The sequence below is a fragment of the Frigoribacterium sp. CG_9.8 genome (assembly GCF_015751965.1).
Classification (GTDB): Bacteria; Actinomycetota; Actinomycetes; order Actinomycetales; family Microbacteriaceae; genus Lacisediminihabitans.
In genome coordinates, this window is the sequence record NZ_JADOVH010000001.1 from 394,544 (window position 1) to 450,457 (window position 55,914).

At 62.7% G+C, this 55,914-nt stretch carries 59 protein-coding genes and 1 tRNA gene (2 of these 60 only partly in view); 33 read left to right on the forward strand and 27 right to left on the reverse strand.

Features of this window, described 5'->3' with window-relative positions:
• Window positions 1–159: the 3' portion of a preprotein translocase subunit SecA gene (gene secA / locus IWX88_RS02025; protein ID WP_196826726.1), read on the forward strand. Its footprint begins 2,658 nt before the window's first position; only the last 159 of its 2,817 coding nucleotides appear in the window; its start codon lies off the left edge, out of view; it ends in the stop codon at window positions 157–159.
• A gap of 83 nt (window positions 160–242) precedes the next feature.
• Window positions 243–815 (forward strand): protoporphyrinogen oxidase, encoded by a 573-nt coding sequence (locus tag IWX88_RS02030; RefSeq protein WP_196826727.1) that lies wholly within the window; start codon window positions 243–245, stop codon window positions 813–815.
• A gap of 38 nt (window positions 816–853) precedes the next feature.
• Here the strand turns inward: IWX88_RS02030 and IWX88_RS02035 are convergent, their stop codons facing one another.
• Complete coding sequence (locus tag IWX88_RS02035; protein ID WP_231368726.1) at window positions 854–1,363, reverse strand: Rv3235 family protein; 510 nt, start codon at window positions 1,361–1,363, stop codon at window positions 854–856.
• Window positions 1,364–1,515: 152 nt separating this feature from the next.
• Here IWX88_RS02035 and IWX88_RS02040 point away from each other — a divergent pair, with 152 nt between their 5' ends.
• Complete coding sequence (locus tag IWX88_RS02040) at window positions 1,516–2,109, forward strand: hypothetical protein (RefSeq protein ID WP_196826728.1); 594 nt, start codon at window positions 1,516–1,518, stop codon at window positions 2,107–2,109.
• A 3-nt stretch (window positions 2,110–2,112) separates the two neighbouring features.
• Here IWX88_RS02040 and IWX88_RS02045 read toward each other — a convergent pair whose 3' ends face one another.
• A complete protein-coding gene (locus IWX88_RS02045) occupies window positions 2,113–2,424 on the reverse strand; it encodes a helix-turn-helix domain-containing protein (protein ID WP_196826729.1) in 312 nt (103 codons plus the stop codon).
• A 147-nt stretch (window positions 2,425–2,571) separates the two neighbouring features.
• On the opposite strand from IWX88_RS02045, the gene IWX88_RS02050 reads away from it, so the two are divergent.
• Together IWX88_RS02050 and IWX88_RS02055 are read left to right on the forward strand one after the other, a co-directional pair.
• A complete protein-coding gene (locus IWX88_RS02050; protein WP_196826730.1) occupies window positions 2,572–3,225 on the forward strand; it encodes a hypothetical protein in 654 nt (217 codons plus the stop codon).
• Window positions 3,226–3,228: 3 nt separating this feature from the next.
• Window positions 3,229–4,473: a regulator gene (locus IWX88_RS02055; protein WP_196826731.1), complete on the forward strand. Its 1,245-nt coding sequence runs from the start codon at window positions 3,229–3,231 to the stop codon at window positions 4,471–4,473.
• A gap of 86 nt (window positions 4,474–4,559) precedes the next feature.
• Here IWX88_RS02055 and IWX88_RS02060 read toward each other — a convergent pair whose 3' ends face one another.
• Window positions 4,560–4,955: a hypothetical protein gene (locus IWX88_RS02060; protein WP_196826732.1), complete on the reverse strand. Its 396-nt coding sequence runs from the start codon at window positions 4,953–4,955 to the stop codon at window positions 4,560–4,562.
• Between the two features lie 198 nt (window positions 4,956–5,153).
• Between IWX88_RS02060 and IWX88_RS02065 the strand changes: the two genes are divergently transcribed.
• Window positions 5,154–6,644, forward strand: a complete 1,491-nt coding sequence (locus IWX88_RS02065; protein WP_196826733.1) for a PAS domain-containing sensor histidine kinase — start codon at window positions 5,154–5,156, stop codon at window positions 6,642–6,644.
• 160 nt (window positions 6,645–6,804) lie between these two features.
• Here IWX88_RS02065 and IWX88_RS02070 read toward each other — a convergent pair whose 3' ends face one another.
• Window positions 6,805–7,053 (reverse strand): WhiB family transcriptional regulator, encoded by a 249-nt coding sequence (locus IWX88_RS02070; RefSeq protein ID WP_147784762.1) that lies wholly within the window; start codon window positions 7,051–7,053, stop codon window positions 6,805–6,807.
• A 185-nt stretch (window positions 7,054–7,238) separates the two neighbouring features.
• Here IWX88_RS02070 and IWX88_RS02075 point away from each other — a divergent pair, with 185 nt between their 5' ends.
• Window positions 7,239–7,655, forward strand: a complete 417-nt coding sequence (locus IWX88_RS02075; RefSeq protein WP_196826734.1) for a hypothetical protein — start codon at window positions 7,239–7,241, stop codon at window positions 7,653–7,655.
• Window positions 7,656–7,677: 22 nt separating this feature from the next.
• On the opposite strand, the gene bcp is transcribed toward IWX88_RS02075, so the two are convergent.
• Entirely contained in the window at window positions 7,678–8,157 is a 480-nt protein-coding gene (gene bcp, locus IWX88_RS02080; RefSeq protein ID WP_196826735.1) for a thioredoxin-dependent thiol peroxidase, read from the reverse strand.
• 135 nt (window positions 8,158–8,292) lie between these two features.
• Here bcp and IWX88_RS02085 point away from each other — a divergent pair.
• Window positions 8,293–8,365: transfer RNA gene (locus IWX88_RS02085), tRNA-Lys, on the forward strand.
• Between the two features lie 141 nt (window positions 8,366–8,506).
• Here IWX88_RS02085 and IWX88_RS02090 read toward each other — a convergent pair.
• Window positions 8,507–8,863 carry a MerR family transcriptional regulator gene (locus IWX88_RS02090; protein WP_196827788.1) on the reverse strand — a complete coding sequence of 119 codons (357 nt, stop codon included), beginning with the start codon at window positions 8,861–8,863 and terminating at the stop codon, window positions 8,507–8,509.
• Window positions 8,864–9,072: 209 nt separating this feature from the next.
• Between IWX88_RS02090 and IWX88_RS02095 the strand changes: the two genes are divergently transcribed.
• On the forward strand, window positions 9,073–10,599 hold the full coding sequence (locus tag IWX88_RS02095; RefSeq protein WP_196826736.1) for a SulP family inorganic anion transporter: 1,527 nt from the start codon (window positions 9,073–9,075) through the stop codon (window positions 10,597–10,599).
• 80 nt (window positions 10,600–10,679) lie between these two features.
• Here the strand turns inward: IWX88_RS02095 and IWX88_RS02100 are convergent, their stop codons facing one another.
• Complete coding sequence (locus IWX88_RS02100; protein WP_196826737.1) at window positions 10,680–11,660, reverse strand: Gfo/Idh/MocA family protein; 981 nt, start codon at window positions 11,658–11,660, stop codon at window positions 10,680–10,682.
• 161 nt (window positions 11,661–11,821) lie between these two features.
• On the opposite strand from IWX88_RS02100, the gene IWX88_RS02105 reads away from it, so the two are divergent.
• Complete coding sequence (locus IWX88_RS02105) at window positions 11,822–12,586, forward strand: FadR/GntR family transcriptional regulator (protein WP_196826738.1); 765 nt, start codon at window positions 11,822–11,824, stop codon at window positions 12,584–12,586.
• A 72-nt stretch (window positions 12,587–12,658) separates the two neighbouring features.
• A complete protein-coding gene (locus tag IWX88_RS02110) occupies window positions 12,659–13,597 on the forward strand; it encodes a ribokinase (RefSeq protein ID WP_196826739.1) in 939 nt (312 codons plus the stop codon).
• A 138-nt stretch (window positions 13,598–13,735) separates the two neighbouring features.
• Here the strand turns inward: IWX88_RS02110 and IWX88_RS02115 are convergent, their stop codons facing one another.
• The 3 genes from IWX88_RS02115 to IWX88_RS02125 all read right to left on the reverse strand — a co-directional run bounded on the left by IWX88_RS02115 (window position 13,736) and on the right by IWX88_RS02125 (window position 17,399).
• Window positions 13,736–14,722, reverse strand: a complete 987-nt coding sequence (locus tag IWX88_RS02115; RefSeq protein ID WP_196826740.1) for an ABC transporter substrate-binding protein — start codon at window positions 14,720–14,722, stop codon at window positions 13,736–13,738.
• A gap of 137 nt (window positions 14,723–14,859) precedes the next feature.
• Entirely contained in the window at window positions 14,860–15,813 is a 954-nt protein-coding gene (locus IWX88_RS02120; protein ID WP_370568131.1) for an ABC transporter permease, read from the reverse strand.
• A gap of 65 nt (window positions 15,814–15,878) precedes the next feature.
• Entirely contained in the window at window positions 15,879–17,399 is a 1,521-nt protein-coding gene (locus IWX88_RS02125; protein WP_196826742.1) for a sugar ABC transporter ATP-binding protein, read from the reverse strand.
• Between the two features lie 91 nt (window positions 17,400–17,490).
• Here IWX88_RS02125 and IWX88_RS02130 point away from each other — a divergent pair, with 91 nt between their 5' ends.
• Complete coding sequence (locus IWX88_RS02130) at window positions 17,491–18,474, forward strand: sugar phosphate isomerase/epimerase (protein ID WP_231368727.1); 984 nt, start codon at window positions 17,491–17,493, stop codon at window positions 18,472–18,474.
• A 21-nt stretch (window positions 18,475–18,495) separates the two neighbouring features.
• Here IWX88_RS02130 and IWX88_RS02135 read toward each other — a convergent pair whose 3' ends face one another.
• Genes IWX88_RS02135 through IWX88_RS02145 form a run of 3 tightly spaced genes read right to left on the reverse strand, consistent with a single transcriptional unit; the run spans window position 18,496 to window position 21,218 of the window.
• Window positions 18,496–18,906, reverse strand: coding sequence for an RbsD/FucU family protein (locus tag IWX88_RS02135; protein WP_196826743.1), 411 nt, complete (start codon window positions 18,904–18,906; stop codon window positions 18,496–18,498).
• 25 nt (window positions 18,907–18,931) lie between these two features.
• Entirely contained in the window at window positions 18,932–19,906 is a 975-nt protein-coding gene (locus IWX88_RS02140) for an aldo/keto reductase (protein WP_196826744.1), read from the reverse strand.
• Window positions 19,899–21,218 carry an enolase C-terminal domain-like protein gene (locus tag IWX88_RS02145; RefSeq protein WP_370568132.1) on the reverse strand — a complete coding sequence of 440 codons (1,320 nt, stop codon included), beginning with the start codon at window positions 21,216–21,218 and terminating at the stop codon, window positions 19,899–19,901. Before IWX88_RS02145 ends, IWX88_RS02140 begins: the two co-directional genes overlap by 8 nt.
• Before the next feature lie 138 nt (window positions 21,219–21,356).
• Between IWX88_RS02145 and IWX88_RS02150 the strand changes: the two genes are divergently transcribed.
• The 5 genes from IWX88_RS02150 to IWX88_RS02170 all read left to right on the forward strand — a co-directional run bounded on the left by IWX88_RS02150 (window position 21,357) and on the right by IWX88_RS02170 (window position 27,587).
• On the forward strand, window positions 21,357–22,352 hold the full coding sequence (locus IWX88_RS02150; protein ID WP_196826746.1) for a LacI family DNA-binding transcriptional regulator: 996 nt from the start codon (window positions 21,357–21,359) through the stop codon (window positions 22,350–22,352).
• Window positions 22,353–22,436: 84 nt separating this feature from the next.
• Window positions 22,437–23,975, forward strand: a complete 1,539-nt coding sequence (locus IWX88_RS02155) for an FGGY-family carbohydrate kinase (protein WP_196826747.1) — start codon at window positions 22,437–22,439, stop codon at window positions 23,973–23,975.
• Window positions 23,972–25,609, forward strand: coding sequence for a fucose isomerase (locus tag IWX88_RS02160; protein WP_196826748.1), 1,638 nt, complete (start codon window positions 23,972–23,974; stop codon window positions 25,607–25,609). The genes IWX88_RS02155 and IWX88_RS02160 overlap by 4 nt, the downstream gene beginning before the upstream one ends.
• 90 nt (window positions 25,610–25,699) lie before the next feature.
• Window positions 25,700–26,563, forward strand: coding sequence for an amidohydrolase (locus IWX88_RS02165; protein ID WP_196826749.1), 864 nt, complete (start codon window positions 25,700–25,702; stop codon window positions 26,561–26,563).
• A 34-nt stretch (window positions 26,564–26,597) separates the two neighbouring features.
• On the forward strand, window positions 26,598–27,587 hold the full coding sequence (locus IWX88_RS02170) for a class I mannose-6-phosphate isomerase (RefSeq protein ID WP_196826750.1): 990 nt from the start codon (window positions 26,598–26,600) through the stop codon (window positions 27,585–27,587).
• Between the two features lie 91 nt (window positions 27,588–27,678).
• Here the strand turns inward: IWX88_RS02170 and IWX88_RS02175 are convergent, their stop codons facing one another.
• Window positions 27,679–28,146 (reverse strand): hypothetical protein, encoded by a 468-nt coding sequence (locus IWX88_RS02175; protein WP_196826751.1) that lies wholly within the window; start codon window positions 28,144–28,146, stop codon window positions 27,679–27,681.
• Window positions 28,147–28,295: 149 nt separating this feature from the next.
• Window positions 28,296–29,837 carry an amino acid permease gene (locus IWX88_RS02180; RefSeq protein ID WP_196826752.1) on the reverse strand — a complete coding sequence of 514 codons (1,542 nt, stop codon included), beginning with the start codon at window positions 29,835–29,837 and terminating at the stop codon, window positions 28,296–28,298.
• A 192-nt stretch (window positions 29,838–30,029) separates the two neighbouring features.
• Between IWX88_RS02180 and IWX88_RS02185 the strand changes: the two genes are divergently transcribed.
• The 5 genes from IWX88_RS02185 to IWX88_RS02205 all read left to right on the forward strand — a co-directional run bounded on the left by IWX88_RS02185 (window position 30,030) and on the right by IWX88_RS02205 (window position 35,230).
• A complete protein-coding gene (locus tag IWX88_RS02185) occupies window positions 30,030–31,397 on the forward strand; it encodes a glutamine synthetase family protein (protein ID WP_196826753.1) in 1,368 nt (455 codons plus the stop codon).
• Window positions 31,398–31,419: 22 nt separating this feature from the next.
• The gene (locus IWX88_RS02190) at window positions 31,420–32,214 is read left to right on the forward strand and encodes a gamma-glutamyl-gamma-aminobutyrate hydrolase family protein (RefSeq protein ID WP_196827792.1); all 795 of its coding nucleotides are present in this window, start codon (window positions 31,420–31,422) and stop codon (window positions 32,212–32,214) included.
• Window positions 32,211–33,572, forward strand: coding sequence for an aldehyde dehydrogenase (locus IWX88_RS02195; protein WP_196826754.1), 1,362 nt, complete (start codon window positions 32,211–32,213; stop codon window positions 33,570–33,572). Before IWX88_RS02190 ends, IWX88_RS02195 begins: the two co-directional genes overlap by 4 nt.
• A 68-nt stretch (window positions 33,573–33,640) precedes the next feature.
• Window positions 33,641–34,429: a 3-oxoacyl-ACP reductase gene (locus tag IWX88_RS02200; RefSeq protein WP_196826755.1), complete on the forward strand. Its 789-nt coding sequence runs from the start codon at window positions 33,641–33,643 to the stop codon at window positions 34,427–34,429.
• Between the two features lie 42 nt (window positions 34,430–34,471).
• Window positions 34,472–35,230, forward strand: a complete 759-nt coding sequence (locus IWX88_RS02205; protein WP_196826756.1) for a FadR/GntR family transcriptional regulator — start codon at window positions 34,472–34,474, stop codon at window positions 35,228–35,230.
• Window positions 35,231–35,392: 162 nt separating this feature from the next.
• Here IWX88_RS02205 and IWX88_RS02210 read toward each other — a convergent pair whose 3' ends face one another.
• Window positions 35,393–35,851 carry a hypothetical protein gene (locus tag IWX88_RS02210; protein WP_231368728.1) on the reverse strand — a complete coding sequence of 153 codons (459 nt, stop codon included), beginning with the start codon at window positions 35,849–35,851 and terminating at the stop codon, window positions 35,393–35,395.
• A complete protein-coding gene (locus tag IWX88_RS02215; RefSeq protein WP_196826758.1) occupies window positions 35,851–36,042 on the reverse strand; it encodes a hypothetical protein in 192 nt (63 codons plus the stop codon). The genes IWX88_RS02210 and IWX88_RS02215 overlap by 1 nt, the downstream gene beginning before the upstream one ends.
• Before the next feature lie 158 nt (window positions 36,043–36,200).
• Between IWX88_RS02215 and IWX88_RS02220 the strand changes: the two genes are divergently transcribed.
• Window positions 36,201–37,358, forward strand: a complete 1,158-nt coding sequence (locus tag IWX88_RS02220; RefSeq protein WP_196826759.1) for an SLC13 family permease — start codon at window positions 36,201–36,203, stop codon at window positions 37,356–37,358.
• A 188-nt stretch (window positions 37,359–37,546) separates the two neighbouring features.
• Window positions 37,547–37,987 carry a hypothetical protein gene (locus IWX88_RS02225; RefSeq protein WP_196826760.1) on the forward strand — a complete coding sequence of 147 codons (441 nt, stop codon included), beginning with the start codon at window positions 37,547–37,549 and terminating at the stop codon, window positions 37,985–37,987.
• Here IWX88_RS02225 and IWX88_RS02230 read toward each other — a convergent pair.
• Window positions 37,984–38,952, reverse strand: a complete 969-nt coding sequence (locus IWX88_RS02230; protein WP_196826761.1) for a magnesium transporter CorA family protein — start codon at window positions 38,950–38,952, stop codon at window positions 37,984–37,986. The genes IWX88_RS02225 and IWX88_RS02230 overlap by 4 nt on opposite strands.
• A 44-nt stretch (window positions 38,953–38,996) precedes the next feature.
• Here IWX88_RS02230 and IWX88_RS02235 point away from each other — a divergent pair, with 44 nt between their 5' ends.
• The 7 genes from IWX88_RS02235 (at window position 38,997) to IWX88_RS02265 (ending at window position 47,326) form a co-directional block, all read left to right on the forward strand.
• Window positions 38,997–40,487 (forward strand): trehalose-6-phosphate synthase, encoded by a 1,491-nt coding sequence (locus tag IWX88_RS02235; RefSeq protein WP_370568133.1) that lies wholly within the window; start codon window positions 38,997–38,999, stop codon window positions 40,485–40,487.
• A complete protein-coding gene (otsB, locus tag IWX88_RS02240) occupies window positions 40,487–41,302 on the forward strand; it encodes a trehalose-phosphatase (protein WP_196826762.1) in 816 nt (271 codons plus the stop codon). The genes IWX88_RS02235 and otsB overlap by 1 nt, the downstream gene beginning before the upstream one ends.
• A gap of 85 nt (window positions 41,303–41,387) precedes the next feature.
• Complete coding sequence (gene ilvD, locus IWX88_RS02245; RefSeq protein ID WP_196826763.1) at window positions 41,388–43,085, forward strand: dihydroxy-acid dehydratase; 1,698 nt, start codon at window positions 41,388–41,390, stop codon at window positions 43,083–43,085.
• Between the two features lie 61 nt (window positions 43,086–43,146).
• Window positions 43,147–44,946, forward strand: a complete 1,800-nt coding sequence (locus IWX88_RS02250) for an acetolactate synthase large subunit (protein WP_196826764.1) — start codon at window positions 43,147–43,149, stop codon at window positions 44,944–44,946.
• 4 nt (window positions 44,947–44,950) lie between these two features.
• Entirely contained in the window at window positions 44,951–45,457 is a 507-nt protein-coding gene (gene ilvN, locus IWX88_RS02255) for an acetolactate synthase small subunit (protein WP_196826765.1), read from the forward strand.
• A 146-nt stretch (window positions 45,458–45,603) separates the two neighbouring features.
• Entirely contained in the window at window positions 45,604–46,629 is a 1,026-nt protein-coding gene (gene ilvC / locus IWX88_RS02260) for a ketol-acid reductoisomerase (protein ID WP_196826766.1), read from the forward strand.
• 82 nt (window positions 46,630–46,711) lie between these two features.
• Complete coding sequence (locus IWX88_RS02265; RefSeq protein ID WP_196826767.1) at window positions 46,712–47,326, forward strand: DUF998 domain-containing protein; 615 nt, start codon at window positions 46,712–46,714, stop codon at window positions 47,324–47,326.
• Window positions 47,327–47,390: 64 nt separating this feature from the next.
• On the opposite strand, the gene IWX88_RS02270 is transcribed toward IWX88_RS02265, so the two are convergent.
• The 3 genes from IWX88_RS02270 to IWX88_RS02280 are packed head-to-tail and all read right to left on the reverse strand — an operon-like array spanning window position 47,391 to window position 49,557.
• Window positions 47,391–48,146, reverse strand: a complete 756-nt coding sequence (locus tag IWX88_RS02270) for a ferredoxin reductase (RefSeq protein WP_370568134.1) — start codon at window positions 48,144–48,146, stop codon at window positions 47,391–47,393.
• A 7-nt stretch (window positions 48,147–48,153) separates the two neighbouring features.
• A complete protein-coding gene (locus IWX88_RS02275; protein ID WP_196826768.1) occupies window positions 48,154–48,747 on the reverse strand; it encodes a sulfite oxidase-like oxidoreductase in 594 nt (197 codons plus the stop codon).
• A gap of 36 nt (window positions 48,748–48,783) precedes the next feature.
• The gene (locus IWX88_RS02280) at window positions 48,784–49,557 is read right to left on the reverse strand and encodes a hypothetical protein (protein WP_196826769.1); all 774 of its coding nucleotides are present in this window, start codon (window positions 49,555–49,557) and stop codon (window positions 48,784–48,786) included.
• 66 nt (window positions 49,558–49,623) lie between these two features.
• On the opposite strand from IWX88_RS02280, the gene moaA reads away from it, so the two are divergent.
• The gene (moaA, locus tag IWX88_RS02285; RefSeq protein ID WP_196826770.1) at window positions 49,624–50,706 is read left to right on the forward strand and encodes a GTP 3',8-cyclase MoaA; all 1,083 of its coding nucleotides are present in this window, start codon (window positions 49,624–49,626) and stop codon (window positions 50,704–50,706) included.
• Window positions 50,699–50,950, forward strand: a complete 252-nt coding sequence (locus IWX88_RS13725) for a MoaD/ThiS family protein (RefSeq protein ID WP_370568135.1) — start codon at window positions 50,699–50,701, stop codon at window positions 50,948–50,950. The genes moaA and IWX88_RS13725 overlap by 8 nt, the downstream gene beginning before the upstream one ends.
• Before the next feature lie 46 nt (window positions 50,951–50,996).
• On the opposite strand, the gene IWX88_RS02295 is transcribed toward IWX88_RS13725, so the two are convergent.
• The 6 genes from IWX88_RS02295 to IWX88_RS02320 form a co-directional block, all read right to left on the reverse strand.
• On the reverse strand, window positions 50,997–51,536 hold the full coding sequence (locus tag IWX88_RS02295; RefSeq protein WP_196826772.1) for a hypothetical protein: 540 nt from the start codon (window positions 51,534–51,536) through the stop codon (window positions 50,997–50,999).
• A 78-nt stretch (window positions 51,537–51,614) separates the two neighbouring features.
• Window positions 51,615–53,132 carry an alkaline phosphatase gene (locus IWX88_RS02300; RefSeq protein ID WP_196826773.1) on the reverse strand — a complete coding sequence of 506 codons (1,518 nt, stop codon included), beginning with the start codon at window positions 53,130–53,132 and terminating at the stop codon, window positions 51,615–51,617.
• 169 nt (window positions 53,133–53,301) lie between these two features.
• Window positions 53,302–53,718 (reverse strand): molybdenum cofactor biosynthesis protein MoaE, encoded by a 417-nt coding sequence (locus IWX88_RS02305; RefSeq protein ID WP_196826774.1) that lies wholly within the window; start codon window positions 53,716–53,718, stop codon window positions 53,302–53,304.
• Window positions 53,711–54,691 (reverse strand): bifunctional molybdenum cofactor biosynthesis protein MoaC/MoaB, encoded by a 981-nt coding sequence (moaCB, locus tag IWX88_RS02310; RefSeq protein ID WP_370568136.1) that lies wholly within the window; start codon window positions 54,689–54,691, stop codon window positions 53,711–53,713. Before moaCB ends, IWX88_RS02305 begins: the two co-directional genes overlap by 8 nt.
• A complete protein-coding gene (gene glp, locus IWX88_RS02315; RefSeq protein WP_196826775.1) occupies window positions 54,688–55,893 on the reverse strand; it encodes a gephyrin-like molybdotransferase Glp in 1,206 nt (401 codons plus the stop codon). The genes moaCB and glp overlap by 4 nt, the downstream gene beginning before the upstream one ends.
• Before the next feature lies 1 nt (window position 55,894).
• On the reverse strand, window positions 55,895–55,914 hold the 3' portion of the coding sequence (locus IWX88_RS02320; RefSeq protein ID WP_196826776.1) for a ThiF family adenylyltransferase. Its footprint extends 1,060 nt past the window's final position; only the last 20 of its 1,080 coding nucleotides appear in the window; its start codon lies off the right edge, out of view; the stop codon is at window positions 55,895–55,897.

A 55,914-nucleotide genomic window follows, 5' to 3' on the forward strand; every position in this document is an offset into this window, starting at 1 on the left:
GCTAGTGCGCAGGAGGAACAGGAAGCCGCGGGCAGCGGATCGTCCTTCGGCCGGGCCGCGACTGCCGAGGGCCAGCGTGGAGCGTTCGGCCAGAGCCCATCCGGCGCTGCACCGGTCAACCGGGCCGAACGCCGCGCGCAGGACAAACGCAAGGGCTGAACCGGCGATCCACGCCTGGCTCCATCGCTTCGTTGGAGCACCAAAGCCCTCACATTCAGTGCCACACTGCTTAGGCTGGAGAAATGAAATCCAAGTTGCTGCTCGTCATCGGGATTGCTGTCGGTTACGTCGTCGGAGCCCGGGCGGGGCGCGAACGTTATGAACAGATCGCCAACGCGGCTGGAGCGCTGTGGCAGAGTCCCCACGTTCGCAAGACCCGCACCGAGGTAGAGGACTATGCCCGCCAGCAGGCACCGATCGTTCGGGCGAAAGCGGAATCGGTCGCGAAAGCCGCGCCGGGAGCGATTGCTGATGGTGCGCGCATGACAGCGGACGCCGCTCGCACGGTTGCTGGCCGCACGGTGATCGTCGCAAGCGACATTGCCGGACGGGTCACTGCTGTGGCGCAGGATGTGGCGGGCAAGGCGTCGACTATCTCGCGTGATGTGGCTCACCGAACCACTGGCATGGCCAAGGGTGTCGCGGGCCGCACGACGGAGACGGCAGAGGAGCTGCGGGAGCGGGTTTCCAGCACGGCGGCCGAACTGCGTGAACGTGGCGAGGACGCGCGTGACCGGGTAGTGGTCAAGGCCAGCAGATCTCGCGATGATGCGCTTGCCGAACTCGACGACGATGAAGAGGTTCCGGAACGCTAGGCCGTAGCCAAGCGTGCATTTGACGGCACGGCACGGCGCTACAGCACATTGATCGCGGCGGCTCGCCACCGATTGTCGAGCCCTTCGAGTCGAAGGGCCACCGCCCGTGTTCGCGCTCGTCCTCGCACGATCACGACGGCCTCGACGACGCCGTCGCGCGGTTCGTAGATCGAGGTCGATCCAACCGAGAACGTGGGGCGTCTCACGACCTGTCCCTTCGCTTGCCGGGCGCGGGTCGACAGCACGACTCGCTTGAGCAGGTGGCGATACACGTCATCGGTGACCCACCGGGAGATCTGCTCGAGTTCTCGAGCACCGGCCAATATCTCGATCACGCAGCGCGTGAGGTTCTCGAGCAGCGGCTGTGGATCGGGCAGCGTGGACCTCGAAGCGGGCTGCGCGCCGAAAAATTCGTCTGGCTGGAATGGTGATCGGATAACTTTGCTCGGCAGCTGCCCGGACGGCGCAGCGGCCCTCGGTTCTGTTGGCTTCGGCCGTGCCTGACTGTGCCTGGTTGGGCTTGGCCGGGCTGTCAGTGCATCGCTCATGTGTCGTCCCACGGGGTGAGGAGGGAAATGCGTATACCCCCGAACTGGGGGTGAGCACACTAAACCAGCATTGGGGGCATTCTGTCTACGCCCCAATACCGAGGTGTGGATAACCTGCGCGATCGAGTCGGTCACGTCGGTAACGTCACATCATGCGCTGGGACAACCTTTTCGACGATCTCGAGGGCCAGCTCGAACAGGAGCTCGGAGCCGAGGAGATTGATCTGCGCGCGGAGGAGGAGCGGCTCCGACTCGGACGCCTCACCCTTCGCGATCGTCTTCGTACGTTGAGCGCCGGCGCAGATACGGCGCCGGTTCGGGTGTCGCTCATCGACGGTTCGACATTCGACCTGTTACCGCGCACCTTCGGCCGCGACTGGATCTCGGGCGAGATTGTGGACCACTCTTCCCGTAACTCCCAATTCATCCTCCCGCTCGACGCAATCGCCGAGCTTCGGCTCTCGCGGGCGCAGGTGGGCGCCAGCCTCGCTGATGTTGCAACCGTGAAGAATGAGCCGGAACTGTCCCGTCGGCTCGGCTTAGCCTTCGTGCTGCGAGATCTGTGTCGGCGCCGACAGTCCGTCGAGCTCGTTCTGAACGACGGAACAATTACTGGCACGATCGACCGGGTTGGTCGAGATCATTTGGATCTCGCGGTGCACGAAACCGGTACCGCCCGACGCGAGAGCCTGATAACTCACTACCGGGTTTTGCCGTTCTCGCAGGTGCTTCTTGTGCGGTTGTGACCGCTAGTCGCGCGGCGCAGCGCCGGGAATCCCGCGCAAGCCGAATGCATACTCGGAGAGGCTGGCATAGTCGGATTGCTGCCAGAGACTCATCCGTCTCGACTCCTCGTATTTCGCGTCGATATACGACTCGAGCACTGAGCGCTCCACGCGCCAGTGCCCGTGTCCGCCGACCTTGATCGCGGGTAACTCCCCGGATCTGACGAGCGCGTAGGCCTGGCTCGCGGAGATATTGAGCACGTCGGCGGTGTCGGCGAGAGTGAGGAAGCGGCCGAGTGCGGCGTCCTGGCCGGAGGGATCCGAGTGCGGGGTCATGCCTTGATTATGGATGCCCCACAATCCGTGGGACAGGGCTGTGGATAACTTTCCCAGCGGTTCGCCGGGATCGCGACCATGGAACTCTGCGGCGTATTCGAGCGAAGCGAGAGGCAAATGGTGGCTACGGCAAAGGCATTGAGACGCATGACAGCTTCGGCCGGGACAGGCCGAAGTGACACCGAGCGAGCTCCGCGATCATTCTGGTTCGACCCGCGTTTTGCGATTGGCATCGTGCTCGTCATTGCCTCGGTCCTCGGTGTCGTTACTGTCGTCACCGTTGCGGACAGCAGCACCGTAATCTATGCCTCCCGCGAAATGCTGAGCCCCGGTGATCGGGTGCAATCCTCCGACCTGGATACGCGCAGCGTGCGTCTCGGCTCACTCGGCGCACAGTATCTCGCCGAAGGGGACATCCCGCGTGGCGGATTCGTCGTCACTCGCCCGGTGCCCGCTGGGGAGTTGGTGCCGACCTCCGCTGTGGGTGATGTCGCCGGCGCCACGGCGGCATCAATCGTGGTTAATATAAACGGTGAACTGGCCCGCTCCATCGGCGAAGGCAGTGTCGTCGATCTTTGGAGTGCGAAGGAGACCGATAATAACCAGTTCGGCCCGCCATCCGTATTGGTCGACTCAGCAACAGTTGTGCGGTTAATTGCGCGAGACGGCGGTATCGCGGACCGCTCGGCGCAGTCGGTCGAGCTCCTGGTACCGCGCACGAAGATCGCCGCTGTGCTCGAGGCGATCGCCAACGCAGACGCTCTCTCACTCGTGCCGACGAGCATCCCTGTGAGGGGCTGACCGATGTCGACAGTGGCACTTGCCCTTCCTCTCGAGTTGGAGGACAGCATCTCGATGCAGCTCGCCCGGCACGGCTTCGAACTCTCAATCCGCTGCTCAAGTGGCGATGACCTCGCATCGCAGGTCTCGCGCACGGCTCCGGACCTCGCGATCGTCGCAGCATCCCCCCGCTATCTCAACGATCGGCTGATGGTCGAAGCGGATGCTGCGGGCGTGCGCATCATCGCGCTCGTCTCCTCGGATGCTGAACGCCGCTACTCCGCGAGCCTCGGGCTGCTTGAGGTGGTCGCCTCCGACGCCGAGTGGTCGGAGATCGAGATGCTGCTGACGGGAAACCCCGGTGATAGCGAGCCGATAGCCGAGTCTCGGAACGGAACGGTGATCGCTGTTTGGGGTCCCGCTGGCGCTCCCGGGCGCACCTCGATTGCAGTCTGCCTCGCTGCCGAACTCGCTGCATCCGGGGCGACTGTCGTTGTTGCTGATGTTGATACGCATAACGGTTCGCTCGCACCTGCACTCGGCATGCTCGATGAAGCGCCCGGCTTTGCAGCAGCCTGTCGGCTCGCCGGCGCAGATGCCCTCACGCAGGGAGAACTCGAGCGAATCGGGCAGCGATATCTCACGGCCCGCGGCAGCTTCTGGGTGCTCACCGGTATCGGCCGACCAAGCCGCTGGCCCGAGCTCTCGGGTGAGCGGGTGACGGCTGCCATCGCGGCCTGCCGGGATTGGGTCGATTACACGATTCTCGACACGGGGGCGAGTCTGGAAAATGACGAGGAGATCAGCAGCGACCTGTTTGCACCCAGGCGCAACGGCGCGACTATCGCTGCGCTTCACGCCGCCGACGAAGTGGTTGCGGTCGGTGCGGCAGATCCCGTCGGTCTGTCGCGGTTCCTGCGGGCACATGTCGACCTGCTTGAGACAATCGACACCGACCGAGTCACTGTGCTGATGAACAAGGTGCGCGCGAGCGCGATCGGCCCCGGGGCATCCGGGCAGGTGTGCCAGACGCTTAAGCGCTTCGGCGGCATTTCGAATCCAGTGCTCGTGCCGCACGACCAACTTGGCTTCGACGCGGCGATCCTCACCGGTCACACCCTCGTTGATGTCGCTCCAAAATCTCCGGCACGCGCCGCCATTGCCGGGTTCGTACGCGAACACCTGCTGCCACAACCCGAGCCGATAGCGCACCGCAGCTGGTGGCGGCGCAGCCGGGTGCGGCGGCGGAATGCGGCAGTTTCGGCCTGACTCGGCGTGGCCTGAGCCCGACAGCCAGACAGCCCGATCGCGCGACTGCTTGATCGGCTGGGAAGCAGGGACCAGCAGCTCGCCTGCTAGCGCACCCCGAGGTGGGCGAGCAGGTCTTCCTTCTTCATCCGGGAGTAGCCGACTACACCGGTGGCTCGGGCATGCGCCCGGAGGGCGGCGACGTTCCAGGTAGCGGAGGGCGCTTGCATCGACGTGGCAGCCGATCGACCCGCGCGAGCGGGAGCGGAAGTGACGGGCTCCTTCTGCGCCGCTGACTTCTTCTGTTTCGCTGACATCTTCAGGGCTTTCGCTTCTGCAGCCGCGCTCTTACCGGCTTTCACCGCCTTCTTCTCGGCCTTCGCCACCAGCTTCTTCAACTCGGACTTAGTCCCATTTTTAGCGCCAGAAACCTTCTTCGTGATCGACTTCTTCGTCGACTTCAGCTTCTTGGCGACCGACGTCTTGGAGTCTTTCTGTGCCATGTTCGCTCCTCACACCGGGCGCAGTGGGATCCGCGCATCGGCCCCATTCTCCTGCACGCCGGTCAGGGTGTGCCGGACTTTCGTCGGCACGGCCCGGAGTGGCTGGCCATGGTCGTCCTCCGCAGCGATTGCGCCGGGTTTCCCTCGCGCCTGACCCGCCGAGACTGGCACCCCGCTAGCCCGCATAAGCTAGGCCACGTGTCGACCCTCTCAAACCTCGTTTCTAACCAGGGCCGTTCCGATGAGGCCGATGTCGAATGGCTCCATCTCCTCGTCGGCGACTGGCAGCTTCTTGCCGACCTCGCGTTTGCCGACATCGTGCTGTGGGTCCCGACCACAGACGACAATTTCGTCGCTGTCGCGCACGCTCGCCCATCCAGCTCAGCGACGCTGTTCTACCGCGACTTCGTGGGCCAGGCGATCAGGCCGGAGTGGAAGGGTCAGGTCAGCGAGGCATTCCGTACCGCCCAGATCGTAGACTCTGCTGCGCCCGACTGGTACGAGGAGACCCCCACGCGTGCGCGCGCGGTCCCGGTGCTGCGACGACTGTCAGTGACGGGATCGGAGTCAACGGCTCATCCGATTGCGGTGATCACCAGGCACACCAACCTCAGCGAGGCGCGCACGCCAAGCCGACAGGAACTCACCTTCAACGAGTGTGCGGACGATCTGTTTGCGATGATCTGCGCGGGTGATTTTCCTGACCTCGGCGCTCCAACCGGCCCGCGGCGCGGTGCGCCGCGCGCATCCGATGGGCTCCTGCGCCTGGATGTCGATGGGATCGTCACCTTCGCTAGCCCCAACGGGCTTTCTGCATTCAACCGCATGGGATTCGCGGGTGAGCTTGAGGCCGAGTCGCTTGCCGAGGTCACCACATCGTTGCTCAGCGGAAAGCTCATGATTGACGAGTCCCTCCCGCTGGTGGTCACCGGTCGCGCCCCCTGGCGTACCGACATCGAAGCCAGGGGGGTGACCGTGTCACTGCGCGCCATCCCGATCCGGGATCGCGGCGAGCGGGTCGGTGCGATCGTGCTGTGCCGGGATGTCACGGAGCTGCGCCACCAGGAACGGGAGCTGATCACCAAGGATGCGACCATCCGCGAGATTCATCACCGGGTGAAGAACAATCTCCAGACTGTTGCGTCGCTTTTGCGTATCCAGGCGAGGAGGTCGCACTCTGATGAAGCTCGGGATTCGCTCAATCAGGCGATGCGCCGGGTCGCGGCAATCGCCGTGGTGCACGACACACTGAGCGAGGGTCTCAACCAGAATGTTGATTTCGACGTGGTGTTCGACCGGGTGCTCAAGCTCATTGCGGAGGTGGCGTCCACGCACAACACGAAGGTGCATCCGACCTTTACAGGCAGTTTTGGCGCACTGCCGAGCGAGTACGCCACACCGCTCTCGCTCGCCCTCACCGAACTCGTGACCAACGCGGTGGAGCATGGCCTCGCCGGTCGCGAAGGCAATGTCGAGATCATCGCTGACCGCAGTGAAAAGACGCTCACGGTGCAGGTTCGCGACAACGGGGGCGGCTTGCCCGAGGGTAAAGTCGGCTCCGGTCTCGGCACCCAAATCGTGCGTACGCTGATCCAGGGGGAGCTCGGGGGCTCCATCGACTGGCACACCATGGTGGGTAGTGGCACAGAGGTCACCATCGAGATCCCACTGACCTGGCTGACTAAGTAGCCGCCCCGGTCGGTGCGACGGTCGTGACCCCCGCTATCCGTGCAGGTCGCGCAGCGGGCGTGATGAGACCGGGGAACGTATCGAGACCAGCGAACGTACCGAGACAAGCGGCGGTATCAAAACCTAGCGGCCGTAGCAAATTTAGCGGCGATATAGAAACCTAGGAAGCGCGGCGGGCACGGGCGGCGCGGCGCTTGAGGGCGCGACGCTCATCTTCACTCAGACCACCCCAGACACCAGAGTCTTGACTGGTCTCGAGAGCGTACTGCAAGCACATTTCGGTGACGCTGCACCGAGCGCACACCGCTTTCGCCTTGTCGATCTGGTCGACAGCCGGACCAGTGTTCCCGACGGGGAAAAAGAGTTCGGGGTCGGCCGTGAGGCATGCGGCTTTGTCGCGCCAGTCCATCTGGGAGTGCTCCTTTTGTTGCGAACGCAGGGCCATGAAGCCCTGAGCAGGGTCATAGACCCAAGCTGGGGATAGGTATCCGGGGGGTTTCGGTGGATGCTCACGGCCCTGTGAGTGCAAATCAACCTCACATAGACTCTCATACTGGTTGTAGCAAATCAATAGTCGGACGGGGATCCATAGCTATGAGTGAACCGAGAGTGTCGCGTCGATCGGTGCAATTGCTCGTGTTGGTGGTGCTTTTGGCGCTCGAAAGCGCCGCCCTTGCGGCGGTGGCTATTTTTCTCATCATCGAATTGTTGGTGGCCCGCCCCGACTCCATCGCTACTGCGATCGCGCTGCTGTTGCTCGACGCGCTGGCTGCGGTCTGGGTCGGAACGATGGCTGTGCACGCGCTTCGCGGCCGCTCCTGGGTCCGCAGTGGCGCGCTGACCTGGCAGATATTGCAGATCGCCGTGGGAATCGGCAGCATTCAGGCACCGTTCTCGCGCCCGGACATCGGGTGGTTGCTCATCCTGCCTGCCGCAGTCGTGGTCTTTTTGCTGTTCACATCGCCGGTAATTGCCGCAACCCGGCGGCAAGACGAGGTTCCCGGGGAGTAGTTGCCCTCAGCGATCGCCGCAATCAGGAATCGATGCCGAGCTTTTTACGTAACGAGGCGACGTGGCCCGTGGCCTTCACGTTATAAAGCGGCAGCGTGATGGCACCGTGCATGTCGATGGCGAAAGTGGAGCGGATGGTTCCGGTCACCGTTTTGCCATAGAGCGACTTGTCACCGTACGCGCCATAGGCGGTGTGCACGGCGAGATCCGGGTCACTGAGGAGGGGGAAGTTGAGGCCCTGTTCCGTCTGGAACTTCTTGAGCGCGGGCGCGGCATCCTTCGAGATTCCGAGCACGGTGTAGCCAGCCGACTTGAGCGAGTTGATGCTGTCGCGGAAGTCGCAGGCCTGCGACGTGCATCCGGGAGTGGATGCGGCGGGGTAAAAGTAGACGATCACGTTGTCGCCGACGTAATCGCTAAGCGATACGGGTGACCCATCCTGATTGCTCAGGGTGAAAGCGGGGGCAGCATGCCCGGGCTCGAGTTTCAGTGGTGTGGTCACGCGGTTCTCCTTTGGCTGCGGCGATTGCTGTGCACAATCCTACGGATTGTCCGGTCGGTGAATCGCGGTTCGCGACGCCTCAATAGCGATGCTAATATTTACCCTTGGTCGTCCCGTTTGTCACGAGAACCGATCGCACCTCTAGCTCAATTGGCAGAGCAACTGACTCTTAATCAGTGGGTTCCCGGTTCAAGTCCGGGGGGGTGCACAGTAAAACACCTGTCCAGAGGCCAGATACGGCCTCACACACCACCGCTGTATTCTGCCGTGCTCTCTACGTGCAGTGTCTCTCACGGTCGGCTGACTGCCGAGGCCCACACCCGGGAGGATTCTTCTGCGAAAGCAGGGCTCACTGCGTGCGCAGAAGTGCGAGAAACTCGTCGGCCATGGCCAGCTGCTGCTGAAGTTTCGCGCGGCGCTCGACCGCCTGGATGATGAACCCGTCGAGGTCCGCGCGCACAGCGGGATCCTCCGATCCGATCCCGCCGAGCGTGTCGATGATGCGAAGAAGCTCAGTCATTTCATCCAGCATGAAGCCGAGGGGCTTCATTCGACGAATCACCATCAGGCGGCCGATATCCCCCTGGGTGTACAGCCGGAATCCGCCCTCGGTACGACCGGTCGGCTTGAGAAGTCCCACTTCGTCGTAGTGACGGATCGTACGCAGAGACAAGCCGGTCCGCTCCGCAAGCTCGCCGATATGCATCGTCCCTTCACCGGCCGTTTCGCCCACGTCATCCTCCTTATAACTAACCCTTACGTTAGGGTAGTGTTGACATGTTAGCTAAATAACTGCTGCACGACTGCTCCCACTCACCCCATTGTCGAACACGACTCTGCTGGGCCTGCGCAATGATGTGCCCACTCACCTCATCCATCGGTTCTCACGAGAGAGCCCAATTCTCGGAGTCCCCTATGGTCATCGCCGAAAAAACGCCCAGGCTCACAGCCAATCGATATCGAGCCGACCCAACCGTGCTGACCGCACTCCGGTCACCACGCCTGCTCACGCGCGAGGTGCTCGCAGGACTGGTCGTCGCCATGGCGCTGATCCCAGAGGCAATCTCGTTCTCGATCATCGCCGGCGTCGACCCGCGAGTCGGGTTGTTCTCCTCCTTCATAATGGCGGTGTCCATTGCCTTCCTCGGCGGACGGCCTGCCATGATCACCGCTGCCACTGGAGCGATTGCCCTCGTTGTAGCGCCACTCGTGCGCGAACACGGCCTCGATTACCTCATCGCGGCAGTGATTCTGGCAGGTATCTTCCAGATTGCACTCGGGCTTCTCGGGGTCGCAAAGCTGATGCGATTCATTCCGCGCAGTGTCATGGTCGGCTTCGTCAACGCCCTGGCGATCCTGATCTTTTCTGCCCAACTGCCGAACCTGATCGGCGTTCCTTGGCTGGTGTATCCCCTTGTTGCGGTCGGCATCGTGATCATGGTCGTCATGCCCCGGCTCACTACGGCGGTCCCGGCGCCGCTTGTTGCTATCATCCTCATCACCGTCGTCGTGATCGCAACCGCGATCACTGTGCCGAACGTCGGGGACGAAGGCGCACTGCCCAAGAGCCTCCCGCAGTTGTTCATCATCCAGATTCCCGTCACCTGGGAGACGTTGCTGATCATCGCGCCGTTCGCGTTCGCGATGGCACTTGTTGGCCTGCTCGAATCGTTGATGACCGCCAAGTTGGTCGATGACATCACCGATACCCACTCCAACAAGACCCGTGAGAGCCTCGGGCAGGGCGCGGCGAATATCCTTTCTGGACTCTTCGGCGGAATGGGCGGCTGCGCCATGATCGGCCAGACGATGATCAACGTCAAAGCCTCGGGTGCCCGCACCCGCATTTCGACCTTCCTTGCTGGAGTCTTCCTGCTCATCCTCGTCGTCGCACTCGGCGATCTTGTGGCCATCATCCCGATGGCCGCCCTGGTCGCCGTGATGATCATGGTCGCCGTCGGTACCTTCGACTGGCACAGCATCCGCTGGTCGACCCTCAAGCGGATGCCGAAGAGCGAGACGACCGTGATGGTTGCGACCGTCATCGTCGTCGTGCTCACGAATAACCTCGCCATCGGCGTCGTGGTCGGCGTGACCGTCGCAATGGTCGCCTTCGCCCGCCGTGTCGCGCACCTGGTCACAGTTGATCGGAGGCTCTGTACCGCGGACGGCGTGGCCACTGCGCGTTACACCGTGAACGGGGAACTGTTCTTCGCCTCGAGCAACGACCTCACCACCCAGTTCGAATACGCGTTGGATCCCGCACAGGTGGTTATCGACATGACCGGATCCCATGTCTGGGACGCGTCGACTGTCGCGGCCCTCGACGGAATCAACTACCGCTACGGACGGCTCGGCAAGACCGTGACCATCACCGGTATGAATGAAGCGAGCACGTCGATGCACTCACGGCTGGCCGGCAACCTCGGCGGGGGACACTGAGCGGCGGGGGACACTGAACGTCGGGGCGAGAAAAGTAGCTGCCCCGCGGTCCGGCGCATCCGCCACGGCAGACGCCACAGTTACTCGTATGAACGCCTGATCCCCGCGGCCTCATAAATCGCATCGATAGCGGCCATATTGCCAATGGGATCGGCGCCTTCGGTTGGCAACGGCATCCCACTTGCCAGGGCGCTGATGACTGCCTCCAGTTGATGGTCGTAGGTGGTCGCACCGGCAACAGTCCGTACTCGGCCGACTCCACCAACGGTCTCCACAATGGTGTGCCCTGCCGATGGGAAAACGAGGTTTTCGACCAGCAGTGTGCCTGACGTGCCAACAACGCGCAGCGTCGATCCGGCGACTGCATCGGCATGCATCGACGCGGTGACTCGACCCGTAGCGCCGCCGGAAAATTGCAGTGTCGCATCCATGCTCATATCAGCGCCCATGGGATTGAGCGTTGCAACAGCCTCAATCACCGTGGGTTCTTCGTTCATGAAAGCTCGTAACCAGTGAAGGGGATAGCAGCCGAGATCCATGAGCGCGCCACCGCCGAGCGCGGGGTCGTGGCGAATGGACAGTGCGTCAAACGGGTTGTTGTAGACAAAATCTCCGTGCAGCGACTGGATTTCCCCGAGTCGACCGGATGCTTTCATCGCATCCAGCTCGAGGCTCAGCGGATGGTACCGATCATGGAATGCCTCGATCAGGCGGTGACCGGTGTCATTCGCCGCTTGGTTCATACGCAGTACCTGCGCAGAGTTCATTGCAAACGGCTTTTCGCACAGGACATCTTTGCCGGACTGCAGGGCGGCGATCGACCATTCGGCATGCTCAGATGGGGGAAGGGCGTTGTAGATCAGGTCGATATCCGGATCGGCGAGTAGCTCGCGGTAGCTTCCGTAGGATCGCTCGATGTCATGCTTCTCCGCATAGGTGGCGGCGGATTGACCACTCCGTGCAGCGACGGCGACAACTGACGCATCCGACCTTCGGCCGGCTGGGCGGATAACTGCCGCTGGCGCTATGCCCGAGGCACCCAATAATCCGATTCTGACCACAGTGTCTTCTTTCCTGAATGAGTGAAACCCGTTACCCAACGAGAGCATAAGCGAGACCGTTGAACATACCAATTCGAAGGTCAGCGCAGAGTGATTCGCGTCATACGCTGCAATTTATTCCTGTCAATCGCGTTGCACACAGTCAAAGATATGATCTCTACATGGCTGTGACCGATGAAGCAATTCTCCAAATCAAAGAGATGATTCTGTCGGGTGAGCTCAAGCCCGGAGACCGCTTACCGCCAGAAAAACTTCTCAGCGAGAGTCTCGGTCTTTCGAGAAGCTCAATGCGTGAAGCCGTCAAGGCGCTCGAGGTCATCAGGGTGCTCGATGTGCGCCGTGGCGATGGAACGTACGTCACCAGTCTTGAACCGCGCCTGCTGCTCGAGGCCATGTCTTTTGTCATCGACCTGCAGGACGATTCTTCGATCCTCGAGCTGTTCGCCGTGCGACGCATCCTCGAGCCCGCTGCGGTCGCTCTTGCTGCTGCTCATGTCACCGCTTCGGATATTGCAGATCTCCGCACCCAGCTTGCTGCCGTCGACGAGTCGAGCAGCGTGGAGGATCTGGTGGCTCACGATCTGAATTTTCATGGCTTGATTGCCAGTGCGGCTGGCAATGCCTACCTGACCAGCCTCATCGACTCGCTTTCCAGCCGAACGGTCAGGGCTCGCATCTGGCGTGGACTCACGCAGGAGAATTCGGTGCCGCGCACGCTTGGTGAACACCACGCGATTGTGGATGCCCTCGAGCGCGGGGATGCCGCTCTCGCGCGGGCCCTCACCATTGTGCATATTTCCGGGGTGGAACAGTGGCTCACGGATGCAGTTCACGCGCTCTCTGCACCCGAATCGCTCAGGCTGGATGTCTCACGCGCGGTGAAGTCATCCCCTACTGAGGAGCTGCCTGCAGCGCCGGTTCGATAACGTGATTTCAGATGCGCTCTGTGCAGAGCCGCATGGTGTTTGCAGGGTTGGCGCCCTCGAAGAGAGGAAGAAATGAACCAGGAGTTGTCACAGTCTGAACCCGGCTCTGTGGTGATCATCGGCAGCATCACTGCAGATCTCACGACTTTCTCGCATCGTCTGCCGGCACCGGGCGAGACAGTACTGGGTGAGGAATTCACTCTGGTGCTCGGGGGGAAAGGCGCAAACCAGGCGATCGCTGCCAGCCGTGCTGGGGCGAATGCACAGATGGTCGGCTGCATCGGCGATGACCTCTTTGCTGACCTGGTGTCACACGGGCTAACAGAAGCCGGTGTCGACCTGTCCCACGTGAGCACTGTTGCCGGTCCCACCGGAATCGCGCACATTCGCGTGGACGATTCCGGTGAGAGCGACATCGTGATGGTGCCGTTGGCAAATTCTGCCCTGTCAACGGCCCAGATCGACGCATACTTTGCCGACCCGGCTGCACACGCGAGTGTGCTCCTCACCCAATTGGAAATCCCCTGGGCCATTACGCAATACGCCATCAAGAAGGCACGAGCAGCAGGATTGATGGTTGTGCTCGATCCCGCCCCGGCCGCGCAGTTGGATGCAGACATCTGGCCGCTCGTAGATATCGTCACCCCGAACGAGACCGAAGCGAGCATTCTCACTGGTATCCCCGTCACCGATGCGCTGTCCGCCATTGAGGCTGGAAACTGGTTCGTCGAACGGGGGACGAAACACGCACTCATCACGATGTCGTCACTGGGCGCCGTACTTGTTTCTTCCGAAGGCGTGAAGCACTTCAGCTGCATCCCAGTTATCGCCATCGACTCAACCGCCGCCGGTGATTCCTTTGCTGGCTATCTCGGGGCCGCACTGGCGAGTGGACTACCCCTCAGCAACTCGATCTCCCTCGCTATGGCTGCGGGGGCGCTCGCCGTGACCAAACGAGGCGCGTCCCCGAGCGTGCCGCACCGGATCGATGTCGACAAGCTACTCGCGTGATCCGCCAATAATCCGGGCTCACCCTCGACTGCTGTCCCGGTGATGCAGAGTAAGACACTCCCCGACTGCCGAATTCCGAATGCACAAAAAAATCTCCCCTCCTCTCAAATCTGAGGAGGGGAGATTTTCTAGAATGACTTACTTGTACAGGACCGCCGCGATGTTGGCCTCCGTCATGTTCTTGGCGTCGTACCAGAAGAAGCCGGTGTCGATGATCTTCTCGGGGGTCTTGCCCTTGATCGCGTCATAGGCGGCCTGGACCGTCTGCTCACCGATACCGATGGGGTTTTGGGTAATGGCACCGGCCATTACTCCGCTGGTGATGGCATCCATCTGGGCCTGGCCGGAGTCGAAGCCGACGACGGTCACTTTGCCCTTGGCGAGCCCGAGCTCTCCGACTGCATTGACGATGCCGATGGCCGAGCCCTCGTTGGTGCCGTACAGGCCCTTGAGGTTCGGGTGGGCGGCGATCATTGCCTTGGCAATGTCAGCCGACTTGAGGTGATCGCCATCGCCGTACTGGATGTCGACGATCTTGATGTCTGGGTACTTCGCCTTGATCTGGTTCACGAAGCCATCCCGACGCTCAACACCGGTGGAGTTGATCTGGCTGTGGCCGACGATGCCGACCTCACCCTTGCCGCCGATGAGACGAGCCATGTTGTCAGCAGCCAGCGCGCCGGCGGCCTTGCTGTCGGTCTTGGCGATGCTCAGCGGAACTGTGCTGTCGCAACCGGCGTCGAACTCGACAACGGGGATCTTTGCAGCCTTAGCAGCATCCAGAAGTGGGATGCAGGCCTTCGGGTCGAGTGCCGCGAAGCCGATGGCGTCGGGCTTCTTGTCGATAGCCGCCTGCAACATCTGCAGCTGCGCGTCGACCTCCGTCTCCGATGCCGGACCCTCGAAGGTCACCTTCACGCCGAGCTTCGCAGCGCGCTGCTCTGCGCCCTTCTTGACTGCCTGCCAAAACTGGTGCTGGAAGCCCTTGGATATCAGTGCGATGTACAGCTCTTTGCTATTTCCTGCTGCTGGTGCTGCGGTGTTGGAACCGCTCGCGCATCCGCCAAGGAAGAGCGCTGCTGCTGCTGCCACCGCGATTACGGCAACTCTCGTGCGTGATTTCATCGAATAACCCCGTTGTTTTCTCTCGATCAGCCGAATGGCTAATGTCTTATGATATCGATTTCATGGCCCGCAGTGTTGATTGGACGGAGAAGGTAGGAGATCGTTATATTGCGTCGTGCGATGGTGCGAACTGCGACTTAAAAAATAGCTTTGCGACGCCGTAGCGAGTCGGAGAACACCGCGACCAGGATGACGGCACCGACGACGACGTTTTGCCATTCGGTCTGAATCGACATGATGCGAAGGCCATTGATGAGCACACTCATGATCAGCGCGCCGATGAGGGTGCCGAGAATGGATCCGCGCCCACCGAGCAACGATGTGCCCCCGATAATCACCGCAGCAATGGCCTGCAACTCGTAACCGCTGCCGAGCTGGGGCTGAGCTGAATCGAGTCGCGAGGCGATCACGACTCCCGCAATCCCGGTGAAGAGACCCGAGAAGGTGTAAACCATGATCTTCCAGCGACGCGTATCGACGCCGGAGAGGCGGGTTGCCTCTTCATTGCTGCCGAGGGCGAAGGTGTAGCGCCCGAGGATGGTTTTGCTCAGAACGAGATACGCGATGAAGGCAAGACCGAAGAGGATCAACACCGCATTGGGCAGCCCGGGGATGGCAGTACCGAGGGCAATCTGCTTGAAATCCGGGACACTCGTGAAGTAGATCGGGCGCACCCCCGAGATCACCAGCGCGAGCCCCTGTGCGATCAACATCATGGCGAGGGTCGCGATGAAGGGGGGCAACTTGAGTACTGCGATATTGAATCCGCTGATAAAACCCATCAGCCCGCCGGTAGCGATGCCGCCCAGAACTCCCACGATGAGAGGGAGGTCCATATTGACAAGAAAAATTCCTGTCATCACCGCAGCGAGCGTCATCCCCGTGCCGATGGACAGATCGATACCGCCGGTGATGATCACGAAGGTTGTGCCGAGGGCGAGAATGCCGATGACCGCAGTCGAGAGCAAAATTCCCGAGATATTGCTCCAGGTGAAGAACGCAGTGTTCGCAAAGGAGAAGAAAATCAGCAGCACCACGAGGGTCGCGAACGCCAGCGATTGCTGGAGCTTGGCTTGGAGGAAGTTGGACACGGACCTCGTCTTTTTTGTTTCGGGATCCACAATTTTCGGCGCGCGTGTGTCAACAGTGGATGCATTCATAGCTGTACCGCCTCTTTCTCATGGCCCATACGGGTTGCGAAATCCATTATTTTTGCCTGGCTTGCTTCTTCGTTATCGAGAACTCCGGTGATGCGGCCGTTCGCCATGACGATGATCCGGTGCGCGAGCTTCAACACCTCCGGCAGCTCCGAGGAGATCATGATGATCGATTTCCCCTCCGCTGCGAGATCGTTGAGCAAGCGGTAGATCTCCTCCTTGGCGCCGACATCGATTCCGCGGGTCGGCTCATCGAAGATGAGAATGTCGCAGTCCCGTGCCAGCCACTTGGCGATAACCACCTTCTGCTGGTTGCCGCCCGACAGGTTTTTCGTCGTGGACGAGATCGACGGCGTCTTGATCCGCAGCGAATCGACATATCTGCGCGATGTCTGCTTGCCCTTGTTCGTGTGAACGAACCCGAGCCCATCGGTGTAGTCCTTCAGCGAGGCGAGCAGGATGTTCGTGTTCACATCCTGCTCAAGAAGCAAGCCGAACTGCTTGCGGTCTTCGGAGAGATACCCGAGACCAAGAGCCACGGCATCCGATGGTTTCTTGATTGAGACTGCCTTGCCATTAATCTCGACAGTTCCGCTGGTGCGTGGATCTGCGCCGATGATGGCACGGGCGACTTCGGTGCGCCCGGCGCCCATGAGCCCCGAAAATCCCAGAATCTCACCGCGGCGGAGTTCGAAGCTCACATCTTTGAGCAACGAACGGGTGTTCAGCCCCTCAACTTTGAGCACGATATCGTCAGCCTCCCGCACGCGAGTCGTCGGGCGTGCGCCCTCCTCAATCGGGCGCCCAACCATCATCTCGATCACCTTCGGAATGCTGAAGTCCGCCTTCTCCAGCGTGCCGATGTAGTGGCCATCTCGCAGAACAGTGACGCGGTCGGTGATCCGACGCAGCTCATCCATTCGGTGGGAGATGTAAATGATTCCCGTGCCGGTGGCCTTCAGCGCTTCGATGAGCGTGAAGAGGGTTTCTGTCTCCGCGACTGTCAACGCCGAGGTGGGCTCGTCCATGATGAGCACTTTGGCGTCAAAGGATAGCGCCTTGGCGATTTCGACCATTTGCTGTTTTGCAACGGTGAGCCCTTCGACCAGGGTGTCCGGGTCGAGATCAATCCCCAGGCGGGTGAGCAGCTCTGAAGCCTGCCTTGAGAGAAGGCGTTCGCGCACGAAAATTCCCACGCGCGGTTCCCGGCCGATAAAAATATTTTGGGCGACGGTGAGGTGCGGCATCAGGTTCATCTCCTGATGGATGATGCTGATGCCCAGCTTCTGGGCGGTCTTGGGGCTGTCGATGTCCACTTCCTGCCCCTCGAACAGGATCGTTCCCGAATCCTTCGAGTAGATCCCTGACAGAATCTTCATCAGGCTCGACTTGCCTGCACCGTTCTCGCCGACAAGGGCCAATACTTCGCCGCGGTTCAGTTCGAACTGAACGTCCTGCAACGCCTTGACTCCCGGAAAACTCTTGCTGATGCCGCTGACTGTTAACAGTTGGGTTGACACACGTTCACCTACTTCGTCGGAGGGCTTTTTGAATTCGTCTGTGCGATCATGTCACACCGACTCGCAAAGATCCGACCATTGCGCCAAATGGATGTGCCTCACAGCGATGGTGGTATCTGTGTGCCCAATCGCCGTGCCGACCAATAGTCTGGTCAAACGCCCGCGTCACACGCGTGGACACCGAGGAAATTCGGAGAGGCTTTACATGCAAATAGGTGCTCATGCCCTGGTATTCACTGGGATTTTTGACGAAAACGGGCTAAAAAAGGCAATCAGCAAGACACAAGCCGCCGGTTTCGACCTCATCGAAATTCCACTGATGAATCCAGCGAGTTTCGATGGGATGCTCGCAGCCAGCCTGCTGAAGGAATATGACCTTTCAGTCACTGCATCTCTCGGGCTCAGTGATTCAACGGACCTCACGAACTCCAACCCTGCGATCGTGGCCGCCGGGGAGGCGATGCTCGCCGATTGCTTGCGGATCCTCCACACGATGGGCGGCACACGGTTGTGCGGGGTGATCTACAGCGCTATGAAAAAATACGTGGAGCCCATCACGGCTGAGGGCAGGAAATGCAGCGCCGCAGCCCTACATCGGCTCAGCGCGCTCGCTGCAGACCTGGGGATCCATCTGTCGCTCGAAGTGGTCAATCGTTATGAAACCAACCTCATGAACACGGCTCGGGAAGCTCTGCGGTTTCTCGACGAGATCGATAGCCCAAACATTTCTGTTCACCTCGACACCTACCATATGAACATCGAGGAGTCAGATATGTTCTCGCCCGTGCTCGATGTCGCGGACCGGCTGGGCTACGTGCATATCGGCGAAAGCCATCGCGGTTACCTCGGTTCGGGAACGGTAGATTTTTCTTCCTTCTTTCGCGCCCTCGCCCGTATCAAGTACGACGGACCCATTGTATTTGAGTCCTTCTCATCAGCAGTGGTCAATGCCGAACTCAGTCGATCCCTCGGCATTTGGCGAAACCTTTGGGATGATTCCGACGACCTCGCAGCGCACGCGAACACCTTCATCCGCAGTCAACTCCGAGCGGTCGAAACCATCGTGCTGCATTAGCGGTTCGATCAAGGCACGCGGCTAATGGCCGACGAGCCCCTTGCGAACGATCACGCAACCGTAGGTTCGGATCTCGCCGGTCTGAACGATGAGATAGCTGTCAGCGATTGACTCGTAGAAGGAAAAGCGGTCGACGAAACGAACCTCCTCGAGGTGAACGCCGGCTGCTGCAACCAGTTCTTGCTGAACGGGGAGTAGCGCCTTGTCGGCGGATTCCATCAGGTCGACGGCCGGGGTGTCATCGAGCGGCAGAACAGTTCGCAGGGCGGCAAGAACCTCGGGCGCGGTCGTTCCCGGCAGGCTGACCAGCCGGTTAGCCAAGCGGAACGCCGGAAAGTGGGCATCGACGATGACAACCGAGTCTGAATGTCCCATCTCGTCGAGTGCCTTGAGCAGGCTTCCGGTGAGTAGCGGATTAATTCCGTTCAACATGATCTGTTCCTTACGTTGGGTGAGGCTAAGAGTGGTTCTCCGGCGCGGCGGGAATGAGGCTCTGCCCGGCCAGAGCTCGCCACAGTTCTGCGGGGACTACTTCGGTCATTCGAGCCGCATTCTGCCGCAACTGGTCGGGCCGGCTGCCACCAACGACAACACAGCGGACCGCATCATCCCGCGCCGGGTAGTGGAGCGCCGCTGTCGGGAGCGAAACCCCGAAATCCCCGCACACTCTGGCAATGAGCTGCACCCGATCAAGGAGCGATGCCGGCACATCGGCGTAGTCGTAGCGGCCCCCGGCTCCCGGGGTATCTGAAGCCAGCAATCCCGAATTGAAGACAGCGGCAATGACAATTCCCACCCCGTGGTGTCTGCAGGCCGGTACAACCTCGTCGAGCGCTGACTGATCGGCGAGTGTGTATCGACCGGCAATCATGACAAGGTCAAGTAGCCCGGTGTTGACAACATCGAGAAGTGCAGAGGTGGTCATGGATCCGACCCCGATAGCTGACACCAGCTTCTCGTCACGCAACTGGGCGAGAGCCGGCAGGGCGTGGTGTACACCCTCAGACAGCCTGTGTCGTTCGGGGTCGTGCAGGTAAACAATATCGAATCTGTTGAGCCCGGTTCTGCCCAGAGACTCTTCAATGCTGCGCCGGATGCCGCCGGCGGTGAAGTCCCACACGCGTGTCGTATCCGCCGGCACTACAAAATCATTGGCCGTGTCCATGAGGCCTGCTCCCAGCGGGTTGGGCCGAAGGAGCCGCCCGACCTTTGTCGACACCACGTATTCGTTTCTGGGTTTGGTGCGCAGGAATTTGCCAAGACGACGTTCAGACAGCCCCAATCCGTAATGTGGAGCGGTGTCGAAATAGCGAATACCCAGATCCCACGCTGTCTCGAGCAGAAGCGACGCCTCATCATCCGTCATCGCTCGATAGAGATTGCCGACGTTGGCCGCTCCGTAGCCGAATCGCGGCAACCAGATATCAGTCATGGGGAACGAAAGCGAACTCCGTGCGACTTGCCGCAAGCATCTCGGTACCCGCTCCCGGCACGGTCGGTGCGCGGTAATGCCCGCGATTAATCACGACCGGGGTCGCAAAATGCTCGTGGAGGTGGTCGACGTATTCGATCACCCGACGGTCAGTTGTTGCCGAGATCGCAACATAATCGAACATCGATAAATGCTGGACGGCCTCACACAACCCGACTCCTCCGGCGTGCGGGCACACTGGCACCCCGAATTTTGCGGCGAGCAGGAGAATTGCGATGTTCTCATTCACGCCGCCGACACGGGTCGCGTCAATCTGCAAAACCTGAAGTGCGTCGGCCTGCAGAAATTGTTTGAACATGATGCGGTTTGCGGCGTGCTCACCGGTCGCCACGAGAATGGGTGCAATTCCCGCGGCAATCGCCGCGTGGCCGAGAATGTCGTCCGGGCTCGTGGGCTCCTCAATCCAGGCCAGGTCGAACGGGGCAAGGTGCGACATCCATTCGATGGCCTCATCGACACCCCAGCGCTGATTGGCGTCGGCGGCAATCCGGATGTGTGGCCCCACGGCCTCGCGAGCAAGCCCAAGTCGGCGGATGTCATCCTCCAGATTGCCGCCAACCTTCAGTTTGATCAACTCAAACCCCTGGGACACCGCCTCTGTGGCCAACCGCACCAACTTCTCGTCGCTGTAGCCGAGCCAGCCGGGGGAGGTGGTGTAGGCCGGGTATCCGGTCTTCAGCAGAGCGGCTTCGCGATCTGCCCGACCCGGCACTGAGCCCTGCAAAATTTCCAGCGCTTCGATGGGAGTCAGGGCGTCGGTGAGATACCGAAAATCGATCAGTGCGACAGTTTCTTCCGGCGTCATTCGTGCGAGCAGCTGCCACAGCGGCAGGCCGGCTCGCTTGGCCTTGAGATCCCAAAGGGCATTGACCACCGCACCGATCGCCATGTGCATGACGCCCTTCTCCGGGCCGAGCCAGCGCAGTTGCGAATCCCAGACGAACTCCCGCCAGGTGGCACCCATGTCATCGAGAAGGCTCTCGACTGAGCGACCAATCAGATGCGCTGCGAGTGCGTCAATGGCACTGACCTGCACGTCATTCCCTCGGCCGATCGTGAATACAAATGCGTGCCCGTCGAGGCCGTCCAGCGCGTCAGTTTCTATCCGAACGTAGGCGGCTGAGTAGTCCGGGTCCCGGTTCATCGCGTCTGAGCCATCGAGGGACGACGACGTGGGAAAACGTACGTCGCTGGTGTGCAGCGCGATTACAGAACTCACAGAATTTACCCCCAGATTGGACAAACTGAGCATAAACATCCGATGTATGGATTGTCAATTGAGCACGGCGACCCGAAAGCGTGCCGCGAAAAAAACCTTCTGAGCAGGAGACTTCGGAGGTCTCGCCACACCCTCGGTGGGCCGCGGACACACGCACTAAGCTCGGGATTTATGGCAACCATCTACGAGGTCGCGGCTCGTGCAGAGGTCTCGCCGGCCACCGTTTCGCGTGTGCTGAACGGCACGAATGTCTCAGAGGACAAAGTCGCTCGGGTGAAGCAAGCCATCAGCGAATTGGATTTTTCTCCCAATCGCATGGCCCGATCCCTTCGCCGCCAGCACTCCCAAATTATCGCCCTGATCATCCCGGATATCGAGAATCCCTTTTTCACTTCCGTCGCCCGTGGCGTCGAGGATGTTGCACAGGCAGCGGGCTATTCCGTCGTGTTGTGCAACAGTGATGGCGAGCTCTCCCAGGAGGCCTACTATCTCGATCTCGCCGCAAGCGACAACATGGCGGGTGTTATTTGGACGCCGGCATCAGCGGCAAGCACTCTTGGCAGATTCCATTCGCCTGATCGTGCGGTCGTGGCCATCGACCGGCGGCCATCGGGGCGTGAAACCGACGCGGTGCTTGTCGACAATCACCGCGCGGGATTTGCGGCCACGCAGTCCCTGTTCAATCAGGGCTACTCCCGGGTTGCCTGCATTACCGGGCCCGCAGACGTGGAGACGAGTGTCTTGCGAAGCGAGGGATGGCGGGAAGCCTGCCGTGCGCATCCCGACCTGCAACCGCGCGAGGACTACCTGCGCTATGCCGACTTCCGAGTGGATGGTGGCCGGGCCGCACTCAGCGCGCTGTTCGCCCTCGACCTTGCCCCGGACGCAGTCTTTGTCGCGAACAACCTCATGGGCGTCGGGGTGTTGCAAGAGTTGACCGCCCGGGGCATCACGACGTCGCACTACGGCGTTGCAATTCTGGGTGATTTGCCCTATTTCTCCTTCACCGCAACCGGCGCGACAGTGATCGACCTGCCCGCGCGCGAAATTGGCGGCGTCGCGGCTCGCCTGCTGCTCGAGCGGATTGCGGGGCTCACCGATCCGCCGCGAACTGAGGTGCTTCACAGCCGGGTGCTTCCTGCACAGGCGAACGTGATTTCCCGCTGACCCCACAGAGCCGGATCCACCGCAGTTGCAGTTGTAGCTGAAATCGATTTCAGGTAGCGTAAGAGGCCACGACAAGGAAGTCACATGAGCCGTCAGGTAGTAATCGGTGTGGATATCGGCACATCCAGCAGCAAAGGCGTGCTCGTCGGTCTCGACGGCATAATTCTTCGCACCGCCGTCCGAGAGCATTCAGTGTCACGCCCCGCTCCCGGTCACGTGGAGATGGACGCCAGCGTCTGGTGGGTGGAGTTTGTGCAAATCTGTCGCGAACTCCTCACCGTTGCCGATATCGAGGTGGTGGCTGTCGGGGTCAGCGGCATGGGCCCGTGCATTCTTTTGACCGACGAAGACAACCAGCCTCTGCGTCCCGCCATCCTCTACGGGGTCGACACCAGGGCCTCCATCCAGATCGCCAAACAGACGGCACAGTTCGGTGCCGACGAGATCATTCGCCGCGGTGGGTCGGCGCTCTCCACCCAGGCCGTTGGCCCCAAGCTCGCCTGGGTTGCCGACAACGAGCCGCAAGTATGGGCTCACGCCACAAAATTTTTCATGCCGAGTTCGTGGCTGGTGCACAATCTCACCGGTAACTACGTGCTCGATCACCACTCAGCGAGCCAGTGCTCTCCGCTTTACGACACCGTCGAGCAGTCGTGGTTCGCGCCCTGGGCTTCGAAAATTGCGCCCGCAATTGTGTTGCCGAGCCTCGCTTGGGCGGGGGATGAAGCCGGCACGGTCACGCCGGAAGCATCCATCGCCACCGGGCTCCCAGCAGGAATCCCCGTCATCACCGGAACCATCGACGCCTGGGCCGAAGCGGTAAGCGTTGGAGCGCAGGGCACCGGCGATCTCATGCTCATGTACGGCACCACCATGTTTCTCATCGCCACAGTTCCCGACGCACTTACCTCCCCCACCCTGTGGTCAACCGTCGGTGCACTGCCGGGAACTCGTAATCTGGCTGGCGGGATGGCCACCTCCGGCGCCATCACGGCGTGGCTTCGCGAGCTGTTCGGGTCTCCCGAATACTCAGAGCTGCTCACTCTGGCCGACGCTGCCGGGCCGGGGTCGAACGGGCTGCTCATGCTGCCCTACTTCGCGGGTGAACGAACACCGATCCCCGATGCGGATGCCCGGGGCATCGTTGCCGGATTGACGGTGACCAATACGCGCGGGGACCTGTACCGGGCCGCCCTCGAGGCCACAGCTCTCGGGGTGCGTCACAACGTCGACGCGATGCTCGAGGCTGGGGCGATGATCTCGCGTATCGTCGCCGTCGGCGGCGGCACTCAGGGTTCGCTGTGGACACAGATTGTTTCGGATGTCACGGGACTCGAGCAGGTCATCCCGACCCACACAATCGGCGCGAGCTTCGGCGTTGCCCTGCTGGCGGCGCAGCTGGTATCCGACGCGCGCATCGAGGAATGGAACCCGCCACTCACGATTCGCACCCCTGCGACGCAACACCGGCAGCTCTACGACGACCTGTACGCGCTGTACCTCTCGCTCTACACGCAGACCCGCGAAATCAGTCATGCGCTGGCACGCTTTCAGGCCGAATCACACACCAAAACCAAAACCAACACCAACAATGAGCTGTCCAAAGGAAACCAATCGCGATGACGTATACGATTCCCGCCCCGCGCACTACCGTCCCGACTCCTGCAGCCACGGCGTACCTCATCTCCAGCGGTGATCTTCGCGAATCTGCCAACACGGCAGGCTGGAGCGCCCAGGTTGCACTGGAAAATATTGTCGCGACAGCTCTCGGTAATCATGGCTGGACTGTCGTACGCGGCAACGGCGTAGACCCGGTAACCGGCCATGGCTTCATCAGCAGCCAGCGGATGGGACTCGAAGTCTTCAAAAGAATCCCCGAAGACGCCCCTCTCATCGTCGCCGAAGCCGTCTGGCAGTACAGCCACCACGTCTTGGCCGGGCTGAGAAGTCATCGAGGACCGATTCTCACCGTGGCAAACTTCGCCGGTGATTGGCCTGGCCTCGTCGGACTTCTCGGTCTCAACGCGGGGCTGACCAAGATGGACAAGCCCTACTCGACAATCTGGACTGTAGACGGCACCGACCAGTGGTTCAAAGACGGTATCCACTCGTGGGTGACAGAGGCCGCCATCGACCATGATTCATCCCATGTGCGCGACCTGCCGCTGCTTGCTGATAGCGCTGAGAAAGCGCTCGGCGAAGCCCTGGCGGATCAGCTATTGAGAGACAAGGCGATCATCGGTGTCTTCGATGAAGGCTGCATGGGCATGTACAACGCCATCATCGATGACGAACTGCTCAACCCGATCGGCATATATAAGGAGCGTCTGTCGCAGAGTGCTCTCTGGGCCGAAATGCTGGTGGTCAGCGATGAGGAAGCGGATGCTGTCGGCAACTGGCTTCTCGCAAAGGGAATGACCTTCAAGCTCGGCGACAACGACGCGCTGGATCTCACCCTCGGACAGCTCCGGTGGCAATACAAGATGTACATCGCTGCTTTGCGCATCAGCGACGATTTTGGACTGGATGCTGTGGGTATCCAGTACCAGCAGGGATTGAAAGACCTCTGCCCGGCCTCAGACCTTCCGGAAGGACTGCTGAACAATGTCGACCGCCCACCGGTGACCAGCCGTGACGGCGCCCGTGTGCTGTGGGAGGGTGCAGCGCTGCCCAACTTCAACGAAGCGGACGAGGGCGTTGCCGTTGACGCGCTTGTGACGAACCGGGTATGGACAGCCATGGGTCTCGACCCGGCCACCACCCTGCACGACATCCGCTGGGGTGAAGACTTCAACGGCCAGTTCGTTTGGGTGTTCGAAATCTCCGGCTCGGTACCCCCATCGCATTTTGAAAATGGATATGCGGATTCCGTGGGTTGGCGCCAGAGCCCGGTTTTCTTCCCGGCGGGCGGCAGCACGATCAAGGGAATTTCGAAGCCCGGTGAGATCGTCTGGTCGCGCGTCTACATCGCCGCCGGTGAGCTGCACCTGGATCTCGGGCGTGCCAGTGTCATAGCCCTGCCCGCCGAAGAAACTGAACGCCGCTGGCAGTCGACGAACCCGGAATGGCCGATTGCGCATGTCGTGCTGCACGGCATCACCCGTGATCAGTTCATGGCGCGCCACAAGGCAAACCACGCGCAGGTTGTCTATGCGCCCGATGTGGCAACAGCAGACAAAGCTTTGATCGCCAAGGCGGCAGCGTTTGCTCGACTCGGCGTGAAAGTCCACCTGTGCGGGGATGTCGCCCTGGGCTAGAAATTCTGCCCGCTGAGGTTGCCCGGTGACACCGGGGCTCGGCCGGGTTTGATCATTTTTCCACGCCAACCGTCGACCAGGGAGCGACTGATGACTGATCTGTACCAGCCGAGCCAGATGATCGATGCTCACCAGCATTTCTGGACGCCCTCCGAGCGACAGTACACATGGCTCGATGCGGCCGGGGCGCCGCTCAACGCGGACTTCGGCCCCGAAGACATCGAGGCGGATGTCGCCGCTGCAGGAATCACCGCGACCGTGCTCGTGCAGGCCGCCGATACCTACGAAGACACCTTTTACATGCTTTCCGTCGCATCGCGGGTGCCCGTCGTGCGCGGGGTGGTGGCCTGGGCACCGCTCGATCGCGCGGCCGAGGCTGAAGCCGCGCTCGACCTGTATGCACAGTCATCCGTCGTGCGCGGAATCCGCACGCTGAACCACAATTACTCTGATCCATGCTGGCTGCTGCGTGAGGATGTGACTTCCGCAGTCGCGCTGCTCGCGCCACGCGGGCTGACCCTCGACGTGGTGAGCACCCTCCCCGAGCACCTCGCCATGGTCGCGGAGCTTGCGGGGCGACATCCGCAACTCACGATCGTGCTCGACCATCTGGCCAAACCCGACATCGCCGGCCGAGCCTGGGAACCATGGGCATCGCTGATCGCCGAGGTCGCTGCCCGGCCCAACGTGAACGTCAAGATCTCCGGACTCAACACCGCCTCAGCCCCCGGCTGGATCTGGCAAGACTGGCTACCGTACGTCGATCACGCGGTGGAGCACTTCGGCTCGGACCGAGTGATGTTCGGCAGCGACTGGCCGGTCACTACCCTGGCCGGCAACTTCTCCGGAGTGTGGCGGGCCCAGCGCCGAGTAATCGCCCATCTCAGCCCGGTCCAACAGGATGACATCTTCTACCGGACCGCCCTCCGTGCCTACTGCCTCGACCTTGCGTGAGCAGTGGAACTGACCCGAAAAGGACATGAACGCAATGAATCATCCTGAGCTTGTCTTGCTGCCGGCGAACCAGCCGAGTGCGCGGTTCTATCGTGGCGGCCAGCGCATCGCTGACTTTCGCTCTGCACCGCCAGCCGACCCGTCCACACCGGAGGACTGGATCGCATCGGTCACCACGGTGCGCGGCCAGTCGCCCGCGGGCCTCAGCCGCTTGCCAACCGGCGAGCTGCTCGCGACACTGATTGCCGATCATCCGCTCGAGTGGCTCGGTGCCGCGCACGTCGAGAGCTTCGGGGCTGATACGAAACTGCTCGTCAAACTGCTCGATGCCGGCCAGCGTCTGCCGGTTCACGCTCATCCCGATGCGGCATTTGCTGCCAGACATCTCGGCGCGAGTCATGGCAAGGCGGAGGCCTGGTACATCCTCAGTCCGGGCACAGTTCACCTCGGTCTGCGCGAGACAGTCGATCCTGCGACGCTACTCCGGCTCGTCGCCGACCAGCGCACCGACGAACTGCTTGCCATGCTGCACGCCGTGGAGGTGCAGCCGGGGGACAGCGTCTATGTGCCACCGGGGGTGCTGCATGCGATCGGGCCGGGCATCCTGCTTGCCGAGGTGCAGGAGCCGGAGGACCTCTCCATCCTGCTCGAGTGGAACGGCTTCGATCTCGACGGCGCGCGCGATGGCCATCTCGGTCTCGGGTTTGAGAAAGCACTGACAGCAGTCGAACATACCGAGCGATCGGATGATGACATCCGCGCGCTCGTGCACCGGAGCGGTTCGGAGGCCCTCTTGCCCGCCGAGGCGCGCCGCTACTTTAGGCTCGACCACCTCTCGGGTGGAGCCGCGCTGCCGGCGGGATTCGCGGTGCTTATTGGGCTGAGCGGGGCCGTGAGCCTGAACACGGAACGCGGCGACGAGGCACAGGTGAGTTCGGGGGAGACGATGCTCGTGCCCTTCGCGGTCGGTGCGCTGCGGCTTGAGGGATCCGGAACCGTACTCGTCGCGAGACCGCCGGCCTGACTCAGAGCCTCACGCTCGTCGAGCTGGCACCCTCGTCCAGCTACCCTCGTCGAGCTAGTTCACCCCTCGGTGGCTGTGCCTGCGAAGTGGTTCAGGCGGCCTTCCGCGGCCTGAACAAGCGGTGTTCATTGCGCTGCACCTCAACTACGGGTTTGTCAGCTACGACCGTGTACGCAACGGGCGTATAAGCAACGGGCGTGTCAGCTAGGGCCGTGTAAGCAACGGGCGTGTCAGCTAGGGCCGTGTAAGCAACGGCCGTGTCAGCAACGACCTCGAGCACAGCCTCAAATTCACCGCCGTTCGGTGTTGCGGCTTTTTGCTCAACCCCGGGTACAGCGATCTGGTCGGCGATGTCGCGGGCGATAAACTCCGCGATCGTTTCGCCAAAGAGTGAGTCGGTATCAGTGCTTGCACGAAACTGTAAAGTCCACATGCCGCCGGCGCCGACAGCCTTCAGCAATCGTTCGCGTACGAGCTCGAATACGTACTCATCGATCCTGGCTGCTTCTCCAGCCGAGTTCTCGGGTGAGATCGCGTGGTTGTGCGTGCGTGATTCCATGACGACTCACCCTCCCGATTGCGGTTTACACCTTAAACAGTACCCATCCGATGCCTCCAACACGGATGATGACACGCCGCTACGCCAGGACACTACTTACGAAAAACGGCTCCGGATGCAGCATCCGAAGCCGTCAATCGAATGGTCGGTTATTTAGAGAAGATCTCGTCTTCCATCGCGTCGTAGCCCTCGGCCTGCGGGTCACCGTGGAGGCCGCCGCTGAGCGCATATTCCTCCTCCGGTGACAGCACGAGTCCGTTGCGCCCGAAGAGCGCAAAGAGCCCGACCCCGACAACGAAGATGATCACGAAGGTGACCACGGCGAGCGAGAAGACGGAGTTGGCGATGATGCCGATGAAAGCGGCGATAGCGATGATGCCGGCAACAACGGCACCCGCGACTCCGGTCGGGCTCTTGTACGGCCGCTTGGCGTTGGGGAATTTGCGACGAAGCACGATGAATGAAACCATCTGCATCACGTAGGAGATCACTGCCCCGAAGACCGCGATGAACAGGATGATGCCGGTCGCGGCACCTGCTGCGTCTGGATTGACAGCCGGGATGATGATGGCGACGACGATGAGAATGACGAAGCCGATCGCCCCGCCTACGAGCAGCGCAACCCAGGGTGTCTGGTGCTTCTTGCCCGTGAGGGAAAGGAACTTGGGATAGTACCCGGCCCGTGACAGGGAGTACATGTTGCGTCCATAGGCAAACATGATGCCCTGCAGCGAGGCGAGCAGTCCGGTCAACGCAAAGAGGGCGAGCAGCGCGGCGACGCTGTCGGGCAGAAACGCCCGGAATCCGGCAAGCAGCGGCTCGTCACCGTCGCCGGGTGAGACGGTGAGCGCCTTGGCCCCGGTGACTGCGGGGTTGAGGAAGAGGATCACCAGTCCGAAGAACGCGAGGGTGATGATGCCCCAGACTCCCGCCTTCGGAATGTCCCGCGCGGGCTCATTGGCCTCTTCTGCGGCGAGCGGAAGCTCCTCGATACCGAGGAAGAACCAGATGGCGAAGGGGAGGGAGAAGAGGATGCCGACGGCACCGAACGGCAGGAAGCTTGAGTTGCCATCAATCGGTTTGATGTCGAACAGCCGGGTGAAGTCGACGGCTCCGTTGGCGATGGCAAGAACGGCGAACAGGAGGATGACTCCCATCGAGATGATCGCCACGATGAGAGCGAAGCGGAAACCAACGGACGCGCCGAGGGAGTTGAGTCCGATGAAAATCGCGTAGAGAATTATCCACAGAATCCACGCCGGTACCACCGCGCCGGTGAAGTCGGTGATGATCTGACCGGCGTAGGCGGCCGAGAACAGCACGATCACGGCGGTGGTCACCACGTACTCGATTGACTCCGAAATTCCGGTGATGAATCCACCCCAGGGGCCGAGCGCGGCTCGAGCGAAGGAGTAGGCACCTCCCGTGTGTGGCATCGCAGCGGACATCTCGCCGATGGAGAAGATCATGGCGAAGTACATGACGATGATGATGATGGTGCCGATCAGCAGGCCGCCCCATCCGGTAGTGGCGAGACCCACATTCCACCCGGAGAAGGCACCGGAGATGACGGCGGCGATGCCGATGCCCCAGAGTCCCCAGAAACCGGCGGTGCGCTTGAGCGATCGTTTCTCGAAGTAGCCGTCTTCGGCCTTCGTGTAGGTGACGCCGGAGACTGTGTTCTTTGACATGCATTCCTCCAGGAGGGGATCGTCGGAAACCGGGCGCGGTAAGCGACCGCATGATGCTTATCCGAGAGCATGGCGTTTATTGGTACTTGTTGTCTACCTTTGGATGTAAACAGTGCGTTACATGCTCTAGCATCGGGGGCACGTCATCATGACGCAATGGTTGGTAAATGCTCGATAAGACGAGGAACTCCTATGGCCGCACGCACGGGAATGCTCACCACTCACCAGCTCAACGAGCTCATCGATGCCGGCACGATCGACACGGTGATCGTGGCGTTCACTGACATGCAGGGGCGCCTGATCGGCAAGCGGGCATCCGCTCGACTGTTCAAGGAGGAGATCAGCAGCCACGGCGCGGAGTGCTGCAACTACCTCCTGGCGGTGGATGTCGAGATGAATACCGTTGACGGCTACCGCATTTCCTCGTGGGAGAAGGGCTACGGCGACATGGCGATGATCCCCGACCTGTCGACCCTGCGACTCGTACCGTGGATCCCGGGAACAGCCCTCGTCATGGCCGACCTCAGCTGGCTCGACGAGCGTCCGGTCGACCCTGCCCCTCGCCAGATCCTCAAGACGCAGATCGCCCGCCTCGCCGACCAGGGCATGATCGCGTGCGTCGGCACCGAGCTCGAGTTCATCGTCTTCGACAACAGCTATCGGGATGCCTGGAGCAGGGGCTATGTGGGCCTCACCCCGGCGAGCGACTACAACATCGACTACGCACTCCTCGCGTCCACGCGAATGGAGCCGTTGCTGCGCGACATCCGCGTGTCCATGGAAGGTGCGGGGCTGTATTGCGAGGGTGTCAAAGGGGAGTGCAATCTCGGGCAGCAGGAGATTGCATTCCGCTATGACGACGCCCTCACGACCTGTGACAACCACTCGATTTACAAGAATGGCGCAAAAGAAATCGCTGATAAGCACGGCAAGGCACTCACCTTCATGGCCAAGTTCAACGAGAAGGAGGGCAACTCCTGCCACATCCACATCTCGTTTCGAGGCACGGACGGAGCTGCGGTCTTCGCCGACGACACCGACCCGCTCGGCATGTCGAAGATGTTTCGTCACTTCCTGGCTGGCCAGCTGAAGACCATGCGCGAACTCACCCTGTTCTTTGCACCCAACATCAACTCGTACAAGCGCTACGTCGAGGGCAGCTTTGCTCCGACCGCGGTCGCCTGGGGGCTCGACAACCGCACGTGCTCGCTGCGCGTCGTCGGGCATGGGCTCGGGATGCGCGTGGAGAATCGCGTGCCCGGCGGAGATGTGAACCAGTACCTCGCCACTGCGGCACTCATCGCCGGTGGGCTCTATGGCATCGAACACGAGCTGGAGCTCGAGCCGATGTTTGAAGGCAATGCCTACGGCGGTGACGCCCCGCGCGTGCCGACCACCCTGCGGGAGGCCGCCGAACTCTTCGGCCAGTCCGAGATTGCGCGGGAGGCTTTTGGTGCGGATGTCGTTGAGCACTACCTGAATAACGCGCGCATTGAGGTGCAGGCGTATGACGCCGCCATTACGGACTGGGAGCGGGTGCGTGGCTTTGAGCGATTCTGAAAATACTGCCTCTGACAACCCGATGTCGCCGGCTCCGTCGGCGCTGGCGTCGCGTGATCGCCACAGCGCCAGCGCGCCGATCATCGGCCTCACCACCTACCTCGAGCAGGCCCAGACCGGTGTGTGGGACGTACAGGCGGCATTTCTCCCGAAGGTCTACTTCGAGGCGATCACGCGTGCGGGCGGTATCGCCGTTCTGCTGCCGCCGCAACCGGTCTCCGACGAAATCGCGAACCGGGTGCTCGACGGCCTCGACGGGCTGCTGATCACCGGCGGAAAAGACGTGGATCCGGCCCGCTACGGCCAGGAGCCGCATCCGACCACTGACATTCCCCGCACCGACCGCGATGCCTGGGAGGACGCGCTGCTCACGGCGGCGATCGCCCGCGAACTGCCATTCCTCGGTATCTGCCGCGGTGCCCAGGTGCTCAATATCGCTCGCGGGGGCACTCTGCATCAGCACCTGCCCGAGGTGATCGGCACCGACAAATACCAGCTCGGTGGCGGCACCTTCGGTCAGGTCGACATCGAAGCCGATGCCGACAGCGTCGTCGGGCGACTCGTGGGCACCGACCCACTCGAGGTTGCCGTCTACCACCACCAGGCCATCGACCGGGTGGGAGACGGACTGCGTATTACGGCTCGCACCGCGGATGGCGTGATTCAGGCCGTCGAACTCGAGGGCGTGCCGTTCGGAGTGGCGGTGCAGTGGCATCCGGAGCAGACCGGAGACGACCTTCGGTTGTTCGCCGGACTCGTGAAAGCAGCCCAGGAGCACAGCTTCTCGAGCGCCAACCTTACGGAGGCCGGGCAATGAGTGGCATCACCCTGATCAACCCCGCAACGGAGCGCGCACTGCAGACCGTTGTGCACACCACCCTCGAGCAAGTGGATGACGCGGTCGCCGATGCCATGTCTGCCCAGCGCGCCTGGGCGGCGCTCCCGCCGGCTGACCGTGCCGCCGCGCTCCGGCGCTTCGCCGCGACCGTCGACGGTGATCTGGAAAATCTTGCCGGCCTCGAAGTGGCAAACTCCGGGCATCCGATCTCGCAGGCGCGCTGGGAGGCAGGGCATGTTCGCGATGTGCTCAACTATTATGCCGCGGCGCCGGAGCGGATGATCGGCAAGACCATCCCGGTGGCCGGCGGCATCGACGTGACCTTCCTCGAGCCGCTCGGGGTTGTCGGCGTCATCGTGCCGTGGAACTTTCCCATGACCATTGCGGCCTGGGGTTTCGCGCCCGCGCTCGCCGCCGGAAACGCTGTGCTGCTGAAGCCAGCGGAATGGACACCGCTCACCGCGATCCGTCTTGGCGAACTGGCCCTCGAAGCGGGCTTTCCGCCCGGACTCTTTCAGGTACTGCCGGGCAAAGGCTCGGTCATCGGCGAGCGGTTCGTGACACATCCAGAGGTACGCAAGGTGGTTTTCACGGGCTCGACAGCGGTGGGAAAGGGCGTGATGGCCGGCTGTGCCGACCAAGTGAAGGCCGTAACGCTCGAGCTCGGTGGCAAGTCGGCAAACGTGGTGTTCGCCGACTCCGACCTCGAGAAGGCCGCGGCGACGGCCCCCTACGCGGTGTTCGAGAACGCTGGCCAGGACTGTTGCGCACGCAGTCGCATCCTGGTGCAGCAGAGCGTCTACGACCGCTTTCTCGAGCTGCTCGAGCCCGCGGTGAAGGGCGTGCGCGTCGGCTCTCCCCTCGCCGACGACACCGAGATGGGGCCGCTGGTCTCTGCGGCGCACCTGGCGAAGGTGCGCTCCTATGTGCCCGATGACTCGCAGGTCGCCTTCCGGGGTAGTGCTCCGGATGGCGCGGGCTACTGGTTCGCCCCGACGGTGCTGCTGCCCAGCTCGCGCTCCGACCGGGTGGTTACGGATGAGATCTTCGGCCCTGTTGTCAGTGTGCTGCCATTCGAGGATGAGGCGGATGCCATCGCTCTCGCCAACGACAGTATTTATGGGCTGAGCGGCTCGATTTGGACGAGAGACGTCGGGCGTGCCATCCGCGTCTCCCGAGCGATCGACAGCGGTAACCTCTCGGTCAATTCGCACTCGTCGGTGCGCTATTCCACTCCGTTCGGCGGGTTCAAGCAGAGCGGCCTCGGGCGCGAGCTCGGGCCGGATGCTGCCCTCGCTTTCACCGAGACCAAGAACGTCTTCATCAGTACCGATTGATTGATGCGCCGGCCGCCACGCGGCCGATATGCGTACAACTCGACCAGCACCAGTCAGGAGCACAGCACATGCCAGTAGCGAAGATCGACCTCACCCAGCGTCTCGCGGGAAAGGTGGCCGTCGTCACCGGGGGAGCAAGCGGAATCGGTCTTGCCACCGCGCGGCGGTTCGCAGCGGAGGGGGCGACCGTGGTGATCGCCGACTTCAACCCGGTGTCGGGTGCGGCGGCCGCTGCCGAGGTCGACGGTCTATTCGTGCAGGTCGATGTGACCGATGAAGCCCAGGTCAACGCCCTGTTCGCAACTGCCAATGAGACCTACGGATCGGTGGATATCGCATTCAACAACGCGGGAATCTCCCCTCCCGATGACGACTCGATCGAGACCACCGAGTTGCCAGCGTGGCAGAACGTGCAGGATGTCAACCTCAAGTCGGTCTACCTGTGCTGCCGGGCAGCGCTCAAGTACATGGTCGCCCAGCAGTCCGGCTCGATCATCAACACGGCCTCGTTTGTCGCGGTCCTCGGGTCGGCGACCAGCCAGATCTCCTACACGGCGTCGAAGGGTGGGGTGCTCGCAATGAGCCGCGAGCTCGGCGTGCAGTTCGCGCGCCAGGGCATCCGGGTGAACGCCCTGTGTCCCGGACCGGTGAATACGCCACTGCTGCAGGAGCTCTTTGCCAAGGACGAGGAGCGCGCCCAGCGTCGCCTGGTGCATATTCCGACGGGCCGATTCGCCGAACCGGAGGAGCTCGCCGCAGCGGTCGCCTTCCTCGCGAGCGATGACTCCTCCTTCGTCACCGGTTCGACATTCCTCGTTGACGGCGGTATCAGCGCGGCGTATGTGACGCCTCTGTAGAGCAAACGACGAGTAATGAGCGACTTCAGTGAGTGACCAGCAATGAGCAACGCAGACAGCGGACTACTGCGAGCGGATGTCGCCGGCGACGCCCTTTTCAGACCCGTGCGAGCTGGCAACGCGTTCGAGGAGACAGTCAGCCGGCTGCTGCAGGCCATCCGCCTCGGGATCGTGCCGCCGGGGGAGGCTCTGCCAGCGGAGCGCGACCTCGCCATACGATTCTCGGTGAGTCGCGATACCGTGCGCGAAGCCATCCGCTCGCTGTCCGATGCGGGCTTTCTCGTCTCGAGGCGGGGACGCTACGGCGGTACTTTCGTGGTGGATGAGCCACCGACGCGGGTCGCCGCCTGCGGGATCGACGGGCTCGTGGCATCCGCACCTCCCACGGCGGAGGAAATCGAGGATGTGCTCGCCCTTCGTGAGATTTTGGAGGTGGGGGCGGCGCGTTCTGCTGCGGGTCGCAGTCTCGTGGCAGGCGATCGCGAGCTGCTGTGGATGCGGCTGGGAGAAACCGCGACGGCGACCGTCGCCGACTACCGGCGGCTCGATTCGCGGCTGCATCTCACCATCGGGGAACTCGTGGGAGCACCGTCGCTCGTGCCGATGATCGCAGAAAACCGAATGCGGGTGAATAGCCTGCTGGATGACATTCCCCTGCTGCAACGGAACATTGAACACTCGAATCAGCAACACGAGCGCATCGTCATCGCCATTCTTACCGGGGATGCCGAGGGTGCTGCGTCTGCGATGCAGGAACATTTGGAAGGGTCGGCAGCGCTGCTACGCGGATTTCTGGCCTGAGGTCGCGCTGGATCTAGGTCGGGGGTCGGTGAGTGCTCATTCACGCTGTCGGGTGTCATCTTCGCATCGTCCCGGGGTCGTGGGCGATGCGAAGATGACCCTTGAGCTGGTGGGCGGGGGCTGGTGGGCGGGGGCTGGTGGGCGGGGGCTGGCGAGTCGGAGCTAAGCGGTCGGAGGTGACTTCGGGGTGCGGGGTGTGGTCGGCGCCTCGGGGCCAGCAGCCTTGGGACCGGCAATTTTTGTGGCGGATGTTTTCTTGGGCGTGACCGGCTCAACCGGCTCAACCGGCTCAACCACTGTGACCGGCCCGACCGGCATGACCTTTGTCGTGGTTGTCTCGGCAGTCGTGTTCGCGGCAGTTGCAGGCGGAGCGGCAGGCGCGGCAGTTGCAGGCGGAGCGGCAGGCGCGGCAGTTGCGGGCGGCTTTGGCGGCTCATTCTTCTGCACATAGAGCTGGGCAGCGCGAGTGGCCACGAGCAGGAACCGCACGAGCAAGAAGATCAGCCCGACCAGGATGGCGAGTGCGAGCAGGGAGAAGAAGCCCCAGAGCACCAATCCGAACAGGCCGAGAATGCCCGGTCCGGTGTCGTGCATCCCCGGAATCAGTGGGTTGATCATCATTATTCCTCTCGCTGGTCGACGGCGCGCGATCGCGCGATTACCGAGTCCACCGCTATGACGACGGTGATGGCCCAGCTCATCCACATGAGGGCGAGCCGCCAGTCGCGCGGACCTTTTCGTGTCGTCTGGAGGGTACCCCACCCACCAAGTACGGCACTAATGAGCGAGCCACTGAAGATATATTTGCGCAACGGATGCCTTTCCGGTCGGTGTTTCCACGGTACTCCGCTGCACAGAGTGCTGCTAAGAATGCTGCACAGAGTGCTGCATTGAGCGTTTTGACGAGTGCCGCGACGAGTGCCGCGACGACTGCCGCGACGAGCAGGGTGACTGAGGGAGGTGGACTGACGTGCGAACCGCGATTCTCGGGGCCGCACTGCTCCTGCTCGGTGGTGTGGCAATAGCCACGGGCATCCTCCCTGCAGCGGATGCCGTGGCTATCGGGCAGCGCGTCTGGCCGATCCTTCTCTTTGTGGTCGCGGTAACCGTGGTCACCGAGCTTGCCGCGGAAGCGGGCCTGTTCCGACTCGTGGCCGAGCAGACCGCCCGCTGGGGCCGCGGCCGGGCCTGGCTGCTCTGGCTGCTTGTACTCGCACTCGCAGTGGTCGGCACGATCTTTCTATCGCTCGATACGACAGCCGTGCTTCTGACCCCGGTCGTGGTGATCCTCGCTCGTCATGCCGGGTTATCCCCGCTGCCGTTTGCTCTCACGACGGTGTGGATGGCGAACACTGCGTCCTTGCTGCTCCCGGTATCGAACCTCACGAACCTCCTCGCCCAACACGAGCTCGGGGGCATTGACCCACTCCAGTTCGCGGCTCTCACCGCGGTACCGGCGCTGATATCGGTGGTGGTGCCCGCGATCATCCTCTTTCTGTTCTTTCGCCGGGAGCTGCTGGTGCGCTACCGAACCGAGCCGATCGATGCACCCAACGACCGGGTACTCCTGATGGCGAGCGGGGTGGTCGTGACGCTGCTGATCCCCGCCCTGGTATCCGGCCTCGACGTCTGGTTACCGACGGTGATCGCGGCTATTGTTCTCGCGGGATTCTTCCTCGTGCGCCGCCGGTCAATTCTGCGATTTGGCCTGCTGCCGTGGCAACTCGTGCTGCTTGCCTGCGGACTCTTCCTCGTCGTGGAGGCAGCCCACTCGCTCGGTCTCGGGATGCTCCTGGCGACGATCTCTGGCACCGGTCATGATCCGCTGAGCCTGCTTCGACTGGCGGGGGTTGCGACCCTCGGTGCCAACGCCATCGATAACCTGCCCGCCTACCTGGCTCTCGAGCCGGTTGCCGGGGATCCGGTTCGCCTCGTCGCACTGCTAATCGGGGTGAACGTCGGTTCGCTCATCACACCCTGGGCGTCGCTTGCCACGTTGCTCTGGCACGACCGCCTCAGGGCGCTGGCTGTCGAGCTCTCCTGGGCACGGTATGCACTGCTCGGACTCGTTGCGGCTCCGGTCACGGTGACCCTGGCGACTCTCGGTCTCGCTCTGACCCAGCGCTGATTTCCCCGGCATTTCCGCTAACTCGGAGCTAGCGCAAAGTTTGCTCCCAAGCCGCGCACAGGACGCCTTAAAGCTGCACAAAATCAGCCCGTTTCGATGTGAGTCTTCACAGGAACACCGAGTGGCCGGTCACCGCCTCTTAGCGTGGATCCCACGCTATCGCCGCTTCAACTTTCCCAGGGGGACTAATGACAACCACGCCACTCAACGAGCGAACCGCTGAAGCTCCTACTACCGTCAACCGCACGGCTGCCATGAGTCGTCGCATCGCCGCCGGGCTCGGGCTCGCCACGATTGGCGCGATTCACATTCTCGACCTTCCCGGGAAGCTTGCCGAGACGCCGTACCTCGCGATCATGTACATCATTTTGATCATCGGGGCCTTCGTGCTGACAGAGCGGCTTTTCGTCTCGGGATCACGGATCGACTTCATTGCGGCGGCTGCGCTGTCGGCCGCAGTTATCGTGGCATTCACGATCAACCGCACCGTCGGGATGCCGGCAGCCACCGGCGACATCGGCAACTGGCTCGAGCCCCTCGGCCTGCTCTCCCTCGTGGTCGAGGCCTTCGTTCTCTGGCAGTGCATCGCCGCGATCGTCGGACTGTCCCGCACACCGCGCCAGAGCTAGAGCCAGTCGCGCTTCTTGAACTGCAGATAGAGCCCGAGGGATGCGACGGCGATCAGCCCGAGCGACATCCAGGTACCCCATGCAGTGCCGAAGCCGATAAATGCCAAGTTCTGACCGAAGAATCCTGTGATGGCGGTCGGAACGGCAATGATGGCTGCCCAGCTCGTCACCTTTTTCATGATCAGGTTCATCCGATTGCTCTGGATGCTCAGGTTCGTGTCGAGGATCGTCGAGACGAGATCACGCAGGGATTCCGTCCACTCGCTCGCTCGCAGCACATGGTCGTAGACGTCTTGAAAGTAGGGCGTCATTTCCATGTCGAAGGTGTGGAGATCACGACGCAGCACCGTGTTTACCACCTCGCGCATCGGCAGCACCACGCGGCGCAACAGCACTAGTGACTTGCGAAATTCGAAGGAGCGGCGCTGCACCTCTTTGTCACGGGGGCGATCGTCGAACAGGGCATCCTCGAGCTCTTCGGAGGCAGTGTCCAACTGCTGCACTGTCTCGAAGTGGCCATCGACGATCTCGTCGAGCAGTCCCCACAGCAGGTAGGACACGCCGTGCTTTGCGAGATCCCTGTCACTGTCCCAGCGCTCGACGACCCTGGTCATGTCGAAGTCCGGACCGTGCACCGTCACGAGCGCGTGCGGAGTGATGAAGGCCTTGATCTCGTGGGTCTCCAACTCCCCGGTTGCGGTGTCGAGGCTGACAGCGTAGGCGGCAAGAAACAGGTGCGTGTCGTAGCGGTCGAGCTTCGGTCGCTGGGATGAATGCACGGCATCCTCCACCGCAAGCGGGTGCAGTCCGAGTTCCTCGCTGATGGTCGCAAGATCCGCCTCGCTCGGAGATAAAAAATCCGCCCAGACGGTGCAGCCTTTTTCGAGGATGTGGTCGGAGATGTCCTCGACCGGGAAGCTCTCCGTCTTCAGCGCGCCGTGGCTGTACAGCCGAGTAGTCACCATCGGGCAATGCTAGTTGGGCACGGTGCGGTAAACTCCACGACACAGTGACTCCTCCGACGCGCGGCACCTACAGCTTCGTTGTCGTGTCCAATCGCCTTCCGGTCGATCGGGTGATTGGCACCGATGGCGCCGGGAGTTGGAGCCGTTCTCCCGGCGGGTTGGTCACTGCTCTCGAGCCGGTTATGAAGCAAAACGAGGGCGCCTGGATCGGCTGGGGCGGTCAACCGGACCTCGAGCTCGACCCGTTCGAGAGCGACGGAATCCACATCATTCCGGTGATGCTGAGCGTTCTCGAGATCGAGCGCTATTACGAAGGCTTCTCCAACGACACCCTCTGGCCGCTCTATCACGATGTGATCGCGCCCCCGAGTTACAGCCGTGAGTGGTGGGACAGCTATGTCGAGGTCAACCAGCGGTTCGCGGATGCTGCGGCGAAGGCAAGCGCGCCGGGAGCGGTGGTCTGGATTCAGGATTATCAGCTGCAGCTCGTGCCGAAGCTGCTGCGCACGATGCGTCCTGACCTGACGATCGGCTTCTTCAACCACATCCCTTTCCCGCCCTACGGCATCTACTCGCAGCTGCCGTGGCGCACCCAGATAATCGAGGGACTTCTCGGAGCAGATGTGATCGGCTTTCAGCGGGTCGCCGACGCCAGCAACTTTCAGCGCGCGGTGCGCCGCCTCAAGGGTTACTCCACGAAGGGGTCCCAAGTGGAGGTGCCGCTCGTCGATGCCTCGCCCGGGGTGCGGGTGTTCGGGGAGATCACGCGCCAGGGCTCGTTTCGCACGGTGGTCGCCCGCGCGTTTCCCATCTCGATCGACAGCGCGAGTTTCGAAGAACTCGCCCGAAGCCCTGAGGTGCAGGAGCGGGCGAAGCAGATCCGGATCGAGCTCGGTAGCCCGCGCACGGTGATGCTCGGAGTCGATCGGCTCGACTACACCAAGGGCATCACGCACCGGCTCAAGGCGTATGGCGAGTTGCTGGCCGAGGGTCGGCTGAGCGCCGAGGATGTCACGATGGTGCAGGTTGCCAACCCCAGCCGCGAGCGGGTGCAGGCGTATATGGCGCTGCGCGACGAGATCGAACTGACCGTCGGTCGCATCAATGGGGACTACGGCACGATCGCGCACGTACCGATCAGCTACCAGCATCACGGCTTTCCCCGCAATGAGATGGTGGCGCTCTACCTGGCCGCCGACGTGATGCTGGTGACTGCGCTTCGGGATGGAATGAACCTCGTGGCAAAGGAGTACGTCGCCTGCCGCTTCGACGACGATGGCGTGCTCATCCTCAGTGAGTTTGCGGGGGCCTCGGACGAGTTGAAGCGCGCGCTGCTGGTCAATCCGCACGATATCGACGGGGTGAAGGACGCCATCATGCAGGCCATCTCGATGCCGAAGGGCGAACGGACTGCGCGGATGCGGTCGCTGCGCAAACGAGTGCTTGAGCATGATGTCTCGCGGTGGTCGCGCGAATTTCTCGGAGTGCTCGGGAGCCGGGCGCACCACGGATCCGAGGGTCACGAGCGCGTCTGATGGTCGATGTTGACACCCCGCCCAATTTCTCCCGCCTTCCCGAGCCGTTCATCGGGGCGCTTCGCGAGCTTGCCCGCACCCGCCGACTGCTTGTCGCTCTCGACTTCGACGGCACGCTCGCACCGGAGGTGGATGTTCCGGAACGGGCTCGCGCGCTGCCGGAGGCTCGTGCGGCCGTGCTTCGCCTCAACGACATGCCCAACACGCGGGTGGCACTCGTCTCCGGGCGCGCGCTGGACAGTCTGATTTCGGTCTCTGACCTGCCAGACAGCGTGCTGCTCGTCGGCTCGCATGGCATCGAGCTGCGGCTCGATAAGCCCGGGGACAGCGTCACCCTCAATACCATCGAGTTTGAGCGCATCGACGTGCTCGGCGAGGTGCTTACTGAGGTCGCCAAATCCTTCGATGAGGTCTGGCTCGAGGAGAAACCGGCCGGCTTCGCTCTCCACACTCGCCTCGCCTCGGAGCACAACAGCCGGATCGCCCATTTAGTCGCGCGCAGCGAGACCGCTGCGGAGCTCGACGACCTCACGATCCGCAGCGGCAAGGATGTGCTCGAGTTCTCGGTGCGATCCACCAACAAGGGCGAGGCTATCGAGCATCTGCGCACCTACACGAACGCCACTGCGGTCTTTTATGCTGGCGACGACGTGACAGACGAGGATGCCTTCGCGGCCCTCGGTGCGGATGATGTCGGCCTCAAAAGCGGCTCGGGATCGACCCTCGCAAACTTTCGGGTCGGCGGCCCGATCGATGTCGCCAGGGCGATCAATCTGCTCGCGGATCTCCGCGAGGGCGATGTACACGAGCAGTAGTGGGCGTGACGCCCTCACTCTTCGCGGCGGCCTCACGGCACCGATGGAGCTAATCCACTGGCGGCGACGTTCTAGACTCTGATACATGCCCGAAACAGTCGACTGGAAACCCCGTTCTCGCGTCGTAACCGATGGCCTCGAAGCCACGACGTCTCGCGGCATGCTGCGCGCTATCGGCATGGGTGACACCGACTGGGAGAAGCCGCAGATCGGCATTGCCAGCTCGTGGAACGAGATCGGCCCGTGCAACCTCAGTCTCGATCGCTTGGCAAAGGCCGCGAAAGAGGGCGTGCACTCCGGCGGAGGCTATCCGTTGCAATTCGGCACTATCTCCGTCTCCGATGGAATCTCGATGGGTCATGAGGGAATGCATTTCTCCCTGGTGAGCCGCGAGGTGATCGCCGACTCCGTCGAAGTGGTCATGCAGGCCGAGCGCCTCGACGGCTCGGTGCTGCTGGCCGGCTGTGACAAGTCCATCCCCGGCATGTTGATGGCCGCCGCGCGCCTCGACCTCGCCTCGGTATTCCTGTATGCCGGCTCCATCGCTCCCGGCTGGGTGAAGCTCAGTGACGGAACCGAGAAGGACATCACCATCATCGACTCCTTCGAAGCGGTTGGCGCCGTTCAGGCCGGCACGATGTCGGTGGAGGACGCCAAGCTGATCGAGTGCGCCTTCGCTCCCGGCGAGGGTACCTGTGGAGGCATGTACACCGCTAACACGATGGCGAGCGTTGCCGAGGCGCTCGGAATGAGCCTGCCGGGGTCGACCAGCCCCGCGTCGGCAGATCGTCGCCGCGATAACTTCGCGCACCGTTCCGGCGAAGCTGTGGTGGGAATGTTGCAGCGCGGGCATACTGCCCGCGACATCCTCACCATGAAGGCGTTTGAAAATGCGATCGCGGTCGGGATGGCCCTTGGCGGTTCAACCAATATCGTGCTTCATCTCCTTGCCATCGCAAACGAGGCCGAAGTGCCACTCACCCTCGCGGACTTCAACCGCATCGGAGACCGGGTGCCCCACATTGCCGATGTGAAGCCATTCGGCAGGTTCGTCATGAACGACGTTGACCGCCACGGGGGCGTGCCGGTACTGATGAAAGCGCTGCTGGATGCCGGACTGCTGCACGGAGATGCGCTGACGGTGACCGGCAAGACAGTGGCCGAGAACCTGGCGGAGTTGAACCCCGGTCCGCTCGACGGCACCGTCTTGCGCACGCTGGACAACCCATTCCACGCCACGGGCGGACTCACCATCCTGCATGGGTCGCTCGCTCCCGAAGGCTCGGTTGTGAAGACGGCCGGATTCGACTCGACGCTGTTCGAGGGCCCGGCTCGCGTGTTCGAGCGGGAGCGGGCCGCGATGGATGCTCTTGAAGCGGGCACGATCACGAAGGGCGACATCGTCGTCATCCGCTATGAAGGACCCAAGGGTGGGCCGGGTATGCGCGAGATGCTCTCGATCACCGCTCGGATCAAGGGAGCTGGGCTCGGTAAGGATGTACTACTCTTAACAGACGGTCGATTCTCAGGCGGCACAACCGGACTGTGCATCGGCCACATAGCACCCGAAGCGGTGGACGCAGGTCCCATTGCCTTCGTGCGCGATGGTGATCTCATACGGGTCGATATCGCTGCTCGATCCCTCGATTTACTTGTCGACGAGACTGAGCTAGCCGCTCGCCGCTCTGGCTGGGCTCCGCTTCCCCCGCGCTATACCCGTGGCGTCCTCGCAAAATACTCGAGGCTCGTGCACTCTGCCTCAGAGGGCGCAATCACGGGCTGACAGCCGTACGAGTCAGCCCGCCCCACACTATTCGCACTCCATACCTCGCAAGGAATATTCAATGTCCACGGAAACTTTTCCCTTGCCAGCAGCACCAACCAAGAAAGTCGCAGAGCCCGAGATCCTCACCGGATCGGGCGCGATCCTTCGCTCACTAGAGAATCTCGGCGTCACGGATGTCTTTGGCCTGCCCGGCGGCGCCATCATGCCGTTTTACGACGAGTTGATGTCATCGACCGGCATCCGTCACATTCTCGTGCGCCACGAGCAGGGCGCCGGCCACGCTGCGGAGGGCTACGCGTCTTCTACCGGTCGACTCGGTGTCTGCATCGCAACCTCGGGCCCGGGCGCCACCAACCTCGTGACCGCGATCGCGGACGCCTACATGGACTCCGTGCCGATGCTCGCGATCACCGGTCAGGTCTTTTCCACGCTGATGGGAACCGATGCATTCCAGGAGGTCGACATCGTGGGAATCACGATGCCGATCACCAAGCACTCCTTCCTCGTGACGAGGCCGGAAGACATCCCAGCCACCATCGCAGCCGCCTACCAGATCGCGATGACCGGCCGCCCCGGCCCAGTGCTGGTGGACGTCACCAAGGACTGCCAGCAGAACAAGGCCCCATTCATCTGGCCGCCGAAGGTCGACCTTCCCGGTTACCGTCCGGTGCAAAAGGCCCACGGAAAGCAGATCCAGGCGGCCGCGCAGCTGCTCGCGGAATCGAAGCGTCCGGTCTTCTACGTTGGTGGCGGTGTGATCCGGGCCAAAGCATCCGCTGAGCTGCTCGAGCTTGCCGAGCTGGTAGGGGCACCGGTCGTCACGACGCTGATGGCCCGTGGAGCCTTCCCCGACTCAAACCCGCTCAACCTGGGCATGCCGGGGATGCACGGCACGGTTCCCGCTGTTCTGTCCCTCCAGGAAGCCGACCTTCTCATCTCTCTCTGCGCCCGCTTCGATGACCGAGTCACCGGCAAGCCGAGCGAATTTGCGCCGAACGCGAAGGTCGTACACGTTGACATCGATCCGGCCGAGATCTCTAAGATCCGCTTCGCTGATGTCCCCATCGTCGGCGATGCCAAGGAAGTCATCGCCGATTTCACCCTCGCTTACCGCGAGGCGATCAAGACCACGCCGTCTGATTTGACCGAGTGGTGGCAACGTCTCAACCTGCTGCGCGCTCAATACCCGCTCGGCTACGACGAGCCGGAAGACGGCCTGCTCTCACCGCAGTACGTGATCCAACGCATCGGCCAGCTCACCGGACCGGAAGCGATCTACGCGTCCGGCGTCGGGCAGCACCAGATGTGGGCGGCGCAATACATCAAATACGAGCGCCCCAATTCCTGGCTCAACTCGGGAGGCGCCGGGACCATGGGTTACGGTGTGCCCGCGGCGATGGGAGCAAAGGTCGCCGAACCCGACCGCACGGTTTGGGCGATCGACGGTGACGGATGTTTCCAGATGACAAATCAGGAGCTCGCCACCTGCACGATCAACAAGATCCCGATCAAGGTCGCGATCATCAACAATTCCTCCCTCGGCATGGTGCGCCAGTGGCAGACCCTCTTCTATGACGGCCGCCACTCGTTCACCGACCTGAACACGGGCCATGACACGGTGATGATCCCGGACTTTGTGAAGATGGCTGACGCGTATGGCGCTCTCGGCATCCGGGTGCGCAAGAAGGAAGACGTGGATGCGGCGATCCTTCTCGCGAACGAGACGAATGATCGCCCAGTGGTGATCGACTTCATCGTGAGCCCGCATTCGATGGTCTGGCCGATGGTGCCGCAGGGCGTTGGCAACTCCAACGTGCAGTACGCGAAGGATCATGCACCGTCGTGGGATGAGGACTAGGCAGATGACGCACGTTCTTTCTCTTCTGGTCGAGGACAAACCCGGGCTCCTCACCCGCGTCGCCGGCTTGTTCGCCCGCCGCGGCTTCAACATCGAGAGCCTCGCGGTCGGGGCGAGCGAGATCCCCGGACTCTCCCGCATCACCGTGGTGGTGGATGTTGAAGAGCTGCCGCTCGAGCAGGTGACCAAGCAGCTCAATAAGCTGGTGAACGTGATCAAGATCGTCGAGCTGGATCCGGTTCAGACCGTCGAGCGGGAACACATGCTGATCAAGGTGCGCGTCGACAACACCACCCGCAGCCAGATTCTCGAAGCTGCCACACTGTTTCGGGCGCGCATTGTGGATGTCGCAACCGACGCCCTCGTGATCGAGGTCACCGGTGATACGGCAAAGGTGGAGGCACTGCTGAGGGTGCTCGAGCCCTACGGGATCAAGGAAATCGCGCAGTCCGGCCTTCTCGCGATCGGTCGCGGATCCAAGAGCATCACCGAGCGGGTCTTCAAAAATTGACGGCCGACAAGCGCCGTCGGATCGAGTGGGCCGCTCGCGGCCGAATAGAGATTTCAACCAAAAGAAACACTGCACCACGAAACCGCCGGTTTCGGTAGGGCTCTTTCGGGTCCGATGCAACCGGCAGAAAGCGAAATGGGAATCAAGTGACCGAAATCTTCTACGATACGGATGCCGACCTCGCCCTGATTCAGGGTAAGAAAGTTGCTGTCATCGGCTACGGCTCGCAGGGCCATGCGCACGCGCTCAACCTGCGCGACTCCGGAGTCGAGGTCGTCGTCGGCCTCAAGCCAGATTCCAAATCGGTCGTCAAGGCGCAGGAGGCGGGCTTCACCGTGTTGCCGTCCGCCGAGGCCGCCGCGTGGGCAGACGTGATCGTCATCCTCGCGCCTGACCAGCACCAGCGTGGACTCTATGCCGCCGACATCCAGCCCCACCTCGTCGCCGGTAACGCCATCCTTTTCGGTCACGGCTTCAACATCCGCTTCGGCTACATCACCGCGCCGGAGGGCGTCGATGTGATTATGGTTGCCCCCAAAGGACCGGGCCATACCGTGCGTCGTGAGTTCGAAGCTGGGCGTGGCGTGCCCGTCATCGTCGCAGTTGAACAGGATGCCTCGGGCCAGGCCTGGCAGCTCGCCTGGTCGTACGCCAGGGCGATCGGTGGACTGCGCGCCGGTGGCATCAAGACCACCTTCACCGAAGAAACCGAAACCGACCTGTTCGGCGAACAGGCCGTGCTCTGTGGCGGCGTTTCGCAGCTCGTGCAGTACGGTTTCGAGACCCTCACCGAGGCGGGCTACCAGCCGCAGATCGCCTACTTCGAGGTGCTCCACGAGCTCAAACTCATCGTCGATCTCATGTGGGAGGGCGGCATAGCGAAGCAGCGCTGGAGCGTCTCCGACACTGCCGAGTACGGCGACTACGTCTCCGGCCCGCGCGTGATTGACCCTCACGTGAAGGAGAACATGCAGGCCGTGCTCGCCGACATCCAGTCCGGTGCCTTCGCCGAGCGTTTCATTGCGGACCAGGATGCCGGAGCATCCGAGTTTCTCGAATTGCGCGCCAAGGGTGCTGCTCACCCGATCGAGGCCACAGGCAAGGAGTTGCGTGCGCTCTTCGCCTGGAAGCAGGTCGACGCGGACTACGTCGACGGCAGCGCTGCGCGCTAACTTCGCTCCGCAGGGACCCCGGTCACTCGACCGGGGTCTTCTCGCTGCCTCCCGCATTCGCCGGGTATGTGCCACGGTTGCCATGGGTCTGGTGCTGCTCTACGTGCTGATCGACGTCGTGCTGCAGTTCCTTCCGCCGCACTATTGCGTGATTTCGGATGCCGAAAGTAACCTCGCTGTCGGCCCGTTTGGCTGGGTGATGAACCTCAACTTCCTGGCCAGGGCGCTGATGAGCGGATGTGTCGTGGTGGCGGTCGCGCTCACGGCTCCCGCCTCACGATTGCGACGAGTCGGCTCGGTGTTACTCGCGATTGGGGGACTGTGCTCAGCGGCACTAGTGTTCTTCCCCGCGGATGTCAACCTCCCGGGCGAGTTCGGCATGACCCCGCGAACGACTGTCGGGCTCGTGCATGTGGTGTTTGCGACATCCGGATTTCTCGTCGTTATTGCGGCCATGACGTTGCTCACCCTGTGGATCGGGCGCCGGCGTCTCGTAATGGGCTTCTTCGTGGTGGCGCTGGCTGGCCTCGGCTTACTCACGGTGAGCCTCATCGTCCTGCCTCAGGTGGTTGGGCTCACCGAGCGGCTCTGTCTGGTCGGGATCCTCGGCTGGACTTTCGCGCTGTGCCTCGAGCTGCGCCGGCTCGGGCTGCAGCGGCTTGACGGCACGAAAGCTGCTGTGCGGTCGCGGTGGTGAGATCTGCGGAGAAGAGCTCGTAAGAGCGGCCCTGCGAGGGAATTGCCGGCGACCGGTTCGGGCATCAAGCCCCTCCGAATCGTTCGGTTTTCACACGCTCTGGATCGTGCCCGAGAGCGACGAGGTGGTTCGCCACTGTTTCGACGAAACCGGTGGGCCCGCAGACGAATACCGCCGGGGAGAGCGAGGCCGCGAAGGCGGATGCCGAGAGGTCGGCGCGTGCGATGCGGCCGGCCTGCCGTGGCCATCCGTCGGGTGCGTGCCTGGTGTACGCCCAGGTGACCTCGAGATGGGCGGTGGGCGTCTCCAGCTCGGAACGGAAGAATGCGTCGTCCGGGGTGCGCACCGAGTAGAGCAGGCGGAATGGCGCGGTGCTGCCTGAGGCGGCATGGGACCGGATCATCGCCATCAGCGGCACAATCCCGGAGCCTCCACCGATCAACTGCACCGGTTCGGTCTGCGTCGGCTTCCAGACGAACCAGCCGCCGAGGGGACCGCGCAGTTCGATCTCGTCCCCGGGCAGAAGGTCATCGACCAGGTAGGGAGAGACCTCCCCGGTGGGGAACCGATCGACCGCGAGCTGCACCCGGTCAGACGGCCCTGCCGACGCGATCGAATAGGAGCGCACTGCCTGGTAGCCGTTGGGCGCGGTGAGTCGAACATCCGCGTGCTGCCCGGCGATATTGCCGCCCCAGCCCGGCACGTCGAGCACGATGCTGCGCGCGGTGGGTGTTTCGACAGCGGTCGAGACGACCACTCCCACATGCCAGAGCCCGATTCGGTGCGGAGGTGCGTCGCGGGTCTCTCGTTCGGTTACCACCAGCTGCTCACCAATAGCGCTGCTCGAGCCACGGATCGCCGTACATGTTGTACCCGTTCTGCTCCCAGAACCCGGGTTCGTCGGTCGGCATCATCTCGATGGAGTGGATCCACTTGGCACTTTTCCAAAAGTAGAGGTGGGGGATGAGCAGCCGCGCCGGACCGCCGTGTTCGGCATCGAGGGGCTGGCCGTCGAACTCCAGTGCGATCCACGCCTTGCCGCCGAGAATATCGGCGAGGGGGAGATTGGTCGTGTAGCCACCGTAGGAGTGAGCCATGACGTACCGGTCGGTGGTCGAGACATCCGCGAACAGAGTGTCGATTGAGACCCCGCGCCAGCGTGTGCCGAACTTCGACCAGCGCGTCACACAGTGGATGTCCGTATCGATGGTCTCGATCGGCAGCGCGTTCAGCTCGTCCCAGTTCCAGGTATGGAGGGTCGCATCGTCAGTGCGGATGCCGAACTGCCAGTCTGCGGTCTTCACGTCTGGGGTGGGGCCGGCTGACAGAACCGGGAAGTCCGTGGTGAGGTACTGGCCGGGCGGAAGCTGCGGGTTGTGTTCGCGACTGCGCCCGGTGAAACCACGAGAGATTACTGCCATGAGAGGTTCCTTCTGTTGCTTCAAGACTATCGATCGTTACTGCTCGCGATCGAGGCCGCCCATGCGCTCGAGCACCGCGTGCACCAGCTCGATTTCGGCATCCGGGGTGATGTGATGGTTGAGGTAGATGCCCTCGAGCCAGGAGAGCACTTCGTCGCGTTCGAGTCCGACGGCCGACCAATCGACATCCTGTTCGGCGGATGTCACCGGCTCGCCCGTCACCGGATCGAGCCAGGCCCGCGCGATGGTGCGATCGGGGGCGGCGCCATCCACCGGATTCCAGAGCAGGGCGATTGGATGGTTGTCACCGTCGACATGGTCCTGGCTGACACCGCCGGATCCGAGCCAGGGCAGGGTGAGGATCTCGCCCTCGATCTCCACCTCGATGAGGTCGAGTTGGGTTGGCTCGGTCTCGCAGACATAAAGCGGATAGCCCTCCTCGTGCCACGCTGCCGCCTCCTCGATGTCTTCCATGAGCTCGGGCATCCGTTCGAAGAAGTTGCTGGCCAGCGCAGTCGACCACTCGAGCAGCACTGCCGTGTCTAAATCTCTCCACGGGCTGTTCTCGCTCGGTTCGCCGCCCGCACCGTGGAAGTGGTGGGTGGCACCGGATGCGTCGAGGTCGAGATGAAGCTGTCCCTCGTCGTATCCGACATAGAGAGACACGAGATTCTCGTCGTCCTGCCATTCGGCGAAGATTTCCGGTTCGCGCAACGCCAGCGGCAGGGTGATCTTCGCCGCACGCTTATCGCCGAGGTCGAAGACCGCCTGAAAGATGGAATTTGGCAGGCGCAGCGTTTCGTCGGGCATGTGCTTACTCTCCCACGCTCCCGCCCGGGTGAATATCGCCCCAACCCGGTCACGTAGTCTGAATGAATGGTTTCCCTTGCACTCGGCATCCCCGGGATCCGGCGCGACCCCGCCCAACTGCCGCCAACCGTCGGGCGTCCGGATACTCCCGGCCTCATCGATACGTTCGGCCGTACCGCACGGGATCTTCGTATCTCGATCACCGAGAAGTGTTCGCTGCGCTGCACCTATTGCATGCCGGAAGCGGGGCTTCCGGCGATCGCGCGCGAGAACCTGCTTACGGCCACCGAAATCGCGCGTCTCGTCGCTATCGCCGTACGGGACCTCGGGGTACACGACATCCGTTTTACCGGTGGCGAGCCGCTCATGCGGGCCGACCTCGCGGAGATCATCCGGCAGTCGGCTGCTGTCGCGCATCTCCCCGGGGGCGGGATGGCATCGATCTCGATGACGACCAACGCCATCGGGCTCGACCACCGCATCCACGAGCTGGTGGAGGCCGGGCTCACCCGCATCAACATTTCACTCGACACGGTGGACCGTGACCACTTCGCCAGGCTCACCCGGCGTGACCGGCTTCCCTCGGTGTTCGCGGGCATCCAGGCGGCGAAGGATGCCGGACTCACGCCGCTCAAGATCAATGCTGTGCTCATGCGCGACACCCTCGCCGGGGCTGCCGACCTGCTTCAGTGGTGCCTCGCAAACGGTGTACGACTGCGTTTTATCGAGCAGATGCCGCTCGATGCCGATGAGGCCTGGGCGCGCGACAACATGGTCGATGCCGCGGAGCTGCTCGCGGTGCTCGGCACACGTTTCACTCTGAGCCAGCCGCACCGCGATGATCCCTCGGCACCCGCAGAGGAGTGGACCGTGGACGGCGGACCGGCCACCGTCGGCATCATCGCCTCGGTGACCCGCTCGTTCTGCGAGGCCTGCGACCGCACCCGCGTGACTGCCGAGGGCACTGTGCGCTCATGCCTGTTCGGTGACGATGAGACCGACCTGCGGGCGCTGTTGCGCAATGGATCCGATGACGCGACGATCGCCAAGTGGTGGCGTGCCGCACAGTGGGGCAAGCAGTCCGGGCACGGCATGGATCGGGCCGACTTCGTGCGTCCGCAGCGCAGCATGGGGGCCATCGGTGGCTGAGGCATCCGAAGTCCTGGTTCGCTATTTCGCCTCCGCGGCCGAAGCGGCTGGACGCGAGGAAGAGCGTCTTCCTGCCGTCGCAACGGTCGGGCACCTGCGCGCGGTGCTCGTTGAGCGGTACGGCGAGGCGATGACCCGGGTGCTGGCATCCGGATCATTCCTCGTCGACGGCGTGGTCAGTCGAGAGGATTCGAGAGCGGTCGGCACGCGCATCGACGTTCTGCCGCCCTTCGCCGGGGGCTGATTCCCGCCTCAACCGGTGAGACAAGCCTTTATTCGTTGATGAGCCCTTATTCGTTGACGAGCACAGGCACGCCGACCGAGGCAGATGCGGTGCGTCCAGCAAACTCTGCAGGCACAGTTGCCTGGAACGGGATGGATTCAACGGGTGTTCCCGTCACCGGGTCCGTCGGCCCGTCGTGAACCGCGTGGTACACGAATCGCTCGATACCGAGGAAGGCTCCACCGGCGTCGTAGAACCCCGCGATCACCTCCAGGTCGAGCACAGCGCTCACGTCGCTCGTGACGCGCAGTGACCCCCGCACGGTGGTGCCGTCGAACGCGAGGCCGTCGAGGGCCAACCTGTCGTCGAATGGCCCAGCGGCCTGGCGCACCTCGCCGGGTCGCGGGTGGAGGAGACGGATGCTGGTGAGCTCCGGTGCGCCGCTGGCCGCCGCGAGTCCGGGAAGAGTCATCTTCACAGCATTCGTCGGCAGGGGAGTTGTGGCGTCGGAGCGGGACATCGTCGTCACGCCGATCGCGATCGAACCGGCGATTACGACAGCCGCGGCTGCGATCGCGATGACGATGATCGGGCGAGTTCTGTTCATAGTGGTCTTCCTTGGAGGAGGATATGCGGTTCGGGCCGAGGACACTGCATCCCCGGCCCGGACCGTGGTGGTCGCTGACTACTTGGTGATGCGGAGCGCGTGACCGACGATGTCGAACAGGGCGATGTTGTCGATCGTGCCCTGGACCTGGTCGGAACCGGGTCCGGAGGCGTAGACCGGCACATCTGCACCGGTGTGGTTACCCGACAGGTAGGTCAGCCAAAGGCCGGCCTCGGGGGATCCGTCGACGACCCCGGCCGGGTCACTCGGGATGCGGAACGTCGCCGGGGCGAAATTCTTGGGGTTTGCAGCGCCGGAGCCGTTGATGATTCCGGTCGAGCGGGTCGGATCCACCAGGTTTCTCGGTCGGGTCGGTGAAGAGTTGTTCGCGGTGTTGCCGGAGTCCACGTTCGCCGGGGGCGTGGCCGCCTCGGCGTTGGTGAAGGTGCCCTTCTCGATGATGTTGAAGCCAGCGCACTCGTGGTCGGCGGTGACGATAACAAGAGTGTTGCCGTCCTTCGCCGCAAACTCTTTCGCAACCTTCACCGCATCATCGAAGGCCTTCATCTCGCCGAGGGTCTGCGCCGCATCATTGGCATGGGATCGCTTATCGATGAGCGCACCCTCGATCTGCAGGTAGAAGCCTTTGCTGCTGCCCTGGTCTTTGGTGGTGCCCTTCTGCGTGAGCAACTCGAGCGCCTTGCTCGTCATCTCGGGCAGGGTGGGCTCCTGCGCCTGCACAGAGCTTGGATTGTCCTGCTTGGCCTTCTCGATCGTGAGGTTGCCACGGTTGAACAGGCCGAAGACCTTCTGGCCCTGAGCGGATGCGAGGTCCGCCTTTGTTGCGATTCTCTGGCTGGTCGGAGAGCCAAGTACGGTGTAGCCCTGGTCCTTCAGCGCGGTCTCGTCGGCGGCGTCGAACCGGCCGAGTCCACCACCGAGGATCACGTCGGCGGTGCCGTTTCGGGCGATCTGGTCGGCGATCGGGGTAACCCGGATGTCGCTGGTCGGCAGCGCCTTACCGGTGATGGCGAGGTCCTGGCAGGCGGCGTCGGAGTAGACCGGGCCCTGGCATCCGCGGGCAAGAGCGTGGCTCATCTGGCCAGCCGGAGTCGCATCAGTGACCTCTGCGGTCGAGACGTTGCCGGTGCGAAGGCCCGCTTTCTTGGCGAGTTCCATGATCGTCGGCATGACTGTGCCGGTGGCATCGACCCCGAGGGCGGCGTTATAAGTCTTGACACCGGATGACCACGCGGTGGCGGCGGAGGCGGAGTCGGTGACCGGGTTGGGCTGGAAGTTCTTCGCGCCGGGCTGGCCCGAGAGTTTCTCGACGGCGTAGGTGCTGATGAAGCCCTGCGATGGGAGGGTCTCCATCGCGAGCTTTCCATCGCTGCCGTAATAGCGTTCGCGCGCGGCGGTGACGTGGGTGCGACCCATGCCATCACCGAGCAGGTAGATCACATTCTTGGTGCGACCTTCGGTCTCGCCGGTATGACCGTTAGCGGATGCCACCCCGGCGGTTCCGGCGATCACCGCGGTTGCCACGAGCGCGGCGATGAGTGTGGTGGAGGTGAGAACAGGGATTCGTCGTCGCATGAGTATTCTCCTCAGGTCTGCTGGACTGTGGCGGCGCCAGACTGCGACACCACGTCAGTACGGTAGACGACCTGAATGACCCCCAAATGATCGGAAGGTTAACGGCGGACGGCGGAGTGTCGAGCGCGATTCAACCCGGGCTTCGATTCTGACTAATGTGTGCTGGACGCTACAGCCCGACCCATTGGGAGACACCGTCAGCAAGCTGCTGGCGCTTCCAGATCGGCACGGTCTGCTTGATCAGGTCGACGAGGCGCTCGCAGGCGGCGAAGGCCTCCCCGCGGTGGGCGGCGGCGACGGCGGCGACGAGCGCGACATCCCCGACGACGAGCGGGCCGACCCGGTGGGCGGCGGCCACGCGCAGGCCGCTCTCGGCGGCGATCGTCTCGCAGCAGTCCCGCAAAAAATGGGCGGCATCCGGATGCGCGGAGTATTCGAGCGAGGTGACGGCGAGACCGTGATCGTGGTTGCGCACGATGCCGCGGAAGGTCACGAGGGCGCCATTGGTGGCGTCCATCACGAAGTCTTCGATGGCGGTGGCGTCGATGGGCTCGGCGGAGATGATCGCGAGAATACTGTCACTCATGAGGGCCACCCCCGGCGATCTGTGCGACGAGATGCCCGAGCAGGCCGTCGAGCACGGCGAGGCCGTCGCGCACCCCGCCTGGGGACCCCGGAAGATTCACTATGACCGTGCCGTTCGCGGTGCCGGCGACCGCGCGACTGAGCGCCGCCGTGGGTGTTGCAACACGTCCGCGCGCCCGAATCTCCTCGGCAATACCCGGTAGTTCCCGGTCGATGAGGGCGAGGGTTGCTTCCGGGGTTCGGTCCGTGGGGCTGAGCCCGGTGCCGCCGGTCGTCAGGATCACGGAGGGAGCGGATGCCACCGCCCGCGCCAGTTCGCCGGCAATGTCTGCGTCGGCCACGACGGTCACCGCGTCGACCGCGAAGCCGTGCTCGACAAGCCAGGCGGCGATGACCGGACCGGTAGTGTCGACGCGCGTTCCGGCGGCGCCCGCGGTGGAGGCGACGACGACGGCTGCGGTGCCTGTTCTCAGCGCAAGCGGTGCGATAACGCCGTCGCGTGTCCAGTGCCCGCGCTTGCCACCCGTCTTCGACTCGAGTCGGATCTCTCCCAGCACTGCGGCCGGGTCCACGGCCTTCACCATGTCGTGGAGGGTGAGTCCGGCGATGGCGACCGCGGTGAGCGCTTCCATCTCGACCCCGGTCTGGCCGACGGTCTTCGCGGTCGCCGAGACCAGAATCGCGTCATCCGTGAACTGGAAGTCGATGGTGACCGAGGAGAGCGGCACCTGGTGGCAGAGCGGGATGAGTTCGCTGGTCTTCTTGGCGCCCGAGATTCCAGCGATGCGGGCGGTGGCCAGTACGTCGGCCTTCGGCAGGTCGTCGGCGCGCACAAGCGCCACAACGTTCGCAGTGGTCACGAGTCGCCCGGTGGCGGTGGCGGTACGTGCCGTGATCGCCTTGTCGCCGACATCCACCATGCGGGCGCGGCCGTCGGCGTCAAGGTGGCTGAGAGAGCTACTGGCGCCGCTCACAGGTCGATCGTTTCCACGGGGTCGCCCGCTTTCAGTTCGGTGATGTCTTCGGCAATATCGATGAGCAGATCGGATGCCGCGAGCCCGGCCACAAGGTGTGAGCTGGGGCCGCCCACGACCTCCACCCGCCCGTCGGGCATGGCGCGCCCACGCAGGAACTGCCGTTTGCCCGGTACCGAGCGCAGATCGGCGATGAGCGTGCGCGTCTCGCGGTGAGCGGGGGGCAGCGCAGCGGCCGCGCGCAGAATCGGAGCCACGAATACCTCGAAGGAGATCTGGGTGCTGACCGGGTTGCCGGGAAAGCTGATCACCGGAACTCCGTTGAACACACCGCTGGCCTGCGGACCGCCGGGCTGCATCGCGATGTGCCCGACGTCGCCTCCGATCGTCTGCAAAAACTCTCGCACAACCTCATAGGCGCCCATCGAGATACCGCCGGAGGTGAGGATGAGGTCGGCGTTCGCGGCACCCATCAGCATCGCGCCGCGCAATTGGTAGGGGTCGTCGCTAGCTGACACGATTGCGTAGGTCACCTCGGCGCCGCACGCTGTTACAGCGGCCTCGAGCGCCGTGCCGTTGGAGTCGAAGACCTCGCCCATGCGCGGTGCCGCACCGGGCTGAATGAGCTCTGCGCCGGTGCTGATCACAACGACGCGCACCCGACGACGCACCTCGACCTCGTCGATGCCGGCTGCGGCCAGGGCGGCGAGGTGGCGGGAGGCGAGGCGGAGCCCGGCTGGCAGTAACCGGTCTCCGGCTCGGAGGTCGCTGCCTCGGTCGCGCACGTACTCGCCGCTCGCGCGCCCGCGGGCGATGGTGACCGAGTCGGCGGTGGTGGTCGTATCCTCGACCGGCACTACCGCATCCGCTCCCTCCGGCACGACAGCACCGGTCATGATGCGCACCGCGGTGCCCGTCGCGAGCGGTGGCGGAGTTCCGGAACGCGCGGCGACCTCACCCCTGATCGGCAGGGTCACCGGAAGGGTGACCAGGTCGGATGCCACGACCGCGAAGCCGTCCATCTGCGAATTTCGAAACAGCGGCAGGTCGACCGGGGAGTCGATGGCGGTGGCCGTGACGCGCCCGCGTGCAGCACCAACGTGTACGGTTTCGGAGCCGCAGGGCAGTGTCGGCTCGATGAGACCTCGAATATGGGCCGCATACTGCTCGACCGAACGGTGGGTCACCCCGGTACTGTGCATGTCAGTACCTTGCCATGTTGG

Coding starts and splice junctions, on each gene's coding strand:
- IWX88_RS02030 (WP_196826727.1), top strand. CDS start 243: ATGAAATCCAAGTTGCTGCTCGTCATCGGGATTGCTGTCGGTTACGTC.
- IWX88_RS02035 (WP_231368726.1), bottom strand. CDS start 1,363: ATGAGCGATGCACTGACAGCCCGGCCAAGCCCAACCAGGCACAGTCAG.
- IWX88_RS02040 (WP_196826728.1), top strand. CDS start 1,516: ATGCGCTGGGACAACCTTTTCGACGATCTCGAGGGCCAGCTCGAACAG.
- IWX88_RS02045 (WP_196826729.1), bottom strand. CDS start 2,424: ATGACCCCGCACTCGGATCCCTCCGGCCAGGACGCCGCACTCGGCCGC.
- IWX88_RS02050 (WP_196826730.1), top strand. CDS start 2,572: ATGACAGCTTCGGCCGGGACAGGCCGAAGTGACACCGAGCGAGCTCCG.
- IWX88_RS02055 (WP_196826731.1), top strand. CDS start 3,229: ATGTCGACAGTGGCACTTGCCCTTCCTCTCGAGTTGGAGGACAGCATC.
- IWX88_RS02060 (WP_196826732.1), bottom strand. CDS start 4,955: ATGGCACAGAAAGACTCCAAGACGTCGGTCGCCAAGAAGCTGAAGTCG.
- IWX88_RS02070 (WP_147784762.1), bottom strand. CDS start 7,053: ATGGACTGGCGCGACAAAGCCGCATGCCTCACGGCCGACCCCGAACTC.
- IWX88_RS02075 (WP_196826734.1), top strand. CDS start 7,239: ATGAGTGAACCGAGAGTGTCGCGTCGATCGGTGCAATTGCTCGTGTTG.
- IWX88_RS02090 (WP_196827788.1), bottom strand. CDS start 8,863: ATGCATATCGGCGAGCTTGCGGAGCGGACCGGCTTGTCTCTGCGTACG.
- IWX88_RS02095 (WP_196826736.1), top strand. CDS start 9,073: ATGGTCATCGCCGAAAAAACGCCCAGGCTCACAGCCAATCGATATCGA.
- IWX88_RS02105 (WP_196826738.1), top strand. CDS start 11,822: ATGGCTGTGACCGATGAAGCAATTCTCCAAATCAAAGAGATGATTCTG.
- IWX88_RS02110 (WP_196826739.1), top strand. CDS start 12,659: ATGAACCAGGAGTTGTCACAGTCTGAACCCGGCTCTGTGGTGATCATC.
- IWX88_RS02115 (WP_196826740.1), bottom strand. CDS start 14,722: ATGAAATCACGCACGAGAGTTGCCGTAATCGCGGTGGCAGCAGCAGCA.
- IWX88_RS02130 (WP_231368727.1), top strand. CDS start 17,491: ATGTGCCTCACAGCGATGGTGGTATCTGTGTGCCCAATCGCCGTGCCG.
- IWX88_RS02135 (WP_196826743.1), bottom strand. CDS start 18,906: ATGTTGAACGGAATTAATCCGCTACTCACCGGAAGCCTGCTCAAGGCA.
- IWX88_RS02140 (WP_196826744.1), bottom strand. CDS start 19,906: ATGACTGATATCTGGTTGCCGCGATTCGGCTACGGAGCGGCCAACGTC.
- IWX88_RS02145 (WP_370568132.1), bottom strand. CDS start 21,218: ATGCTCAGTTTGTCCAATCTGGGGGTAAATTCTGTGAGTTCTGTAATC.
- IWX88_RS02150 (WP_196826746.1), top strand. CDS start 21,357: ATGGCAACCATCTACGAGGTCGCGGCTCGTGCAGAGGTCTCGCCGGCC.
- IWX88_RS02155 (WP_196826747.1), top strand. CDS start 22,437: ATGAGCCGTCAGGTAGTAATCGGTGTGGATATCGGCACATCCAGCAGC.
- IWX88_RS02160 (WP_196826748.1), top strand. CDS start 23,972: ATGACGTATACGATTCCCGCCCCGCGCACTACCGTCCCGACTCCTGCA.
- IWX88_RS02165 (WP_196826749.1), top strand. CDS start 25,700: ATGACTGATCTGTACCAGCCGAGCCAGATGATCGATGCTCACCAGCAT.
- IWX88_RS02170 (WP_196826750.1), top strand. CDS start 26,598: ATGAATCATCCTGAGCTTGTCTTGCTGCCGGCGAACCAGCCGAGTGCG.
- IWX88_RS02175 (WP_196826751.1), bottom strand. CDS start 28,146: ATGGAATCACGCACGCACAACCACGCGATCTCACCCGAGAACTCGGCT.
- IWX88_RS02180 (WP_196826752.1), bottom strand. CDS start 29,837: ATGTCAAAGAACACAGTCTCCGGCGTCACCTACACGAAGGCCGAAGAC.
- IWX88_RS02185 (WP_196826753.1), top strand. CDS start 30,030: ATGGCCGCACGCACGGGAATGCTCACCACTCACCAGCTCAACGAGCTC.
- IWX88_RS02190 (WP_196827792.1), top strand. CDS start 31,420: ATGTCGCCGGCTCCGTCGGCGCTGGCGTCGCGTGATCGCCACAGCGCC.
- IWX88_RS02195 (WP_196826754.1), top strand. CDS start 32,211: ATGAGTGGCATCACCCTGATCAACCCCGCAACGGAGCGCGCACTGCAG.
- IWX88_RS02200 (WP_196826755.1), top strand. CDS start 33,641: ATGCCAGTAGCGAAGATCGACCTCACCCAGCGTCTCGCGGGAAAGGTG.
- IWX88_RS02205 (WP_196826756.1), top strand. CDS start 34,472: ATGAGCAACGCAGACAGCGGACTACTGCGAGCGGATGTCGCCGGCGAC.
- IWX88_RS02210 (WP_231368728.1), bottom strand. CDS start 35,851: ATGATGATCAACCCACTGATTCCGGGGATGCACGACACCGGACCGGGC.
- IWX88_RS02225 (WP_196826760.1), top strand. CDS start 37,547: ATGACAACCACGCCACTCAACGAGCGAACCGCTGAAGCTCCTACTACC.
- IWX88_RS02230 (WP_196826761.1), bottom strand. CDS start 38,952: ATGGTGACTACTCGGCTGTACAGCCACGGCGCGCTGAAGACGGAGAGC.
- otsB (WP_196826762.1), top strand. CDS start 40,487: ATGGTCGATGTTGACACCCCGCCCAATTTCTCCCGCCTTCCCGAGCCG.
- ilvD (WP_196826763.1), top strand. CDS start 41,388: ATGCCCGAAACAGTCGACTGGAAACCCCGTTCTCGCGTCGTAACCGAT.
- IWX88_RS02250 (WP_196826764.1), top strand. CDS start 43,147: ATGTCCACGGAAACTTTTCCCTTGCCAGCAGCACCAACCAAGAAAGTC.
- ilvN (WP_196826765.1), top strand. CDS start 44,951: ATGACGCACGTTCTTTCTCTTCTGGTCGAGGACAAACCCGGGCTCCTC.
- IWX88_RS02265 (WP_196826767.1), top strand. CDS start 46,712: ATGGGTCTGGTGCTGCTCTACGTGCTGATCGACGTCGTGCTGCAGTTC.
- IWX88_RS02275 (WP_196826768.1), bottom strand. CDS start 48,747: ATGGCAGTAATCTCTCGTGGTTTCACCGGGCGCAGTCGCGAACACAAC.
- IWX88_RS02280 (WP_196826769.1), bottom strand. CDS start 49,557: ATGCCCGACGAAACGCTGCGCCTGCCAAATTCCATCTTTCAGGCGGTC.
- moaA (WP_196826770.1), top strand. CDS start 49,624: ATGGTTTCCCTTGCACTCGGCATCCCCGGGATCCGGCGCGACCCCGCC.
- IWX88_RS02295 (WP_196826772.1), bottom strand. CDS start 51,536: ATGAACAGAACTCGCCCGATCATCGTCATCGCGATCGCAGCCGCGGCT.
- IWX88_RS02300 (WP_196826773.1), bottom strand. CDS start 53,132: ATGCGACGACGAATCCCTGTTCTCACCTCCACCACACTCATCGCCGCG.
- IWX88_RS02305 (WP_196826774.1), bottom strand. CDS start 53,718: ATGAGTGACAGTATTCTCGCGATCATCTCCGCCGAGCCCATCGACGCC.
- glp (WP_196826775.1), bottom strand. CDS start 55,893: ATGCACAGTACCGGGGTGACCCACCGTTCGGTCGAGCAGTATGCGGCC.